Source organism: Planococcus soli (genome assembly GCF_016881065.1).
Lineage (GTDB): Bacteria > Bacillota > Bacilli > Bacillales_A > Planococcaceae > Planococcus > Planococcus soli.
In genome coordinates, this window is record NZ_WXYN01000012.1 from 287,151 (window position 1) to 336,223 (window position 49,073).

The 49,073-nt window shown below is 45.6% G+C and carries 48 protein-coding genes, 1 riboswitch and 2 other annotated features (1 of these 51 only partly in view); of the genes, 2 read left to right on the forward strand and 46 right to left on the reverse strand.

Translation table 11 applies throughout. From position 1 onward, the window contains the following. From sdhA to zapA, 15 genes are all read right to left on the reverse strand, one after another. A protein-coding gene (gene sdhA, locus GJB59_RS06910) for a succinate dehydrogenase flavoprotein subunit (RefSeq protein ID WP_142827681.1) crosses the window boundary here: on the reverse strand, positions 1 to 145 show its beginning. It extends 1,604 nt beyond the left edge of the window; 145 of the gene's 1,749 nt are visible here — the first part of the coding sequence; its start codon is at positions 143 to 145; its stop codon lies off the left edge, out of view. A gap of 45 nt (positions 146 to 190) precedes the next feature. After that, positions 191 to 802, reverse strand: a complete 612-nt coding sequence (locus tag GJB59_RS06915) for a succinate dehydrogenase cytochrome b558 subunit (RefSeq protein WP_142827680.1) — start codon at positions 800 to 802, stop codon at positions 191 to 193. A 393-nt stretch (positions 803 to 1,195) separates the two neighbouring features. Next, positions 1,196 to 2,422, reverse strand: a complete 1,227-nt coding sequence (locus GJB59_RS06920) for an aspartate kinase (RefSeq protein ID WP_142827679.1) — start codon at positions 2,420 to 2,422, stop codon at positions 1,196 to 1,198. Between the two features lie 139 nt (positions 2,423 to 2,561). Continuing rightward, positions 2,562 to 2,736: riboswitch (Lysine riboswitch) on the reverse strand. A gap of 37 nt (positions 2,737 to 2,773) precedes the next feature. Further along, positions 2,774 to 4,570 carry an excinuclease ABC subunit UvrC gene (gene uvrC / locus GJB59_RS06925; protein WP_142827678.1) on the reverse strand — a complete coding sequence of 599 codons (1,797 nt, stop codon included), beginning with the start codon at positions 4,568 to 4,570 and terminating at the stop codon, positions 2,774 to 2,776. Between the two features lie 57 nt (positions 4,571 to 4,627). Further along, positions 4,628 to 4,942 (reverse strand): thioredoxin, encoded by a 315-nt coding sequence (trxA, locus tag GJB59_RS06930; protein WP_142827677.1) that lies wholly within the window; start codon positions 4,940 to 4,942, stop codon positions 4,628 to 4,630. Between the two features lie 445 nt (positions 4,943 to 5,387). Then, positions 5,388 to 6,353 carry an electron transfer flavoprotein subunit alpha/FixB family protein gene (locus tag GJB59_RS06935; protein ID WP_142827676.1) on the reverse strand — a complete coding sequence of 322 codons (966 nt, stop codon included), beginning with the start codon at positions 6,351 to 6,353 and terminating at the stop codon, positions 5,388 to 5,390. Positions 6,354 to 6,657: 304 nt separating this feature from the next. Continuing rightward, positions 6,658 to 7,431: an electron transfer flavoprotein subunit beta/FixA family protein gene (locus GJB59_RS06940; RefSeq protein WP_142827675.1), complete on the reverse strand. Its 774-nt coding sequence runs from the start codon at positions 7,429 to 7,431 to the stop codon at positions 6,658 to 6,660. Between the two features lie 20 nt (positions 7,432 to 7,451). Next, positions 7,452 to 8,225 (reverse strand): enoyl-CoA hydratase, encoded by a 774-nt coding sequence (locus GJB59_RS06945; RefSeq protein WP_142827674.1) that lies wholly within the window; start codon positions 8,223 to 8,225, stop codon positions 7,452 to 7,454. A gap of 17 nt (positions 8,226 to 8,242) precedes the next feature. Beyond that, positions 8,243 to 8,827, reverse strand: a complete 585-nt coding sequence (fadR, locus tag GJB59_RS06950) for a fatty acid metabolism transcriptional regulator FadR (RefSeq protein WP_142827673.1) — start codon at positions 8,825 to 8,827, stop codon at positions 8,243 to 8,245. Between the two features lie 96 nt (positions 8,828 to 8,923). Further along, positions 8,924 to 10,615 carry an AMP-binding protein gene (locus tag GJB59_RS06955; RefSeq protein ID WP_142827672.1) on the reverse strand — a complete coding sequence of 564 codons (1,692 nt, stop codon included), beginning with the start codon at positions 10,613 to 10,615 and terminating at the stop codon, positions 8,924 to 8,926. A gap of 256 nt (positions 10,616 to 10,871) precedes the next feature. Further along, positions 10,872 to 11,285, reverse strand: coding sequence for a DUF350 domain-containing protein (locus GJB59_RS06960; RefSeq protein WP_142827671.1), 414 nt, complete (start codon positions 11,283 to 11,285; stop codon positions 10,872 to 10,874). A gap of 23 nt (positions 11,286 to 11,308) precedes the next feature. After that, positions 11,309 to 13,669 carry an endonuclease MutS2 gene (locus GJB59_RS06965; RefSeq protein WP_142827670.1) on the reverse strand — a complete coding sequence of 787 codons (2,361 nt, stop codon included), beginning with the start codon at positions 13,667 to 13,669 and terminating at the stop codon, positions 11,309 to 11,311. A 93-nt stretch (positions 13,670 to 13,762) separates the two neighbouring features. After that, complete coding sequence (gene polX / locus GJB59_RS06970) at positions 13,763 to 15,472, reverse strand: DNA polymerase/3'-5' exonuclease PolX (RefSeq protein WP_142827669.1); 1,710 nt, start codon at positions 15,470 to 15,472, stop codon at positions 13,763 to 13,765. Between the two features lie 56 nt (positions 15,473 to 15,528). After that, a complete protein-coding gene (locus GJB59_RS06975; RefSeq protein ID WP_142827668.1) occupies positions 15,529 to 16,065 on the reverse strand; it encodes a CvpA family protein in 537 nt (178 codons plus the stop codon). Between the two features lie 5 nt (positions 16,066 to 16,070). Then, on the reverse strand, positions 16,071 to 16,331 hold the full coding sequence (gene zapA / locus GJB59_RS06980) for a cell division protein ZapA (RefSeq protein WP_065537053.1): 261 nt from the start codon (positions 16,329 to 16,331) through the stop codon (positions 16,071 to 16,073). A gap of 82 nt (positions 16,332 to 16,413) precedes the next feature. On the opposite strand from zapA, the gene rnhC reads away from it, so the two are divergent. Beyond that, a complete protein-coding gene (rnhC, locus tag GJB59_RS06985; protein ID WP_142827667.1) occupies positions 16,414 to 17,343 on the forward strand; it encodes a ribonuclease HIII in 930 nt (309 codons plus the stop codon). Between the two features lie 59 nt (positions 17,344 to 17,402). On the opposite strand, the gene pheT is transcribed toward rnhC, so the two are convergent. The 10 genes from pheT to GJB59_RS07030 form a co-directional block, all read right to left on the reverse strand. Beyond that, positions 17,403 to 19,802: a phenylalanine--tRNA ligase subunit beta gene (pheT, locus tag GJB59_RS06990; RefSeq protein ID WP_142827666.1), complete on the reverse strand. Its 2,400-nt coding sequence runs from the start codon at positions 19,800 to 19,802 to the stop codon at positions 17,403 to 17,405. Positions 19,803 to 19,816: 14 nt separating this feature from the next. Next, a complete protein-coding gene (gene pheS, locus GJB59_RS06995; protein ID WP_142827665.1) occupies positions 19,817 to 20,854 on the reverse strand; it encodes a phenylalanine--tRNA ligase subunit alpha in 1,038 nt (345 codons plus the stop codon). A gap of 38 nt (positions 20,855 to 20,892) precedes the next feature. Further along, positions 20,893 to 21,120, reverse strand: a binding site (T-box leader). Positions 21,121 to 21,165: 45 nt separating this feature from the next. Next, positions 21,166 to 21,933, reverse strand: coding sequence for a TrmH family RNA methyltransferase (locus tag GJB59_RS07000; RefSeq protein ID WP_142827664.1), 768 nt, complete (start codon positions 21,931 to 21,933; stop codon positions 21,166 to 21,168). Positions 21,934 to 22,103: 170 nt separating this feature from the next. Beyond that, positions 22,104 to 22,553 carry a small multi-drug export protein gene (locus GJB59_RS07005; protein WP_142827663.1) on the reverse strand — a complete coding sequence of 150 codons (450 nt, stop codon included), beginning with the start codon at positions 22,551 to 22,553 and terminating at the stop codon, positions 22,104 to 22,106. Next, positions 22,550 to 23,050: a hypothetical protein gene (locus GJB59_RS07010; protein WP_142827662.1), complete on the reverse strand. Its 501-nt coding sequence runs from the start codon at positions 23,048 to 23,050 to the stop codon at positions 22,550 to 22,552. The genes GJB59_RS07005 and GJB59_RS07010 overlap by 4 nt, the downstream gene beginning before the upstream one ends. Further along, positions 23,040 to 23,252: a helix-turn-helix transcriptional regulator gene (locus tag GJB59_RS07015; RefSeq protein WP_142827661.1), complete on the reverse strand. Its 213-nt coding sequence runs from the start codon at positions 23,250 to 23,252 to the stop codon at positions 23,040 to 23,042. The genes GJB59_RS07010 and GJB59_RS07015 overlap by 11 nt, the downstream gene beginning before the upstream one ends. A 159-nt stretch (positions 23,253 to 23,411) precedes the next feature. After that, on the reverse strand, positions 23,412 to 24,212 hold the full coding sequence (locus GJB59_RS07020; protein WP_236015464.1) for a nuclease-related domain-containing protein: 801 nt from the start codon (positions 24,210 to 24,212) through the stop codon (positions 23,412 to 23,414). Then, positions 24,094 to 24,372, reverse strand: a complete 279-nt coding sequence (locus GJB59_RS19115) for a hypothetical protein (RefSeq protein ID WP_236015465.1) — start codon at positions 24,370 to 24,372, stop codon at positions 24,094 to 24,096. The genes GJB59_RS07020 and GJB59_RS19115 overlap by 119 nt, the downstream gene beginning before the upstream one ends. Positions 24,373 to 24,695: 323 nt before the next feature. Continuing rightward, on the reverse strand, positions 24,696 to 25,784 hold the full coding sequence (locus GJB59_RS07025; protein WP_142827660.1) for a M42 family metallopeptidase: 1,089 nt from the start codon (positions 25,782 to 25,784) through the stop codon (positions 24,696 to 24,698). A gap of 75 nt (positions 25,785 to 25,859) precedes the next feature. Continuing rightward, positions 25,860 to 26,345, reverse strand: coding sequence for a dUTP diphosphatase (locus GJB59_RS07030; protein ID WP_142827659.1), 486 nt, complete (start codon positions 26,343 to 26,345; stop codon positions 25,860 to 25,862). 96 nt (positions 26,346 to 26,441) lie between these two features. Between GJB59_RS07030 and GJB59_RS07035 the strand changes: the two genes are divergently transcribed. Continuing rightward, entirely contained in the window at positions 26,442 to 26,834 is a 393-nt protein-coding gene (locus GJB59_RS07035) for a sigma-w pathway protein ysdB (protein ID WP_142827658.1), read from the forward strand. A 3-nt stretch (positions 26,835 to 26,837) separates the two neighbouring features. Here GJB59_RS07035 and GJB59_RS07040 read toward each other — a convergent pair whose 3' ends face one another. The 21 genes from GJB59_RS07040 to icd all read right to left on the reverse strand — a co-directional run bounded on the left by GJB59_RS07040 (position 26,838) and on the right by icd (position 48,941). Beyond that, entirely contained in the window at positions 26,838 to 27,116 is a 279-nt protein-coding gene (locus GJB59_RS07040; protein ID WP_142827657.1) for a DUF1294 domain-containing protein, read from the reverse strand. 372 nt (positions 27,117 to 27,488) lie between these two features. Next, the gene (gene rplT, locus GJB59_RS07045) at positions 27,489 to 27,848 is read right to left on the reverse strand and encodes a 50S ribosomal protein L20 (RefSeq protein WP_142827656.1); all 360 of its coding nucleotides are present in this window, start codon (positions 27,846 to 27,848) and stop codon (positions 27,489 to 27,491) included. A 167-nt stretch (positions 27,849 to 28,015) separates the two neighbouring features. Further along, positions 28,016 to 28,216, reverse strand: a complete 201-nt coding sequence (gene rpmI, locus GJB59_RS07050) for a 50S ribosomal protein L35 (RefSeq protein WP_006831131.1) — start codon at positions 28,214 to 28,216, stop codon at positions 28,016 to 28,018. Between the two features lie 27 nt (positions 28,217 to 28,243). Beyond that, entirely contained in the window at positions 28,244 to 28,750 is a 507-nt protein-coding gene (gene infC, locus GJB59_RS07055) for a translation initiation factor IF-3 (protein ID WP_142827655.1), read from the reverse strand. Positions 28,751 to 28,833: 83 nt separating this feature from the next. Next, positions 28,834 to 28,974 (reverse strand) — a sequence feature (ribosomal protein L20 leader region). A gap of 57 nt (positions 28,975 to 29,031) precedes the next feature. Then, positions 29,032 to 30,960, reverse strand: coding sequence for a threonine--tRNA ligase (gene thrS, locus GJB59_RS07060; RefSeq protein WP_142827654.1), 1,929 nt, complete (start codon positions 30,958 to 30,960; stop codon positions 29,032 to 29,034). Between the two features lie 397 nt (positions 30,961 to 31,357). Then, complete coding sequence (gene dnaI, locus GJB59_RS07065) at positions 31,358 to 32,293, reverse strand: primosomal protein DnaI (protein ID WP_142827653.1); 936 nt, start codon at positions 32,291 to 32,293, stop codon at positions 31,358 to 31,360. Beyond that, a complete protein-coding gene (locus tag GJB59_RS07070) occupies positions 32,294 to 33,664 on the reverse strand; it encodes a replication initiation and membrane attachment family protein (protein WP_142827652.1) in 1,371 nt (456 codons plus the stop codon). A gap of 11 nt (positions 33,665 to 33,675) precedes the next feature. Next, positions 33,676 to 34,152, reverse strand: a complete 477-nt coding sequence (gene nrdR, locus GJB59_RS07075; RefSeq protein ID WP_006831136.1) for a transcriptional regulator NrdR — start codon at positions 34,150 to 34,152, stop codon at positions 33,676 to 33,678. Positions 34,153 to 34,266: 114 nt separating this feature from the next. After that, positions 34,267 to 34,650, reverse strand: coding sequence for an adenosylmethionine decarboxylase (speD, locus tag GJB59_RS07080; RefSeq protein WP_142827651.1), 384 nt, complete (start codon positions 34,648 to 34,650; stop codon positions 34,267 to 34,269). Between the two features lie 315 nt (positions 34,651 to 34,965). Beyond that, complete coding sequence (locus GJB59_RS07085; protein WP_142827650.1) at positions 34,966 to 35,985, reverse strand: glyceraldehyde-3-phosphate dehydrogenase; 1,020 nt, start codon at positions 35,983 to 35,985, stop codon at positions 34,966 to 34,968. A 102-nt stretch (positions 35,986 to 36,087) separates the two neighbouring features. Next, a complete protein-coding gene (coaE, locus tag GJB59_RS07090) occupies positions 36,088 to 36,693 on the reverse strand; it encodes a dephospho-CoA kinase (protein WP_142827649.1) in 606 nt (201 codons plus the stop codon). A gap of 9 nt (positions 36,694 to 36,702) precedes the next feature. Then, positions 36,703 to 37,572: a bifunctional DNA-formamidopyrimidine glycosylase/DNA-(apurinic or apyrimidinic site) lyase gene (gene mutM, locus GJB59_RS07095; protein ID WP_142827648.1), complete on the reverse strand. Its 870-nt coding sequence runs from the start codon at positions 37,570 to 37,572 to the stop codon at positions 36,703 to 36,705. A 15-nt stretch (positions 37,573 to 37,587) separates the two neighbouring features. Next, on the reverse strand, positions 37,588 to 40,224 hold the full coding sequence (gene polA, locus GJB59_RS07100; protein WP_142827647.1) for a DNA polymerase I: 2,637 nt from the start codon (positions 40,222 to 40,224) through the stop codon (positions 37,588 to 37,590). 65 nt (positions 40,225 to 40,289) lie between these two features. Next, positions 40,290 to 41,261, reverse strand: coding sequence for a protease modulator HflC (gene hflC / locus GJB59_RS07105; protein WP_142827646.1), 972 nt, complete (start codon positions 41,259 to 41,261; stop codon positions 40,290 to 40,292). Continuing rightward, on the reverse strand, positions 41,261 to 42,238 hold the full coding sequence (hflK, locus tag GJB59_RS07110) for an FtsH protease activity modulator HflK (protein ID WP_185960031.1): 978 nt from the start codon (positions 42,236 to 42,238) through the stop codon (positions 41,261 to 41,263). Before hflK ends, hflC begins: the two co-directional genes overlap by 1 nt. 171 nt (positions 42,239 to 42,409) lie before the next feature. Further along, positions 42,410 to 43,627, reverse strand: coding sequence for a carboxylate--amine ligase (locus GJB59_RS07115; RefSeq protein WP_142827645.1), 1,218 nt, complete (start codon positions 43,625 to 43,627; stop codon positions 42,410 to 42,412). Between the two features lie 14 nt (positions 43,628 to 43,641). Further along, on the reverse strand, positions 43,642 to 45,039 hold the full coding sequence (pnpS, locus tag GJB59_RS07120) for a two-component system histidine kinase PnpS (protein WP_142827644.1): 1,398 nt from the start codon (positions 45,037 to 45,039) through the stop codon (positions 43,642 to 43,644). Continuing rightward, the gene (locus tag GJB59_RS07125) at positions 45,036 to 45,743 is read right to left on the reverse strand and encodes a response regulator transcription factor (RefSeq protein WP_142827643.1); all 708 of its coding nucleotides are present in this window, start codon (positions 45,741 to 45,743) and stop codon (positions 45,036 to 45,038) included. Before GJB59_RS07125 ends, pnpS begins: the two co-directional genes overlap by 4 nt. Before the next feature lie 72 nt (positions 45,744 to 45,815). Continuing rightward, the gene (locus GJB59_RS07130; protein ID WP_142828015.1) at positions 45,816 to 46,265 is read right to left on the reverse strand and encodes a MaoC/PaaZ C-terminal domain-containing protein; all 450 of its coding nucleotides are present in this window, start codon (positions 46,263 to 46,265) and stop codon (positions 45,816 to 45,818) included. A 145-nt stretch (positions 46,266 to 46,410) separates the two neighbouring features. Then, positions 46,411 to 47,349: a malate dehydrogenase gene (gene mdh, locus GJB59_RS07135; RefSeq protein WP_142827642.1), complete on the reverse strand. Its 939-nt coding sequence runs from the start codon at positions 47,347 to 47,349 to the stop codon at positions 46,411 to 46,413. A gap of 323 nt (positions 47,350 to 47,672) precedes the next feature. Continuing rightward, entirely contained in the window at positions 47,673 to 48,941 is a 1,269-nt protein-coding gene (gene icd, locus GJB59_RS07140; protein WP_142827641.1) for an NADP-dependent isocitrate dehydrogenase, read from the reverse strand. Positions 48,942 to 49,073 lie beyond the last annotated feature (132 nt).

A 49,073-nucleotide genomic window follows, 5' to 3' on the forward strand; every position in this document is an offset into this window, starting at 1 on the left:
TCCCGCCTTGCGCACATACTGAGTGGGACCGTTTAACGGGCACGATTGAGAATAAATCGGCGGGAGAACCTGCCTCTGCAACTTTAATTGCTGCCATCAAGCCGGCTAGGCCACCACCGACGATCGAAATTTTGCCTTTCGCCATGTTAGTATTCACTCCTCTTTTAATTCACCAATGATTGAGTCATTCTTATACGAATGCAAACAATGCTCTCATACCAATAATCGATAGTACAATAAATACTAGAAGTGTGAAATAAGTTGCATTTTTTTGTGCGGCTTCGGACTGTGTAATTCCCCATGTAACCAGGAATGACCAAATTCCGTTCGCAAAATGGAAAACTGCGGCTAATACACCAACGATGTAGAATGCCAGCATAAATGGATTGTCCAAAATGTTCGCCATCATGTTGAAATCGGCTTCATCTGCTCCGATCGCAACTTGGAATCTTGTTTCAAAGACGTGCCAAGCGATAAAGACTACCAGGAATACTCCTGTATAGCGCTGTGCAACAAACAACATATTGCGCAAATAGCTATAATGCCCAGGGTTGTTCTTCGAAGTGAACGCTATGTATAACCCGTAGAACGCGTGATACATGAGCGGCAAGTAGATGACGAAAATCTCCAGGAAAATAACGAATGGAAGATTAGCCATAAAGTGAGAGGCTGTATTGAATGACTCTACCCCTTGCGTAGCAAAATGGTTGACGATTAAGTGCTGCGTTAAGAATAACCCGATAGGAATGATCCCCAACAATGAGTGCAGCCTGCGCATTAAAAATTCACGATTGTTATCCAAAATTTTACCCCCCTCAAAACATTGATTGGCAGCGTCCAGGGCAGACAGTATATTACGAAAGCACCTGAAGCCGCACACCATCATGATACAATAATATGACATATTTATTGTACTCCCCCCCTTTAGGAGCGTCAAGGCAACGAAGTTCTTTCAAACAGATAGTTAACAAGCATTTAAAGGGCATTAGACATACTTTCAACAATAATTCGCATTGGAATGTAACCGTTTTAATGGAATTCCGCAAAAAAGCGATTCTCTAATTGAGAATCGCTTTTTTGCTGTATTCTACCTTATTCCACTGCTATCAGTATAATTGCAATATTGCCATTGAGAATTTGAACATTTTGTGAATATTTTCACGAACAGTTATTTCAGAAGTAAAACAGCTCTTTCCTATTTCAATTCTACCTCAGACAATTCGTATGCCTCGTGCAGCGCATTTGCCGATTTTTTCATATCCACTTCCGGCACAACTACTGAAATTTTGATTTCGGACGTGCTGACCATCTTTACCGGAATTTCTTTGCTTCTTAAAATATCGAACATCCGCGCGGCTACACCTGGATTTGAAACCATTCCAGAGCCGACGATCGATACTTTAGACAAGCCCACTTCAATATTCAGTGACAGGAAGCCAATTTCTTCTTTTGCACCAGTCAGGACTCGCTGTGTTTCTTCCAGACTTTCCTGGCTGATGGAAAAAGAGACGGATGGCGGAAGTTCCTCGCTGATGCTTTGGACGATAATGTCCACATCGATTTGGTTTTCGGCAAGCTTCGTAAATATATTTGCCAGGGATCCATTAAACGGTTTTTTGTAGGTCACCGTTACCCGGGCGATTCCCGGTTCAAATGCAACGCCTCTGACGATTAAGTTTTTCTCCACAGTGATCACCTCTTGTATGATAGTGCCAGGCTCATCTGAATAACTCGCTCTGACGGATAATGGAACCCGGTTGTTTTTTGCAAACTCGACTGCCCTTGGGTGCAGAACGCCTGCACCCAAATTAGCAAGCTCCAGCATTTCATCATATGAAATCTGTTCCAGTTTGCGCGCGCCTGAGACATAGCGGGGATCAGATGTATAGACACCGTTGACATCTGTATAGATTTCGCATTTCTCAGCTTTTAATGCTGCTGCAAGTGCCACAGCTGTTGTATCAGATCCGCCTCGGCCAAGCGTTGTGATGTTGCCAATTTTGTCGACTCCCTGAAAACCGGCGACAACACAAAAATAGCCGTTTTCCAGTACACGTTCCAGACGCTCTGTATGGATCCGTTCAATACGGGCATTGCGCGGAACAGATTCAGTTTCGATTCCCGCCTGCCAACCGGTGAAAGACAGTGCTTCATGCCCCAACTTTTTAAAAGCCATTGCCAATAAAGAGATGGTGACTTGCTCACCGGTAGCGAGCAGCATGTCCATTTCACGTTTTGGGGGCTCAGCTGAAATTTCCCCGGCCAGTCCAAGCAAGGTGTCAGTCGTTTTGCCCATGGCCGAAACAACGATGACCACACGTTTGCCCTTTTCTTTTTTACGAATGGCTCGCTTGGCCACCCCAATGATTTTTTCTGGAGTCGCAACTGATGTCCCTCCAAATTTCATGACGATCGTTTCCATTCCATTCACTCCCACATTTAGTATGTGGCCCTCAAAATGTCTGGCAATGAGCCTATAGAAAAGCATTGCCAGACATAAAAAGAGGCAGCTCACCGCAACCGCAGCAAACTACCTCTTTTATCATGCACGAAAAACGTCCATGTGAGATAGCCCTCCAGAGATTGACTCTGACAGCTCTGCACTTCTTAAATGCAGAACCAGCATGCGCAAAAGCAGTTGCACGCACACTTCGGCGACCGCCCCTTTCACCATTCATCTCAGATTCTGCAAATCTCCGAATGCTTACTATTGACGTTCGCGCCTCTATCATCACTTTTCCAAGTGATTCAAATATTCTTTTACGATAACACGTTATGTTTCGCTTGGCAACGTGGCCTCTGCAAAATGCTGCTCAATCGATAAAGCAAGCGCTTCTGGCATACCCGCTTGTTTTATCTCTTCTACAGAAGCTTCTTTAATTTTTTTGACAGAACCAAAATGTTTCAGCAGCTGCTGTTTGCGCTTCGGCCCTACTCCTTCGAGTCCATCAAGAGCCGACTGGATCGAGTTCTTGCCGCGCAATTGGCGGTGGAAGGTGATGACAAAACGGTGGACCTCGTCCTGTATGCGCTGCATCAAGTAAAAGGCTTCGCTGGTCCGCTTGAGCGGCACAACTTCAACCGGATTGCCATACAATAATTGTGAGGTCTGATGCTTATCGTCTTTTGCAAGGCCGGCAATTGGAATCGACAGGCCGAGTTCGTCTTCTAAAATCTCGCGTGCCGACGACATCTGCCCTTTGCCCCCGTCAATAACGATAAGATCAGGCAGCGGCAGTCCGTCTTTCAAGACACGCGAATAGCGTCGACGAATAACTTCCCGCATCGCCGCGTAATCATCAGGCTTGGACCCGGTGCGCGTTTTGTACTTGCGGTAATCTTTTTTGGAAGGCTTTCCATCAATAAACGTAATCATCGCAGATACTGCATCGGCCCCCTGAATGTGAGAGTTATCGAATGCTTCGATGCGCAGCGGCGTCTGGATATTCATCGCATCGCCAAGTTCCTGGCATGCGCCGATTGTTCGCTCTTCCTGGCGTTCCAGCAGCTGGAACTTTTCCTTGATGGCAATTTCAGCATTTTGCTTCGCCAGCGCCACCAAGTCTTTTTTCTTGCCGCGCTGCGGAACCAGCACCCGTACACCGAGCCATTCTTTCAGCATTTCAGGGTCATCCGCTTCCGGCAACAGGATTTCGTTCGGTTTGACGTGATTGGGTTTTTCATAAAACTGCCCGAGATAAGTCAAAAATTCTTCTTCCGGATCCCGGTACAACGGGAACAATGAAACGTCTCGTTCGATCAGTTTGCCTTGTCGCACAAAAAAGACCTGTACACACATCCAGCCTTTGTCAACGGCATAGCCGAAAACATCGCGATTGGTAAAATCGTTCATCGCCATTTTCTGTTTTTCCATAACGGTTTCGATCATGGAAATTTGGTCGCGGTATTCTTTTGCCCGCTCAAATTCCAGATTTTCTGCCGCTTCCGACATCTTCTCAACCAATTCCACTTTGACTTCACGGAAACCGCCATTCAGGAATTTTGTGATGCCGTCGATCATTTCCTGATAGGTCTCTTTTTCCACTGGTTTAACACATGGCGCCAGACATTGCCCTAAATGATAATACAGGCAGACCCGGTCCGGCATGGTGTGGCATTTCCGCAATGGATACAGGCGGTCCAGCAGTTTTTTCGTCTCTGCTGCCGCATAGGCATTGGGATAAGGACCAAAATATTTCCCTTTATCTTTTTTGACCTGTCTCGTCGTAATCAGCTTGGGATGGCGTTCTCCTGTAATCTTCAAGTAAGGATAGCTTTTATCGTCCTTCAGCATGATGTTGTATTTCGGGTCATATTTCTTGATCAAGTTCAATTCGAGAATAAGCGCTTCTTTGTCGGAAGATGTGACGATATACTCGAAATCCTCGATTTCATTGACCAGACGCTGTGTTTTGGTATCGTGGCTGCCTGTGAAATAGGAGCGCACGCGATTTTTTAGAACTTTTGCCTTCCCGACATAAATAATCGTATTTTGGCGGTCTTTCATTAAATAACAGCCTGGCTGATCAGGCAGTATGGGAAGTTTATGCTGAATCAATTCGTTTGCCATTTTATCTCACCCTATTAAAAAACCGGGCACCATCACTGGACCCGGTTTAAGAATTAATTATGCGTGTTTTTCAACCATTTCAGCTAATGCTTCTTTTGGTCTGAATCCAACTACTTTATCGACAGTCTCTCCGTCTTTCAGCAATAACAAAGTCGGAATGGACATGATGCCGTAATTTCCAGCTGTTTCCTGGTTTTGATCCACATCAACTTTTACAATTTTAACTTTATCGCTCATTTCAGCGTCCAATTCTTCAAGCACTGGAGCGATCATTTTACATGGTCCGCACCAAGTTGCCCAAAAATCTACTAAAACGAGTCCTTCTGATACTTCTTGTGAAAAGTTCTGATCTGTACCGTGTACGATTGCCATGAATAATTCCTCCTTATGATTAAACCAAACTATATACAGAGTATAGCATGCGTTAAAAACACTAGCTATTTTTTTGCCTACTCTTCCAATACCCGGCAAATAGTGGTGCTAAACGAGAAAAAGTTAGCATTGCTTTCTGTTCCAGCTGACGATTTCATTGCAAGCAACACGTTATTAGAAAAATATACGATATAAGTTGAACTAATCGAATTCACTCTACCTCTTAGCGCCGGCGCGTCCAGGGGCTAGGCGAAGCAAGAAGACTGGCGCCCTTTGCCTGGCTTCTTGCGGGAGCTATGCCCAAAGCGTCCGGAGCGTTGTGTAGAAGCTAGATTCTTTAGTTCGACATATATAAAAACCACAAATGAAAAACAGGTGAAGAAAAATGGTTAATTTTTCTCCACCTGTTCAGACTTTAAAACTTATCAATCTGCCAACCAGCAGATTACATTACTTTTTTGAATTCTTCTGTCAGCATCGGAATGACTTCGAACAAGTCTCCGACAATTCCGTAATCTGCTACTTTGAAGATATTTGCTTCTGGATCTTTGTTGATGGCAACAATAACTTTCGAGTTGGACATACCAGCCATGTGTTGGATTGCTCCAGAGATACCAGCTGCGATATACAAATCAGGTGTTACCACTTTGCCTGTCTGTCCAATTTGAAGAGAGTAATCGCAATAATCCGCGTCGCAAGCTCCGCGTGATGCGCCAACAGCGCCGCCAAGAAGATTAGCCAATTCCTGCAATGGCTCAAATCCTTCAGCACTCTTAACGCCACGGCCTCCAGCAATGATCACTTTCGCTTCAGAAAGATCGACGCCTTCTGTTGATTTGCGAACAACATTTTTGATGATCGTGCGAAGGTTCGTGATATCAACAGACAACGAGCTGACTTCGCCGGAACGTTCCTGTCTTTCAAGCGGCGCGATGTTGTTCGAGCGCACTGTGATAAAATCGATTCCTTCTTTTAACTTTACTTTTTCAAACGCTTTACCAGAGAAGATCGGACGGATGAATACTGCATCATCGCCTTCGCCTTCAATATTTGTTACATCTGAAATCAAACCGGCCTGTAATTTAGAAGCAATTTTGGGCGCCAAGTCTTTGCCGACTGCTGTATGGCCAAAGACAAGTCCTTCCGGATTTTCCTGTTCAACAACTGCCATGAATGCCTGGCCGTATCCGTCAGACGTATATGACTTTAAGTGCGGGTGTTCAACTGTTATAACTCGGTCTGCGCCGTAAGCTACCAATTCTGCTCCGAAGTCAGCAACTGAATCACCGATCAAAACTCCTACTACTTCTCCGCCGCCAGAAATCTTCTTGGCAGCTGCAATTGCTTCAAATGAGACATTACGCAAAGCGCCTTCGCGCGTTTCGCCCAAAACTAATACTTTTTTCGCCATGGTCTGTTTACCCCCTAAGTAGATGTGAAAAATATATGGAATGTTTTTTTGCCGGTATTTAAATGGAAGGAGCCGCCTCTTCGGGATGTAAGCCACTCTGGCTGTGCGGCTGAAAACATGCCGCTTCGCCAAATCGTCTTACACCTGTCAGAGCTGAACAGGCACTTCCGCTTTTCTTTGTCCAGACTCCGGTGCCCAGCTCTTCGGGATGTAAGCCACTCTGGCTGTGCGGCTGAAAACATGCCGCTTCGCCAGATCGTCTTACACCTGTCAGAGCTGAACGCGCACCTTCGCTTTTCTTTGCTTAAATAACCTTCGCCTCATTGCGCAGCAAGCCTACCAGTTCTGATACCTGGTTGGAGATGTCGCCTTCAAGAATGCGGCCAGCCGCTTTTTTCGGTGGCAAGTAGATCTCGATTGTTTCTGTTTTAGCTGATACCTCGTCTTCTTCGATATCCAGATCATCCAATTCCAATTCTTCAAGCGGCTTTTTCTTCGCTTTCATAATTCCTGGAAGTGATGGGTAGCGCGGCTCGTTCAGGCCTTGCTGAGCTGTAACAAGAAGCGGCAATGACGTTTCCAATTCTTCCGCATCCCCTTCGATGTCCCGAACGATGGTCACTGTTTCGCCTTCAATGCTTAAGCTGGTAATGGTTGTTACGTAGTTAATGCCAAGCAAATCGGCAACACGCGGTCCAACTTGCCCTGATCCGCCGTCGATTGCGACGTTACCTGCCAAAATCAAATCAGCTTCTTTGTCTTTCAAGTATTCAGCCAGTATGTACGCAGAAGTAAACTGGTCCATTTCTTCGATATCGTCCTCTGTATTGATCAAGACAGCTTTGTCAGCGCCCATTGCAAGTGCTGTGCGCAGCTGTTTTTCTGCTTCTTCGTTGCCGATAGTGACAACTGTCACTTCGCCGCCGTGTGCGTCGCGGACTGTAATTGCTTCTTCAATCGCGTACTCATCGTAAGGATTAATGATGAATTCCGCCCCGTCTTCCTGGATTTGTCCACCTGAAACGACGATTTTCTCTTCTGTGTCAAATGTGCGTTTTACCAATACATAAATGTTCATGAACGTAAACCTCCCAAGTATTATTTCCCTTTAAATTGTGCTTCACGTTTCTCCAGAAATGCCTGGATTCCTTCTTTTGCATCTTCTGAAACAAAAACCGTTCCAAAAGATTGAGCTTCAGCGTTAACGCCTTCATGATACGACGCTGGCTTGGCGTACTGCAGCATTTCGATTGCCGCTTTGACAGAAACCGGGCTTTTCTTCGCTATTTTACGGGCGATTGTAAGCGTTTCCGAAAGTAGGTCCTCTTCTGCATAAGCACGATTCGCCAAGCCATATTGCGCTGCTTCGGTACCGGAGATCGGATCACTCGTCAACAGCATTTCTGCCGCTTTTGCCGTGCCTACATATCTTGGCAGACGCTGCGTTCCAGCAAATCCAGGGATCAAACCTAATTGAAGCTCCGGTAATCCCAGTTTAGCATTTTCGGTGACAAATCGCATATGGCAACTCATTGCCAATTCCAGTCCGCCGCCTAAAGCTGCCCCGTGAATTGCCGCAATAACAGGCTTATGGAAAGTTTCGACGCGTTCAAAAACTTCCTGGCCGCTCGCTGATAGTTTCGAGAACTCTTCTCCGGAAGATACTTGCGTAAATTCCTTGATGTCTGCACCCGCAGAAAAGAACCTGCCTTCTCCGTGCAAGACGATGACGCGAACCTCTTCATCATTTTCAACCTGGTTCAACAATTCATCAACTTCCAAAATGAGTGAACGCGATAGCGCATTTGCCGGCGGACGATTGATCGTCGCCACAGCTACGCCATCTTCTTTTTTCCAGCTAATAAATTCCATCCAATGAGCCCCTCTCTTTAAGCCTGCATGCCTTTCAGCAGCAAACGCTGAACTTGTGGTGCGAGTTCGACTAAGTCATATTTATGGTCATTCATGACCCATGTAGTAATGGTCTCATCCATTGTACCAAAAACCATCTGTCTGGCTAAACGAATATCCATTGCTGCATCAAATTCTCCATTTTCCATGCCTTTAACCAGGATCTTATCCATCAGCTTTAAATATTCCCGCAGAACATTATTGATTTTTATGCGGATTTCATGATTGGACTGACGCAATTCAAGCTGCGTAACAATGGCCAAATGAATGTCGCCTGCCAATAGCTCGAAGTGGCTTTCAATCATCAGCCCCAGTTTGGTTGAAGCATCCAAATCACGGGAAATGATTTGTTCAAGCTTGCTGACGAATACACCCATCTTTTCCTGAAATACAGAAATCAGAATGTCTTCCTTGTTTTTGAAATACAAATAAATGGTTCCGTCCGCCACGCCAGCCTGTTTGGCTATTTTTGAAACCTGCGCTTGATGATAGCCATTTTCAGCAATGACTATAACTGCCGCATCGATAATTTGTTTATACTTCGGCTTATCTTTTTTTACCATACTGTCACCACCCAAAAAAATATGAAAATATGAATGGCGATTCATTCATATTTTCATATTATAGTTTATTGTATTTAGTGTCAAGTTTTTATCCCTTTATGATGGAATGGCTTCATTCTGTTTCGATACCTCTTCATCCACAAGTGAGCGGCGCAGAATTTTCCCGACTGCTGTTTTCGGCAATTCTTTGCGGAATTCATAAATGCGCGGCACTTTGAATGACGCCAGGTTTTCCCGGCAATGCGTATCCAGTTCTTCTTCTGTTACAGTATAGCCTTCTTTCAGGACAATGTATGCTTTTACCGTTTCTCCGCGATACGGATCCGGAATTCCGGCTACTACACATTCCTGAATCGCTTCGTGTTCGTACAGTACTTCTTCGATTTCTCTTGGGTAAATATTAAAACCGCCGGCGATAATCATGTCTTTTTTGCGATCGACAATAAAGAAGTTTCCTTCATCGTCCATGTAGCCAAGATCTCCTGTCAACAACCAGCCATCAACGATTGTGGCAGCTGTTTCTTCCGGTTTGTTCCAATAGCCTTTCATAACTTGAGGCCCTTTTATGGCAATTTCTCCGATCTCGCCATTTGGAACCGGATCGGTTGTGCCTGTCTGGAAGATTTTGCAGTCTGTGTCCGGATACGGAAAACCGATTGAACCTTTTTTCCGTTCTCCCCAAACTAGATTTGAATGGCTGACAGGTGAAGTTTCCGTCAATCCATAGCCTTCGACTAACTTTCCGCCAGTCAGCTTTTCGAATTTCTCCTGGACTTCTGCCGGCAATGGAGCGGAACCGCTTAGGCAAGCTTCAATCGAAGACAAATCGTATTTGGCGATGTCCGGATGATTCATCAATCCAATGTAGAGCGTTGGTGCTCCCGGGAAAAGTGTAGGCTTTTGCTTGTTGATGGTTTTTAATGCCGTTTCAGGATCAAATTTGGGAAGAAGAACCATTTTATTGCCGAGCATTACGGACAGGATCAATACAGTCGTTAGGCCATAAACGTGGAATAACGGGATGATTCCCATGATCGTCTCTTCGCCTTTTTTGCATTTATACAGCCAATTGTCACACATCGTCGCATTGGAAATAATGTTCTTATGCGTCAGCATAACACCTTTCGGAGAACCGGTGGTGCCTCCTGTGTATTGCAGCAAAGCCAAATCTTCCTCGAAATCAAAAGGTGTTTCCACAACAAACGGCTGTGAAGTCTTCATAATTTCGGTAAACAGGTGATTGACTCCCCGGTGCTCTACTTTAACGGTCATGCCGTACTGCTTTTTCTGGATAAACGGATAGACTAGATTTTTCGGGAAAGTCAGGTAATCCTTGATGCCGGTAATGATGACATTCTCCAAATCCGTTTCCTTGATTACTTTTGAAATTCTTGGGAATAGGATATCCAAACTGATGATAGCCCGCGCCCCTGAATCTTTCATCTGGTAGGCAATTTCCCGTTCCGTATAGAGCGGGTTGGTCATGACAACAACACCGCCAGCATAAAGGATCCCGTAAAAGCTGATGACTGCCTGTGGACAGTTGGGCAGCATGATCGAAACCCTGTCGCCTTTTTTAATTCCTATTTTTTGAAGGTAGTTCGCAAACTTCATGGAGGATTGGTACAGTTCCTCATACGAAAGTTCTTTCCCCATAAAATGGATCGCCACTTTTTGCGGATACTTTTCATAGGCTTTTGTTAAATATTCCTGTACCGGCATACTTGGATAAGTCAGCGTATGTGGGATCTCCGGTGGATAATGGGCTAGCCACGGCTTTTCAGTCATTCTTTAGACCTCCTAAATTTTATTAGAATCGTGCGAATATTCCTATTTTTAATTATAGAGAATAATGACACCGCTTACAAACTTTATTTATATAAAGTTGGAGTTAGTGTTTGAAATAGTTGCAGGATATCAAAAATAGCCAGCACAAAGGCTGGCCGGCTTTCTAGAAAATAAACAGGAAGATAACTCCCACTATCAAAAAAATCGCACAAAAGACAAACAAGATTTTAATTAGATTTTCCACTCTATCCCACTCCTATTGAATACTGGCTCCAATGACAAACGACAAACCGACAGAGATGACCATCGAAATGAGGCCGACAGAACGGTTGTCCTGCTCGATTTCGTCATCCACTTTAAACTTGGGCGTCAGGAACTCAAACAGAATATAAGCGAAAATCAGCAAAGTGAAACCGAACAATCCCCACCCGATCATTTCAAACAGTGAATTATGCTGTTCAATGGAAAAGCGGAAAATATTGGTGACGCCGAAAATTTTTCCGCCTGTTGCCATGGCCACTGACAAATTCCCTTTTTTGATTTGTTCCCAGTTATTATATTTTGTCACCATTTCGAAAATCACCATGGAGACGATCAAACACAATACCACTACACTGAAATAGCCGGCCGACTCGACCAGCGGGTGTGTCCAAAAACCTGTTTCTGTCATTTCTTATACTCCTTTGCTGAAACTCACTTTAGTTCAGCGACCGTGACACCCGAGCCGCCTTCACCCGCTTCGCCAAACCGGTAGTTTTTGACGCGCGGATGCTTCTTCAAGTATTGCTGGACGCCTTGGCGCAAAGCACCGGTCCCTTTTCCATGAATAATTGATACTTGATGGTAATTTGATAATAACGCATCATCCAGGTATTTTTCAACACGTGCAAGTGCGTCTTCATAGCGTTCGCCGCGCAAATCAAGTTCCATTTTCACATGGCTGTCACGATCTTTCAATGTGGCCATGGTCCGTGTTTCTTTTTGCTTTTCCGGTTTAGTGTAAGACAAATCAGATTCTGGCAGCTTCATTTTCAAAATGCCGATTTGAACGATCCATTCATTTTTAGAAACTTTTTCGACCAAAGTCCCTTTTTGTCCGAAGGAAATCACTTTGACTTCGTCATTCGCTTTTAACGGTTTGGCTGCATTGTCTTTTGCTGCCTTTTTAAGAATGCGGTTTTGAGGCATGGCATCTTCCAACCGTTTTTTCGCATCGATCAGTTCATGCTCTTTGACCGACGAACTTTGGTTAAATTGCATTTTGCGAAGATCCGATATGACAGCCTCTGCTTCTGCACGTGCTTCGTCGACGATTTTTCTCGCCTTGTCCTTCGCTTTTTCTTCCAGCCGTTCTTTTTGCTGCTCGTATTCTTCCAGCTGCTTCGCCAGCTCTTTTTTCAGCTGTTCTGATTCTGACAGAACTTCTTTTGTCCGCTCCGCGTCCTGTTCCGCCTCGCGACGGCTCTTTTCGAGAGATGCAATCATGGAATCCACGGCTTTGCTGTCGGTTCCGGTAAAACTTTTCGCATGGTTGATAATATGATCCGGCAGACCAAGACGTTTGGAAATTTCAAACGCATTGCTTCGGCCGGGAACTCCGATAAGCAGGCGATAAGTCGGACTTAATGTTTCCACATCAAATTCTACGCTGGCATTTGCCACACCCGGTCGATTATAGCCGTACGCTTTCAATTCTGGATAATGCGTCGTCGCAATCACGCGCGCTCCTCTGCCATGGACTTCATCCAATAACGAAATGGCTAGAGCTGCACCTTCCTGCGGATCCGTACCCGCTCCCAATTCATCGAAAATCACAAGGGAGTTTTCATCGAACTTGGTCAGAATGTCGACAATGTTGACCATATGGGAAGAAAACGTACTCAAGCTTTGCTCGATCGACTGTTCATCGCCAATATCGGCAAAAATCTGGTTGAACACCGATAATTCCGAGCCATCAAGCGCAGGCACCGGCAATCCGGCTTGAGCCATCAAAGTCGTTAATCCGACGGTCTTTAAGGTTACTGTCTTTCCGCCTGTATTAGGACCGGTAATGACAATGGCCGTGATGTCCCCGCCAAATTCGATGTCGTTCGGCACTACCTCATCTTTCGGAATCAATGGATGGCGTGCTTTCCGCAAATTGATGTAGCCTTCTGAATTCATCGTCGGTTTTGTGCCTCTATGTGCAGCTCCGTATTTTGCTTTAGCCAGGATCAAGTCGATTTCACCCAGCACTTCAACCAAAAGAAAAAGCTCATGGGCAACTTCCTGTACCTGTGCCGATAACATCAGCAGAATACGGTCGATTTCTTCTTTTTCCTTCATCTTCAACCGGCGAACTTCGTTGTTTGCCTGCACGACCGCGTCCGGTTCAATGAACAAGGTCTGCCCTGAAGAAGACTGGTCGTGCACGATGCCGCCGTAATGGCTGCGGTATTCTTGTTTGACCGGTATAACAAAGCGGTCATTTCGGATGGTCACAATGGAATCCGACAGCATTTTCGAAGCATTTTTGCCGCGTACCAAGCTTTCCAGACGTTCGCGGACACGGCTTTCCTGCGTCCGCAACTGCTGGCGGATGGAACGCAATTCAGAGCTTGCACTGTCCAATACGCCGCCATTATCATCGATGCAAATGTTGATGGCATGTTCTAAAGTCGTCAAAATCGGCATTGATTGTTTTTTCTCCAGGAAATGCGGAATTTGAATGACCGCTTCTTCCTGGATCGTTTCAAAAAATTGGCGGAGGATGCGGCTCGCGCGAATCGTTGACGACACTTCCATCAGCTCCATCGGGCTCAGACTGCCGCCAATTTGCGCGCGTCTTGCATGCAGGCGAATGTCGAAAATCCCGCCCATCGGCACATTGTTTTTCACACGCAAAACTTGCGCACCTTCGTCCATCTGTTCTAAAAGCCGATTGACTTCGTTTATATCCGTAGATGGCAGCAGCTTGTCCACATGGGCTTTTCCGAGTGATGATGTGCAATACCGTGCGACTTCATCTCGGATTTTATAAAATTCAAGTGTCCTTAATGCTCGTTCTGCGATCATTGAAGAACCTCCTAACGTTTCAAATAAATTAACAGTTGCTCAGTAAAATATTCCCGCCTCCATTGCCTGCAGCGAATCGAGACGATCTTTTTTTTATTTTGACTTGCTTATATACGCTTTCAGTTTTTCAAGTGACCATGTATTGACTATTGTATCTTTTTTAAGCCATGCTTTTTGGGCGTGCTTGACGCCGGTTTCCATGACTTCCAAGCCTTCAATGGCATGGGCATCTGTATTGATCGCTACCGGCACCCCTTTTTCCTGTGCCATTACCAAGTACGGTACAGCAAGGTCGAGGCGGTAAGGGCTAGCATTCAATTCAACGATTTTTCCGTATTCTTTTGCCCAGTCCAGAATCTGCTCCACATCAGGATCATAGCCGTCACGCTGGCCGACGATCCGACCAGTCGGATGGGCAATCATGTGGACGTATGGATTTTTCATCGCCGTTAAAATCCGTTCCATGATTTGTTCCTGCGGCTGCTGGAAACTCGAGTGGATGCTGGCAATAACAAAGTCCAGCTGTTTTAGCAAATCGTCGTCAAAATCAAGCGATGCGTCAGGTAAAATATCCATTTCGGTTCCGGACAGCACTTCTATTGCTGGATATTGCCCGTTCGTTTCCCGAATCAAGTCATGCTGCTCCTTTAAACGTTCAGGAGTCAGCCCATTTGCCACTTTCAAATATTGTGAGTGGTCAGTGATGACCATGTATTGATAGGATTTAGCTACACAGGCTTCAATCATTTCTTTCAATGAATTGGCGCCATCCGACCAGGTAGTATGCATATGCAAATCGCCTTGAATATCCTCAAGCGTTACCAGCTCCGGCAATTCTTCCAGGCGGTCCAGTTCCCGTCCATCTTCACGAACCGACGGTGGAATAAAAGGCAAGCCAAAATGCGCAAAAAACTCAGTTTCGGATTTGAAAGTCGCCACAGTGCTGTCTTCTTGCTCAACGCCGTACTCACTAATTTTCTTTTGCTGTGATTTGGCCAGCTGGCGCATTTTGACATTATGGTCCTTGGATCCGGTAAAATGGTGCAGCGCAGTGACAAATTCTTCAGGTGCCACCAAACGGAAATCAACATCAATCGGTTCCAACACATCTACAGTGACTGACACTTTCGTGTTACCAGACGCAATCGTCTCCTGTACCGGCAAAGCAGCAAGCAGCTGCTCTTTCACGCGCGCCGGTTCAGACGTTGCGATAATAAAGTCCAGATCCTTGCTGGTTTCTTTAGTCCGCCGGAAACTTCCTGCAACTGAAAACTCGGCGACTTCTGCAATCGTAATCAAAACATCTTCTATAAACGCCACTGTTTCTTCTGTTTTCCAGATGGGCTGGCGGTCCGGCTTGGTCTCAAAATCGTTCAGCTCTTTCAGGATCTTTTCCTCGGATTTCGCCCCAAAGCCTGGAAGCTTCTGAATTTCCTGATTCAGGCATGCAGCTTTTAAAGCTTCCATCGAATCGATCCCCAGTTCTTTATACAACTTGGCGATTTTCTTGCCGCCCATTCCCTGCAGCTTCATCATTGGAACGAGTCCTTTCGGCACTTCTTCCTGCAGCTCTTCCAGGACGGTCGACTTGCCATCATTGATCAGCTCAAGAATAACTTCCCCTGTGCCTTTTCCGATGCCTTTAAGTTTCGTGACGTCCTCAATTTCATCCAGGCTGCGCTGGTCAAGCTCAAGCGCCTGTGCAGCTTTCCGGAACGCCGATACTTTAAACGGGTTTTCCCCTTTGAGTTCCATATATAACGCAATCTTTTCAAGTGTTCTGATGATAATCTTCTTATTCACCAAAAGCCCTCCTCGTTTCGACTAAAAAAACTTCCCTCGTAAGAGAGAAGTTCCTACTACATATAAATATACCACCATTCTTTTACTTTCTCAGAGAAATAAGGCGTATGCTCAAGCATAGACTGGGCAATACCGGAATTCTCCAATTGGTTTTGCACAACGTCCAATGGGAGCAATGCAAACACATAGATGAAAATAAACAGCAGTATGTAAACTTCAACAAATCCTAAAACCGCACCGAGAATTTTGCTGAAAAATCCAAGCACCGGCAAGAACTTCAAGAAATCAAACATCGACGCAATCAGTTGCAAAGCAAACTTCACCACAAAAAAAATAAGGGCAAACGCCAATAACTGATAGAAAGTCTGATCCAAGTCCAACTGGTCTACAACAAGCGTAAACTGGGAATTTTCATTGATTGCCGGGTAAGGAATCCACAGCACAAAGTATTCGGATAAAGGTTTATAGTATTTATAGGCCACGACCAGTGCAATAACAAACCCGATCATATGGATCAGTTGGACAATAAAACCTCTTTTGGCGCCCACAATGATGCCACCGATCAGTAAGATGATTAATAGAATATCAAGCATTCACGTCAACCCTTCAGTTTTTTCAATTCATTTTCTAATTGTTCAACTTGCTCTTTCAGTTTAAGATAGTCATGTACCGCATTTGATGCAGTCAAAACGGCAAGCTTCGCCTGATCCAGTGATGGATTTAACGCATTGATCTCCCGCATTTTGCTGTCGACAATCGATGCAACGAGACGCATGTGGCCGGAAGTTTCGGTACCGACCATTTTATAGGTGTTGCCATAGATGTCAACGACCGTGTGAATTTTATGTTGCTCTGACAATGCAATATCCCCCTTTAGAATTCTATAATCCATCATACCATGAACACAAGCCGATTGTGAATCAAAGAAAGGTGACTCGTCCATGTCCAATACTGTCCTGAAACTGCCGGAGGAAAGCCTCCTCCAACTGATCACGCATTACGAGAAACACAAGACCCAAACTAAAAATCCGTATGCCCGCTTCACCGCTAAGTTGACGGACACTGTCGTGACCGTTTACACTTCCGGGAAAGTCATGTTCCAAGGAAATGGAGCAGCCCGGGAAGCCACAAAATGGGGCACCGCAGAAACAGCGGTTGAAAAAACGGTTTCCACTAAAGGCGACAAACTGCCCGACGGCTTTGCCAGCCTATCTGTCCTGGGATCCGATGAAACCGGCACTGGCGATTTCTTTGGACCGATCACGGTCGCTGCCTGCTACGTACCGGCCGATAAAGTCGAGCTTGCCCATGAGCTCGGCGTCAAAGATTCCAAGCAGCTGACTGATGCGTGGATGCGCCAAGTGGCTCCTGATTTAAAAGAAGCATTCGCCCATAAAGTGCTGACCCTGAAAAATGAAAAGTACAATAAAGTGCAAGGCCAGGGCTGGTCGCAAGGGAAAATAAAAGCATTGCTGCATAACCAGGCGCTCAAATATGTTCTAAACGATATTGCACCCGAAAAACCGGACGCCATCCTGATCGATCAGTTTGCCGAGCGCGGCATCTACTACAAGCACATTAAAGAAGAACCCGAAATCATCCGTGAGAATGTCTTATTTTCCACAAAAGCAGAAGGCCTCCATGTCTCGGTTGCCTGCGCTTCCATCATCGCCCGCGTTGCCTTTCTCGAAGAGATGGACCGCATGAGCGCTGAAGCTGGAGTTACGCTGCCAAAAGGCGCTGGAAAGATTGTCGACGAAGCAGCGGCGAAGATTTTGCTGAAGCATGGCGAGGAGTATTTGGAGAGGTTGACTAAGGTGCATTTTGCTAATACGGGGAAGGCGAAGGGGTTGGCTGAGAAGCGGCGTTGATATACGAAGAAAAAACCTCGAGAAAATTTCTCGAGGTTTTTATTATAGTTACTATACTTTTAACTCCTCAACTCTGCTCCAACTTCCGTCAAAGCTGCCAATACTTTTTCATGAGCGTTGATGACTTCTTCATCCGTCAAGGTTTTTTCAGGATCGAAGTAGGTCAAGGAGAAGGCGACTGATTTTTTGCCTTCTTCCATTTTGTCGCCTTCGTACAGGTCAAACACGCGGACATCTTTCAACAGCTTGCCGCCTGCGTTGCGGATAACTGTTTCGATTGTTCCAGCTTCAACAACTTTGGAAAGCACTAATGCCACATCACGTGACATGGATGGATAACGCGGCACTGGCGTATAGAGCAATGCTGCTGTCTCAATATTCAACAGCGCTGCCAGGTTCAATTCCATAACGACTGTTGTTTTCAAGTCGCGTGCTTTTTGTTCGGTTGGATGCAGCTGTCCGATAACGCCGATGCGTTGGCCATCAAGCATGATAAATGCCGTTCTGCCTGGATGCAAATCATCCATTTGGCCGCGTTCAAATGTCAACTGGACGCCGAGTTTCGTGCCAAGCGTTTCCACAATGCCTTTCAGCACAAAAAAGTCGACTGGCTTTTTCTCGCCTTGCCAGCTGTTGTCGAGCCACAAGCCGGTCATTGCCACTGCCAAATGCTCCTGCTCGTTCAATAGCTCGTCGTCGCCTTTTAAGAACACCGAACCGGTTTCATACAAAGCCACCGAATCCATTCTTCTCGCTGTGTTATACGTGACTGATTCCAAAAGGTGCGGCAACAGGCTTTGTCGCAGGATGCTGCGTTCTTCGCTCATTGGCATTAACAAACGCGTTGTTTCTGTTTCTTCTAAAGCAAATTGCTTCGCCGATTTCTCGGAAGTCAGCGAATAGGTCGTTGCTTGAAGCAATCCAGCACCTTCCAAAAGCGAGCGGACAATGCGGCGTTTGGCCTGATAAGGCGTCAAACCGCCAGGAGTCGTTTCTGCTTCCGGCAAAGTTGCAGGAATTTCATCATAGCCATACAGTCGTGCAATTTCTTCAATCACATCTTCAGGAATCTGGATGTCCTGGCGGCGTGTCGGAACGGAAATGACCAGTTGGCCATTTGCCGCTTCCGTATTGAATTTCAAACGGTTCAGAATATCCCACATGTCTTCAAAGGAAATCTTCATCCCCAGACGGCTGTTAATGAAATCCGGAGAAACTTTAACAATTTTCTCTTCTTTATTCAATTCGTCGAATACCACAGATCCAGCCAATACTTCTCCACCCGCAAGCTCAGACAGCAATTGCGCTGCGCGCTCTGCAGCCGGGATGACACGGTTTGGATCCACGCCTTTTTCATAGCGTGAACTCGCATCGCTGCGTAGTCCGTGGTCTTTCGAAGTTTGGCGAACAGAACCGGATTCGAAATAAGCAGATTCGATCACAACAGTCGTCGTCGCTTCACTTACTTCCGAGTCCGCGCCGCCCATGACACCGGCAATCGCCACTGGTTTTTCGCCGTTGGTTATGACCAGCTGGTGGCCGGACAGTTTGCGTTCCGCATCGTCCAATGTGGTAATCATTTCGCCTTCTTTTGCGTGGCGAACAGTGATATTGCCCGTTTCCAGCAAGTCGTAGTCAAATGCGTGAAGCGGCTGGCCGTATTCCATCAAAATGTAGTTGGTCACGTCGACCACGTTATTATGCGGACGGACACCAGCTACCATCAAACGCTGCTGCAGCCACATCGGTGACTCCTGCACTTTAATGTTGCGGACAACTTTCGCTACATATAGCGGATTGGCTTCAGGTGCATCAACATTTAATGTCAGCATGGATGCTGCTGTGTCGGATGCTTCTTTGTAGCTGATTTCAGGAAGTTGCACTTCTTCAGAAAGAATTGCACCCACTTCATAAGCGACTCCAAGCATGCTCATGGCGTCTGCGCGGTTCGGCGTCAATCCCAGTTCCAATACGGTATCGTTCAAATCGAAGTTTGTCAGAACGTCAGAACCGGTTTCCGCGTCTTCCGGCAATACGTAAATGCCTTCAGCGTAAGCTTTCGGCACCAGCTTGCCTTCAATGCCCAGTTCCTGCAGCGAGCAGATCATGCCGTGCGATTCTTCACCGCGAAGTTTGGCTTTTTTGATCTTGATGTCGCCTGGCAGTTTTGCGCCGGGACGTGCCACTATGACTTTTTGGCCAGCCGCGATGTTCGGTGCGCCGCAAATGATTTGTGTAGTTTCTTCGCCAACATTCACTTGGCAGATTGATAACTTGTCTGCTTCCGGATGCTTGACGCACGATTCAACATAACCAACTACGATATTTGTCATGCCGTGTGACCGGTCAATGACCGCATCCACTTCGATGCCGGAACGCGTTATTTTTTCACCCAGTTCAGCAGGTGGCAATTGTTGAGTGTTTACATAGTCTTTTAACCAGTTAATGGATACGAGCATGTGTTAGTTCCTCCTTAAAGTTCTGTACGTTGGAATTGGGATAAAAAGCGGACATCGTTTGTATAGAAATGACGGATATCCTCGATGCCGTATTTAAGCATGGCAATTCGTTCTGGCCCCATGCCGAAAGCGAATCCAGTCAGGCGTTTCGAATCATAGCCGGCCATTTCAAGAACATTCGGATGCACCATTCCAGCGCCCAGAATTTCAATCCAGCCTGTTTTCTTGCAGACGTTGCAGCCGCTTCCGCCGCATTTAAAGCAGGAAATATCCATTTCCACAGAAGGCTCCGTGAACGGGAAGAAACTCGGGCGTAGGCGAATTTCACGATCGTCGCCGAACATTTTCTTGGCGAATACGGAAAGTGTCCCTTTAAGATCGCTCATGCGGATATCTTCCCCGATGACCAACCCTTCGATTTGCGTGAACTGATGCGAATGAGTCGCATCATCACTGTCGCGGCGGTACACTTTGCCCGGACAAATGATTTTGATCGGTTCGCCGCCTTTTGCTTCCATGGTTCGCGCCTGTACCGGCGATGTATGTGTACGCAGCAAAATGTCTTCAGTTATATAGAAGGAATCCTGCATATCACGCGCCGGATGTCCTTTCGGCAAGTTCAATGCTTCAAAATTATAATAGTCTTTTTCCACTTCCGGGCCTTCTGCCACTTCATAGCCCATCGAAATGAACAAGTCTTCAATTTCTTCCACAACACGCGTCAACGGATGCGGGTTGCCCGTTTTGACGGGACGGCCCGGCAGCGTGATGTCGATTGTTTCGCTTTGCAGCTTCTGATTGATTGCTTCTTCTTCGAGAATGACCATGCGGCCTTCCAGCTGCGTCGTCACTTCTTCACGGACAACGTTAACCAAAGCACCCATTTTCGGACGTTCTTCGGCCGGCAGTTTCCCCATGCCTTTCAATAAATCGGTGATCGGCCCTTTTTTGCCCAAATAAGCCACACGCACGTCATTCAACTCTTTAACGGTCGATGCCGCAGTGATCTTATCCAATGCCTGTGTTTTCAATTCCTGCAATTGTGCTTCCATTTTTTCTCCTCCTTAGACAGTAAAAAGCCCCGTCCCAGAAAAGGGACGAGGCATTATTCGCGGTACCACCCTAGTTATCGCCAAAAAGCAATCACTCATTTACATAACGGCTCTTCACCGGCCCATCTTTACAGCATTTCTGCTGGTCCCGTCAGGCAGCTCGCGGGGTGAACTTCTGAGGCGTTTACATATCCACACTTCCAGTCAAGGTGCGGAATCTCTGTAATGTAAGGGCGCAACATACTTTTCCCGTTCTTCGCTTTTACTTATTTACTTCTTTATTATACGAAAGTTCACGATTTTTATCAAACTTAGTTTTTCGGCACCAAGCTGTATAGGAGAATACCTGTAGCCACTGCCACATTCAGCGATTCTGCACTGCCGTAAAGTGGCACCATCAAATTCTGGTCTGTTTGCTGCAACAAGACCGGATCGACGCCGCTGCCTTCATTGCCGACAATTAGCGCAAACTTTTGGTGTGTCTCGGCTTCGTGAACCGGTGTCGAGTTTTGCAGCGCCGTTCCGAAAATTTGGATGCCGCTTGCTTTCGCCTGTGCGGTCCAGTCGATCAGCTCCCCTTTAACGACAGGAATCTGGAAATGCGATCCTTGAGCCGAGCGGACCGTTTTTGGATTAAATGGATCTGCACAGCCTTTTCCCAAGATGACGGCGTCAATGCCGCTTGCGGATGCAGTGCGGATCATCGTGCCGATGTTGCCAGGGTCTTGAACTGCATCAATCATCAGCAGCTTGGTCCACGTCTTTTGTTCGTCTTCCGTAAACTCAGGCTGCGCGCAATGAGCGAAAATCCCTTGGCTATGCTCGGTTTCCGAAATCTCCTTGGCCACTCCGGCCGTTACGGAATATTGAGGAACCCCGTCAACGTCCCAGTCTGCGGGAATGTCTACCCCTTCACGGACGATCAATGATTTGATAAGCTCTTTTTTCTTTAGGGCTTCTTCCGTCAAATGAAAGCCTTCCACCAGGAATTCCGCAAACTTGTCGCGCTCTTTCCGGGTTGTTCCAAGCTTTTTCCAATGCTTGACGAGTGAGTTTTGGTTTGATTCAATTCTTTTCATTACAGGATCACGCCTTTATTTCAGAGTAGTTCCAGTATAGCATACAGAAAAGCGGAAGCGCCCATCTAGCCCCGACAAGCGCTGGAAGCCTTAACGGTAAAGGCGTCTTTTGCCATTGCTGGAAAGGCTGAAGCGACCCGAGGGGCTGGACGCTGGAGTCTGGACACAGCTTAGATTTCCCTTGTGAAGAAATCAAAACCGAGCGCCGTCAATACACCGAATGCCAACGACCAAACCGCTATGCTGATTGTCAGCCAGACAGTTGTGTTCTTTTTGGTCGCGCCTAGCGTCATTCCGATAAATGCTGCAATATGCGTTCCGATCAAAATCGGGCCGAGCATGGCGAGGCCAGGCAATCCGTATTTGTTCCAAATCTGTTTGGCGCGTTCGCTTTTTTTCGAAACGGTTTTGCCTTTCGCCTCCTGGCGTTTGTTGTACCAAAGTTGAAAGCGGTCAAAGCCGATAATCAATGCCAGCACTGTCAACATGTTGCCGACAAAAGCGACCACAATTACCCATAACGGAGATAGTCCCCAGACAATGCCCAATGGAATTACTAATGCAATTTCCAGCCACGGAATAGCGGCCCCTAAAAAGACAAGAAAATATTCATAGATCATTCAACTTCCTCCTTAAAATGCTTTCGGATTTCTACATAATAGATCACGTATTGGATAAGGGCTACCAGCAGAATTCCCCATACGATAAACAGGCGCGGCAACGGGGTAACCATCGCAAAAACTGCCAGCAGCGGCAAACTCCATGACATGAATGTGTAAACCTTTTGAGAGGCTTTTCGTGTGATATACGTCATTCCTTCATCCTGCTCCAAGTATTCAAGCGGACGGATGGAGAAGGGTGAAACTTTTTGAGTTGGATTTTTTCTATTATGGCGCAATAGCTGAAAAATGAAAGTTGCCAGCATTGCCACATAAAGTACAACTGTACCGACCACGATAAATCCGGCAACTGGTTCCAGTTCAATCATAATGCTTTGTTCGGTATCTGTGTTGACTATTTCAGTCACGGGAGAACTAATGCCGTAAGCAAACATTCCCAATACTACTATAAATCCCATCATCCACAACGGATACTGCAAGCGAAAATCATTTTTCATTGCCATCCTCCTCCAGCCAAAATAGTTCGTTGACATTTGTCTGAAGCGACTTTGCAAGCTTCAACGCCAGCGTAATCGAGGGGGAAAATTCCCCTTTTTCAATAAACGCGATCGTCTGGCGCGTAACGTCAACTTGCTTACCCAAATCGCTCTGCGTCAAGCCGTAGCGAGCTCGTAGTTCTTTAACCCGATTCTTGAGCATCCGCTTCATCCTTTCTAATTAAATGTTCGTTTTATATAACATAATGTACATTATACTTAACATTAAGTCAAGTATAGTTAACATTTTATATTGAGTAGTTAGGGTTTCACACTTTTGTTTGCGGAATACATAAAAAAGCTTTTCACCAAAGGCGAAAAGCTAGTTTTTCTTTATTAGGTACGTCCGATTCCGCAATGAACCCGTGTTTTCCAAATCGAGAGTTGCCAACAGCCGGGAAGCGGCATAAGGAGAGTCAAGGTTGCAAAATTGCCGAAGCTGCCGGTTGCTCAGCTGAGTATGAATCAACGAAAAGTACTCCTGGACGGCATATTGAAAAGCAAAATGGTCTATCTTTAAGCATTTTCTGCAGCTCCATCCTGCTTTATGTTTCCGTTCCATCGTATGCTTTTTACAGTTTATACAAAGGATTCCTGCCTGCAATTCCTTGGGATCAATAAAGTAGAGTTGGCATAAGGGTTGCCGTTTGTATGGAGTTTGAAATTTTTGAAGAAGCTTATCAATTTTCGCTAAATTTTGGTTGGAGGTTTTTTGAGGAAAGTTCTGGAGTATGGCGAATAGATGATCGATGAGTTGATACGTTTTGCATACAAAGTGAGTTGAAGGTTTGGTAATGAACTCGCACTGTTTGGATGTAAAAACAACGATGCCTTCGATTGGCAAATTGATTTTGTGCTGCTTGAAGAATTTCCTGAGGAAGCGCATATTCTTATTCAATTGGCTCGTCGGATCTTCCATGACGGTTCGTCCACCTTCTGAATCTGTTCTCCAAAATTCGCCGGTTTGATTGTCAAAATTGAGCTGGCCGCTGATGTTTTTCGACTCAATAATAATCGCACCGCGTTCTGTCAGCAGTAAGCCGTCCATCTGAACTCCCCATTCGCCCGACGATAAGCAAATGTTTCGAAAGAAATCGATGGTTTTCTTCCGGATGGAATTCAACCAACTTCCGTGCGAGCCGATCTTCTCCCCGGCTTCCGGCAGACGCTCTATACAACTCGACTTGAAGAAATTGGCGTTTCGGATGATTGTCGGGCAGCCGGTACAACAATCTTTCCAGCGACTCCGTTTCTGATAGCAAAACAACCTCTTTTTTGCTCATTGAGCACCTCCCTGTAGAATAACTAGAGTATAGCATTGCGCGATTCTTCTTTCCGTAATATTTATATTTGATTTCTATTGATTTTCCGAGTTCTTCAAGGACAAAAAACTTGAACGGATGCTTTTCGCCAGCGAAAAGCGAAAGTTCCAGGGATTGTTTGCGGAATACAGGACTTTGTTTGCGTAATACATCGCTTTGTTTGCCGGATATCTCATTTTGTTTGCGGAATAACGGACTTTATTTGCATAATACAACGGTTTGTTTGCAAAATCGTCGCACCCACTAAAAAACCCTTTCGCAAAAAGCGAAAGGGTTTCAATCATCTATTCGAATGTAATGCGCGTGACCGTGTCTCTATCTAGCTTCTTGATTACTTCGATAATCAGCTTTACTGCGTTTTCATAATCGTCGCGGTGCAGGATGCCTGCGTGCGAATGGATATAGCGAGTCGCAACACCGATCGCCAGGGCAGGAACGCCGTTTGCCGTTAAATGGATAGAACCGGCATCTGTCCCGCCGCCTGCAATCGTTTCGAATTGATATGGAATGCCAGCTTCTTCAGCTGTATCCACAACAAGCTCCCGCAAGCCGCGATGCGAAATCATCGATGCATCGAACAGCAGCAATTGCGGTCCGTCGCCCATTTTGCTGTTCGACTCTTTGCTGGTGATTCCCGGTGTGTCGCCGGCAATGCCAACGTCCACTGCAAAACCGATATCCGGTTGAATTTGAGCCGTTGCCGTCTTGGCACCGCGCAAGCCGATTTCTTCCTGAACCGTACCTACTCCGTACACAACGTTCGGGTGGTCGACGCCTTTCAGTCCTTTTAAAACATCGATAGCAATCGCACAGCCGATGCGGTTATCCCAGGCTTTCGCCATTAATAGTTTTTCGTTGTTCATCACGGTGAACTCGAAATATGGTGTGACCATATCGCCTGGAGTGACTCCCCACTCTTTCGCTTCTTCGCGTGTTGATGCACCGATATCAATGAACATGTCTTTGATTTCAACGGGCTTCTTGCGCGCTTCCGGCGATAGGATATGCGGCGGTTTCGAGCCGATCACACCTGTAATTTCCTTGCCGCTGCGCGTTGTGATTGTCACTCGCTGCGCGAGCATGACTTGCGACCACCAGCCGCCTACTGTTTGGAACTTCAAAAAGCCTTTGTCATCGATTTGGGAAATCATGAATCCGACTTCGTCCAAGTGGCCGGCCACCATGATCTTCGGTCCGTCAGCCAAACCTTCTTTTTTTGCAATCAAGCTGCCTAAACCGTCCGTTTCAACCGAATCGGCAAATGGTGCTATGTATTTTTTCATGACTTCACGCGATTGGCGCTCGTTTCCTGGAATGCCGTTCGCATCTGTCAATTCTTTCAACATCAATTGTGTTTCATCCAATTTTGTCATTACTTCGACCTCCTAAATAGTTTATCGCTCACTTAGTATAATAGAATACCAGATAATTATCAAAACATTCGTTTATCAGTAGCCATTGTGCTGCCGATCAAAGTTGGTCTTGTTCTTTTGGATATAGGCCTCGAGCACCTCGTCATAGCTGAACTCCAATGCCAGTGCCAGTCCGCCATAGCAGCTCCAAATAGCCACATAGTTCGACATTGAATAATCTTCAAGAAATTCCTGAATCGCTTTTTGTGTCACCAGGAACAGCTCCGTCAAATCTTTTTCATCAATTGCTTCCGGCCACGCTTCCAATGTGTCCAACTTTTTTTCGATGCCAAGCGACAGCAAAAAATGGATTGAATCGACATATTCCTCCAGAATGACTGAACGCTCGGACGGACCTTTCGTGCTCCAAAACTTGAAACAACGTGTTTCGTTCGCCAGTTCTGCCAATTCCACTAATAAAGCCAGGCCTTTTCTGCGAAAAACATCTTCGCTGATTCCCTGGCTTGATTGAATAAAGCGATCCAATTCTGCCTGCATTTCGAACAATTCCTGCAACTTCATAAAAATCTCTCCTTTTATTAGAATAAATCTTGAAACCAAACTACTTTTCACTCGTATAGATATCAGTAGGACTATGTAACTTAGGGGGTAATTCAAATGGCTTTTCTCATACGCCTCATTGTACTGGCATTGATCATCTACTTATTTTACCGATTGATCCGCTATATCGTAGATCCTAAAAGGAAATTGGATGCCGCCCTTGAATCGGGAACTTATTATTTTCTCGATGACGTAAAAAATGTTCAAAAAAACTTTTTTATTGCGCTTCGCGGCGTACTATTCGAAGGCGAAAAATACCTGGGTACCACCAAAAACTCTTTCGAAGTTGTCACTATTTTTGTCTGGGTGGAAAAACCAGATCAATTGCAGGGCTTCACGAAAGAAGATTTTCACTTTCTCGAAAAGGAAATCTTGATGAATTATCCGGAAGCCCGCATCAACTGGAAAAATCCGATAGAACGCTTAATGAAGCAAGATGAAGGATCCTAACGCTCATCCATTGTAGAAATTTTGGTAACTCCAGATGAGGATTGCGATATCGAGCATCGCCAGCACAAGGAATCCAATACGGAAATTGGTATGTTTCGTTTTGTGGCGGAATGCCATCATTCCGAGATAGGCGCCAATGCCCCCGCCGAATATGGCCACGGTCCATAAGTTCTTTTCCGGAATCCGTTGGCCACGGTGCTGTGCCTGCTGTTTATCGACTTTCATCATGACAAAAGCCATGACGGTCAAAATTGCAAAATAGCCAAAGATAATCAAAAACATAGGTTTTTCCTCCATAAAAAAAGACTGACGAAAATTCGTCAGTCTTTTTGTTTTTCGCTAAACGCCTCAGCATTGCAGCTTTCTAGTTGTGTGATGTCTATGGACTGCAACAAACAGGCGCTTGCGCTTTTATTATCCAGCTTCAATGACCTGCTCCTCGGGTCATAACATAACTTCCTGTGCGGCAAAAGACGCCGCTTCGGAAGTTCATCTTATGCCTGTCGGAGCATAACGGTCATTTACGCTTTTCTTATTATCCAGCTTCAGCGACTAGTCCCTCGGGGTCTAAAGTCAGCCCATCTGTGCGGAAAAAGCGCCGCTTCGATGGTCCGCCTTAAGCCTGTCGGGCCTAAACAGGCGCTTATGCTTTTATTACTTAGTTACTGCGTTTTTAGCTTGGTCAACCAATGCTGTGAATGCAGCTGCATCAGATACAGCGATTTCAGCTAGCATTTTGCGGTTGATGTCGATGCCTGCAACTTTCAATCCGTGCATAAGACGGCTGTATGAAATGTCGTTCAAGCGAGCTGCTGCGTTGATACGTGTGATCCAAAGTCTACGGAAATCACGTTTTTTGTTGCGACGGTCACGGTAAGCATAGTTACCTGACTTCATCACCTGTTGGTTTGCTACTTTGAAAAGGATGTGCTTTGCACCATAATAACCTTTTGCTAATTTAATGACCTTTTTACGACGCTGGCGCGTCACTGTTCCACCTTTTACGCGTGGCATATCACATTACCTCCTGCTGAATATATAAAATTCGATTTTTTGTTGCATGTCCAGACTTCAGCGCCCAGATTCTCGGGATCATTAGCCAAAGTGGTTATGCGGCAAAAAGCTCCGCTCCGCCTCTTCGTCTCGTGCCCGCCCAATCTATACGGACGCTTATGCTTTTCTTACTTCATGTTATAGATTAAAGATTTGATGCGTTTCAAGTCGCCTGAAGAAACAAGTTTCCCTTTGCGAAGTTTACGCTTTTGCTTAGTAGATTTGTTTGCAAATAAGTGGCTAGTGTGTGAGCTGTTGCGTCTTACTTTACCAGTACCCGTTTTTTTGAAACGTTTTGACGCACCGCTATGGCTTTTCATTTTCGGCATTTCGAATTCCTCCTAAACAATGATCTCTTATTCTTTTTCGTTGACTGGTGCAAGCATCAAGAACATGCTGCGGCCATCCATTTTAGGGCGCTGTTCAACCGTCGCAACATCTTTGCACGCTTCTGCGAAACGTTCAAGAACACGTTGTCCGATTTCTTTGTGCGTAATCGCACGGCCTTTAAAACGAATAGAAGCTTTCACTTTGTCGCCTTTTTCAAGGAACTTGATTGCATTGCGAAGTTTCGTGTTGAAATCGTGATCGTCAATTGAAGGGCTTAAGCGTACTTCTTTGACGATAATCACTTTCTGATTTTTACGGATTTCACGATCTTTCTTCTGTTGCTCAAACTTGAACTTACCGTGGTCCATGATACGAGCAACCGGCGGCTTAGCTTGAGGAGCCACAAGAACAAGATCCAAGTTGACACGAGCTGCAATTTCAAGTGCTTCGTTACGCGTTTTGATGCCAAGTTGTTCACCGTTTTGATCAATAACTCGCAACTCACGTGCACGAATACCTTCATTTACATTGATGTCTTTGCTAATAGTAATCCACCTCCGGATAGTGTCGCGAATAGCTTAAATGTGTGAACCGGCCGAACCGGTTTACAGGGTTCCGATCAAAACAAAAGCGGATGGACCACAGAGGTCCACCCGCAAATATGACAACATGCTTCTTTCTGCATGTAAAAGTCAATCGTGTATACCTGCCAACAATCGGTCGATCAGGTGAGAAGCGGGTGCTCCTGCTTGCACATATAAGTATTCTATAACCTTATTCATAATATCACGCGCCCTAGTGACTGTCAACCGTTCTAGCGAAGTTCGCTGTGAACCAGTTTGACGAAGTCTTCAAAAAGCATGCTTTCGGACTTCTGTTCACCGTATTTCCGGACATTGACAGAACCGTCTTCCAGTTCTTTATCACCGATGACCAGCATGTATGGCACTTTTTGCATTTGTGCTTCACGGATCTTATAGCCAAGCTTTTCGTCGCGCTCATCAATATCAACGCGGATTTTATGAGATTGCAGTTTTTCCTGCAGCTCTTTTGTATAAACACTGTGCGCGTCAAGCGAAACCGGAATCAATTCCACTTGCACTGGTGCAAGCCAAGTCGGGAAAGCTCCTTTGTATTCTTCGATCAGGAACGCAACAAAGCGCTCCATTGTCGAAACAACCCCGCGGTGAATAACGACCGGACGGTGCTGTTTGCCGTCTTCGCCGATATACGACAAATCAAAACGTTCCGGCAAAAGGAAATCAAGCTGGACAGTCGACAGTGTCTCTTCTTTGCCAAGAGCTGTTTTCACCTGGACATCCACTTTCGGTCCGTAGAATGCGGCTTCGCCTTCAACTTCTGTATAATCGATTTCCAGCTCATCCATCGCTTCTTTCAGCATCGCCTGAGCACGGTTCCACATGGCGTCGTCGTCAAAGTATTTTTCTTTATCCGCTGGATCACGGTAAGACAAACGGAACGAATAATCCTTGATGTCAAAATCCTTATACACTTCAACTACTAAATTCACCACGCGCTTAAACTCTTCTTTAATTTGGTCAGGTCGGACAAAGATGTGAGCGTCATTCAGCGTCATCCCGCGAACACGCTGCAGTCCTGATAATGCGCCTGACATTTCATAGCGGTGCATCAATCCGAGTTCTGCAATACGGATCGGCAGCTGGCGGTATGAATGAATGCCTTGTTTGAAAATCATCATATGATGCGGGCAGTTCATCGGACGCAAGACCAATTCTTCGTTGTCCATTTTCATAACCGGGAACATGTCTTCCTGGTAATGATCCCAGTGGCCGCTAGTCTTGTACAGTTCTACACTGCCCATAACAGGAGTATAGACGTGGTCATAGCCCAAACGCTCTTCTTTGTCGACGATATAACGTTCGATGATGCGGCGAATTGTCGCACCTTTTGGCAGCCACATTGGCAAGCCTTGGCCAACCTTTTGGGAGTTCATGAATAAATTCAATTCTTTCCCGATTTTACGGTGGTCGCGTTCTTTTGCTTCTTCCAGCATTTCAAGATGCGCTTTCAAATCTTCTTTTTTGAAGAAAGCAGTTCCGTAGATGCGCTGAAGCATTTTGTTGTCGCTGTTCCCTCTCCAATACGCTCCGGCTACACTCAATAATTTAAACTCTTTCAATTTTCCAGTCGACGGTACATGAATTCCCCGGCAAAGGTCAAAAAAGTCGCCCTGCTCGTAGATAGATACTTGGTCATCTTCCGGAATCGCTTCAAGCAGTTCCAATTTGTATGGATCCTCAATTGCCGCAAATCGTTGCTGCGCTTCTGCACGTGTTACGTCGTGGCGAATGATCTCGACGTTTTCGTTGATGATTTGCTTCATTTCTTTTTCAATCAGCGGCAAATCTTCTGAAGTGATCGCTGATTCTGTATCGATGTCATAATAAAAGCCGTTTTCGATAACCGGACCAACTCCAAGTTTGGCATCCGGATACATCCGCTTGATCGCCTGTGCCAATAAATGTGCAGTGCTATGGCGCAATACTTCCAATGCTTCGTCGGATTCAGGAGTGATGATGGCAATTTCCCCATCTTCTTTTAAAGGTGCACGCAAGTCGACCAGTTGGCCGCCTACTTTGCCGGCCAACGCTTTTTTGCGCAACCCCGGGCTGATTGATTGTGCAATTTCTTCAGTAGTTGTGCCCTGTTCAAACTCTTTTACTGCTCCATCAGGGAATTTTAGTTGAATCATGTCTGCCATGCCAATCTCTCCTTTTAGTTAAATCTGGTGGAAATGCCCGTGCCACAGGGTCTGGCCTGGCATTTCCTTTTTTAAACACAAAAAAGCCCCATCCCAAAAGGGACGAAGCTTTAGCTCGCGGTTCCACCCTTCTTCTATTCGAAACGGACGAGTCCGTTCGGAATGAAGCTCTGCATCGGCTAACGGGCCGGTTCCGTCAGCTGCTACTAAGGAGACTGTTCACAGCTGCTGCTCGAAGGCGGTAAGCGGGATTGCCGGTACTTAAGAAGCTTGCAGCCTGGGCTTCTCTCTCTGAAAGTCGTACAAATCCGCTCATGTCCTTGTCAAGGCATGTAAAATCTTGGTTCGATTGTTTTTACTATAAACCGAAATACTGGATAATGCAATAGGTCTGCGGTTAATTTCGGCGGTTGCGACCGTCAAGCTTGACCGGTTTGGTCAGCGCCCGAATCCGTTCCATGATGCGTGCAGCTTTCAAATCTTCTTTCTCGCCGCGCTGCGAATAGGTTAGGTGATACTCCAGCTCGGAATAGCTGAAATTTGACGACATAAACGTCGGCAACTTCTCAGACATCCGGTAATGGAGAATCGTGCCCAGCACCTCGTCACGTGTCCAGCTCGACATCGCTTCAGCCCCAATGTCATCAAGCATCAGCACATCGGCCTTTTTGACGTAGTCGACCTTTTCCTGCAGCGTCTGGTCACCGATCGCCTGTTTCATTTCCCGCATAAATTCCGGGACGAACACCAGCACCGATTTGACATTCATCTCCGCCAATTCGTTGGCGACAGCACTCAGCAAATAAGACTTGCCGATACCGAATTGTCCATACAGATACAAACCTTTTTCCGGCAAGTTATCGGGGCCGGTTGCTTGATCCAGGAATTCACCGACTGCGCGGAACGCTTCCATGCGGCTGTCATCCAGGTCAAATCCGTCGATTGTCGCTTGCATAACTTCTTTTGGCATGTACATGCTGTGGATCAATGATGAAGCATGGCGTTTATTGTCGCTCGCTTCTTTCAGGCGGCATTTCGTGTAGGAAATTCCGATGGTTCCCCGCTCCAACACCAAATTCGGCTCAAAGCCTTTCAAGTGGTTGATGCAGGCATCCAAGCTCGGGCATTTATTGCAGTCATGGGATTGATCGATATACTCGTACAATTTCCCAAGGCCTCTATCGATGGTCGGTGCGTTAATTTCGTCAGCATGATTTTCCAGGAATTTTTGGACTCCTGGATGTTCCAGCACTTCTTTGCGCATCTCACTGTACCTCTCAGAAAAAGCAGGCGCATTGACCACACGTTTTAAGGTTTCGCGAATCGGTTCCATTTAACCACCTTTTCCTTTCTTCAGCGCAAGTTTTGCGAGAAGTTTTTGCTTTTCCACTTCCAGGCTTTCGTTTCTCGGTTCTGCTTTGGCGGCGGGTGCATCATTTTTTTTATGGAACCATTCCGGCAGCTTTTCTTCACGCACCGGTTTACGGTTTCCATTGCCTGTAAACGGTTTAGCCACAGTCGTAGGTGATCCTTCCGACTTCCATTTCATATACTGCGTGTGCTCAACACGCGCCAGCTCCATCGCTTCTTTAGCGGTTGTTACATTTTTCCGCAGCCAATGCGAAGCAATCTTTTCCACATAAGCTTTGGTCAGTTTCATATCGGTGCGCAGCAGGACATAATGAAGCAGGACATTGACGACTGCCGGTTTCATGCCATGAGTTACAACCAATTGATTGGCCAGCTGGACATCCGCCGGCAGCGGCTCGTTGCCATTGGCAATGTCACGCAGCACTTGGATCGGCGGCGCCGTCTCCAAATAAATTAGCAATTCATCCTGTTTCGTTTTTGGCACATCTTCTGTCGCCTTTGGCTCTTCTTTTTGTACTTGCACAAGCTGCGGCGCCGTTGTTGAAACCGTCAGCTTGTAATATTCAGATGCTGATTTTTTCAGGCCTTCAACCGTTAAATTATAATCGTCTTCGATTGCCAATAAGATCACTTTTTGCATTTCCAACGGCCCCCAACTATACAAATAGGCCAGTTTGGAAATAAAGTCCCTGATGGTAGCTGTCAGCACGCGTTTCGGTACCAGCTGTTCAGAAAGTCCTTGGCGCAGCATAGCAAAATCAAATTCTGCATCGGCTTCATACGCGCCTTGCTTCCGTTCCTGCAGATCCTGCTTAGCGGATGGATATCCTGCTTTAGCGTGGACCGGCTGAAAAATATCCGTGAAAGTCCGTGATACTTCTTTAAAATCTTCCGGAACTTCCGAGTGGATCAGAAAGCGGTCCCGAACCCTGCGATAGGAAGGTTCTCCAATTTTGCTGAACAGGAACATCGACAACAACGGATCCATAAAAAAGGTTTTTGGATCCAGCGGAGGGCAAAGTTCATAAATAAAGCAGCGGTTGCCATTGTCTTTCCGGTAGGTTTTCAACAGCCCGATCGCTTCCAGTTGAATCCTTGCTTCAAAAATCTTCGAAATGGGGTTTCCCAATGTGTTCATTAATGTGTAATGGGTCGCCTCATCACCGGAAGCTTCTCCTTCAGCCCAAAGCGTTAAATAAAACGCGGTGGCTTCAGCGCCGATCATCGGCTGATACAGCAGCGTCAGAAGCTGCCGGTCGTAGTTCGAAAATGGATAAGGCAGACGGATTCGATAAGGATCGCCAGGCTGCAATTCTTTATAGTATGCAGTCATAAGTCACCGCCTTAGTCGATTTTCTTATCTTCCGGACTTTTGTTCAGCAAATCCTTCAGTTCGTCGATAAAAACAGTAATGTCTTTAAACTGGCGATAGACAGATGCAAAGCGGACATAGGCCACTTCATCGATTGCTGCAAGCCGATTCATGACCAGCTCACCGACTTCTTCGGATTTCACTTCCGGGTTGCCCGCCCGGCGAAGGTCTTTCTCGATGGTAAAGACCACTTCTTCCAATGCTTCAAGAGATACCGGCCGCTTCTCACATGCACGAATCAAGCCGCGCAGTACTTTTTCACGGCTGAACTCTTCACGTGAGCCATCTTTTTTGACGACAATCAGCGGCATCTCTTCCACTTTTTCAAAAGTAGTAAAGCGATAACCGCACGATTCACATTCTCTGCGCCTTCTGATTGATTTCATTTCATCTATCGGCCGCGAATCGACAACACGTGTGCCGTTATGTTGGCAAGCTGGACATTTCATTTTGACATCTCCCTAACTTCTCTATCTAGTGTATCTAGTATAACAAAAATTCATCGGGAAAATAGAAAAAGCAGAGGATTTTATCCTCTGCTTTCGTGTTTTTCGTTAAATGGATTATACAGTTACTGAAACTTTGGATTTTCCAACACTGACCGGACCCATACCGCGCGGAATTTCGACAAGCTCGCTTGAGGTTGACCCTAGCGCTTCTGCGATATACTTCGCTGCTATTGTTGGATCTAAGTCGCCGCAAGTGTAAACATCTACACTGGCGTAGCCGTGTTCCGGGAAACTGTGAATAGTTAAGTGAGATTCAGAAATGATCACAACTCCGCTGACACCTTGTGGCGCGAATTTATGAAAAGCTACCTCTCTTACTTCAGCTCCGGATTTGAGTGCTGCATCAACAAAAGTTTGTTCGATAAAATCCATATCGTTTAATTTGTCAAAATCACACTGCCAAAGTTCTGCAATTACGTGACGTCCCATTGTTTCCATGGTTCGTTTTCCCCCTTTGATATCATTTTGTTTTTTGCGCAAAATATTCAAAGTTGACTACCACGGGGGAAAGTTAGTCCAAAGAGGTCCTAACCCTTTAAGCAGTCATGTGAATAAAAAATCTTACGCTCCTAATTCCGAAATGCACGATGGAAATTCAGAAGTGGTAGCTGTTTTTCAACTACGATTCATAGTATAAAACGTATTAATTGTAAATGCAATAATAATATCTTATTAATCCTGAATTTTTTTCAGTAAATTTTCCAAAAAAAAACCGTTTCTCCATTTGGAACTGGAGAAACGGGGCGAATAGCCTTATTTAGATACCAACACCAAAGCATTTGCGACTTTTTTTGTCAGATCAATGACGCGCGCTGAATATCCCCATTCGTTGTCATACCATGCAAGAACTTTTACTTTGCGTTTGCCAATCACCATGGTCGATAATCCATCAACTATGGCAGAGTTTGGGTTGCTGTTGAAATCAACAGACACCAGCGGCTCCATTGTCAGGCTTAAAATTCCTTCCATGCCATTTTCCGATGCTTCTTCAAAAGCCTGATTGACTTCTGCAATCGTCACATCCGACTCCAAATCCACCACCAGGTCGACCAGCGATACATTCGGCGTCGGTACCCGCAATGCCATGCCATGCAGTTTGCCCTGCAATTCCGGTATCACCAATGATAGCGCTTTCGCCGCACCGGTGGAAGTTGGAATGATCGATTGGGCACATGCACGTGCTCGGCGAAGATCTTTATGCGGATTATCCAAGTTCTGCTGGTCATTCGTGTAGGAATGGATTGTTGTCATCAAGCCGTTTTCAATGCCGAATTTGTCATGCAGCACTTTTACGACCGGCGCCAGGCAATTCGTTGTGCAGCTGGCATTGGAGATGATGTCATGCTTTTCGATATCCAGCTTGTCTTCGTTGACGCCCATAACAATTGTGATATCTTCTTTTTTGCCAGGTGCTGTCAAAATCACTTTTTTAGCTCCCGCTTCCAAATGCAATGCCGCTTTATCGCGGGAATTGAATTTTCCAGTTGCTTCAATGACAATGTCAATGCCCAGTTCTTTCCATGGCAGATTCAATGGATCACGTTCACTAACCAATTGAATTCGTTTCCCGTTAACAATTAATGCATCTTCTTCTGAAGATACGTCACCTGCGAAGGTGCCGTGATTTGTGTCATACTTAATCAAATGCGCAAGGGTTTCAGCTGGATAAGTGGCGTTGACTGCCGTAATTGTGACGTCATCCATCAGTATCGCCTGTCTGAAAACCATACGGCCAATACGGCCAAATCCGTTAATTGCAATAGAAACTGTCATGTAGGAATCCTCCGTTTATAATTAAGTTATACTCATCTTTTTAATTTCTTATATAGTATAACACAATTAACTATTTAGAGAACCTTAAAACCGGCATATCTTTTATTCTTTTTCAATGCTCGCCTGCCAGGTGTCCAAAATTCGGTTTAACTGTTTTTTTGTTTCATCCAATGTGCCGTTGTTGTAGATGACAGCGTCTGCCCCATCTTCTTTTACCGACATTGGCAATTGGGAACTGATGCGTGCCCGTGCCTCCTGTTCAGTAAAGCCATTGCGCTCTACTAATCGGTCGAATTGATTTTCTTCGGTCACACTGACGACCAGAATTTTGTCCACCAAATGCTGAAGGCGGCTCTCGAATAATAGCGGAATATCCATGATGATTGTCTTGAATCCCTGCGTTATAAACTCCTCGCGCTGCCGCAGCATTTCCTGGCGGATGGCCGGATGTATGATATCGTTGAGGATTTTGCGGCTTGCCGGATCATTAAAGATGATCGCTCCGACCTTGGCGCGGTCCATTGTCCCGTCTTCTTGGATCACTTCTGGCCCGAACGCCTGCACAATTTGCGACAAGGTATCGGAACCGGGTTCTACAACCAGGCGCGCCACAAGATCAGCATCAACGATTGGATAGCCTAAATTTTTCAACATTCCGGATACTGTACTTTTTCCACTGGCAATACTGCCTGTCAGTCCAATGATCATCGTCCATCCTCATTTCTGGCAAGTCGGGCAATATACTGATGCCCGCCCGCCGATTTTCAAGGTTTTTGTTGCGGTGCCGCAAATTACGCAATGCTTTTTTCCATACATGCCAAAACGGTTTTGCATGCTGCCCGATTCGCCATTGATGTTGCGGTAATCGGATATTGTGCTGCCGCCTGCTTCGATGCTCTCCAGCAAAATCGCGACGACCGTTTCAAATAATTCCACTTTGCGTTTTTTACTGATGCGGCCGGCTGACCGATTTGGATGGATTTTCATTTTAAAAAGTGCTTCTGTTGCATAAATATTGCCGCAGCCGGAAATGATCTGCCCATCCATGATCACTTCCTTGATCGCCTTGTTCTTGTATTTCGGACTTTCTGCCATTACCAAAAAATGATCAAGCGCCACTGCCTCGAAAGGTTCTGGCGCCATCAGCAGCAAAGGCGGAAAATCCCCTTCCTCTCGTAATATCCGCATTTCCCCAAAACGGCGGATATCAGAAAATGCCAGCAGGTTGCCGTCGCTTAACGTTAATACGACATGGACATGGCGCCGGAATTTATCCTCGGGAATAGACTGGAGCTGGTCAACGTAAAACCAGGCTCCGGACATCCCTAAATGATTGACCAGCAGAAACTCTTCTTCATTTCGTAATGTAAAGTAAATATATTTGCTGCGCCGTTCGACGCGGATGATTTGTGCACCGACCAAACTTTCGATAAACCGGTCGGCTTCCATCCGCTTGATGATCGCTTCCTTGCCATTTGTTTTCGACACGCGGATGGTATCTGAAACCGCTACTGCCTCAATTTTTTTCCCAATGGACACGGGGCGGATCTGCCGAACGACTCCTTCCACTTCCGGAAGTTCAGGCATATCGATGCCCTCCAATCATTTAGTATCGTACCAGGTGTCGCCTTGCGCAATGTCCACTTTCAATGGAACGCTCAGCTTCACTGCATTCTCCATCACCTCAGGCACCAATTTCATCAGTTTATCCAATTCCTCGGGCGGTGCCTCGAAAATCAATTCATCGTGCACTTGCAGCAGCATGCGCGTCTGCATGTCTTCACGTTCCAACGCTGCGTCCATATCAATCATCGCTTTTTTGATGATATCCGCGGCGCTGCCCTGGATCGGCGTATTCATTGCCGTGCGTTCGGCAAAGCTGCGCAAATTGAAATTGGAGCTGGTGATGTCGGGCAAATAGCGCCGGCGATTCATCAAAGTCGTAACAAAGCCGTCGCGTTTGGCATCCGCCACAATGGTAGTCATATAGGTTTTAACGCCTGGGAAGCTGGCAAAATAACGATCGATAAATGCCGCTGCTTCTTTGCGTGTTATGTTCAAGTTTTGAGACAGGCCATAATCGCTGATGCCATAGACAATCCCAAAGTTAACGGCTTTTGCAGCGCGCCGCATATCTCCAGTCACTTCTTCTGCAGGGACATGGAACACATCACTCGCTGTTGTCGTATGGATATCACGGTCGTCTTTAAAGGCCTGGACGAGGCGCTCGTCTTCCGACATGTCTGCCAGGACGCGCAACTCGATCTGCGAATAATCGGCCGCAACCATCACCCAGCCAGGTTCTGACGGGACAAAGGCCTTGCGGATTTTACGGCCTTCTTCAAGGCGCACCGGGATGTTCTGCAAGTTGGGGTTCGTCGAACTAAGCCGGCCGGTCGTTGTCAGGGCCTGCTGGAAACGGGTATGAACTTTTCCGTCCTTATGGATTTCTTTCAATAAACCTTCTATATAAGTGGAGAGCAGTTTGCCCAGCTGGCGGTACAACAGGATATGCGAAATGATTTCATGCTGCCCTTCCAATTTTTCCAGAACATCAGCGGCTGTGGAGTAGCCCGTTTTGGTTTTCTTTAAAGGCGGCAATCCCAGGTTTTCAAACAACACTACGCCTAATTGCTTGGGCGAATTGATATTGAATTCCTGTCCCGCCAGGCTGTATATATCCGTCTCGATTTTTTCGAGTTTATGGGACAATTCCTTGCCCATTTCCGACAATTGGTTGCGGTCGACCATCACGCCGAGCGATTCCATCTGTCCAAGGACTGTCGCTAAAGGAAGTTCCAGTTTATCGTATAAATCAAACTGTTCATTTTCTTCGAGTTTTTCCATGACCAACGGGCGCACTTTCCAAATGGTCCGCGCTTTTCTGGCAATGTGCTCGTGGAGAATAACATCTTCCGGCACTTTCTTTTTCGCACCTTTGCCATAAATCTGCTCGTTTGTCGACACATCTGTATAGCCGTATTCCTGGACGATGCTCGCCATATCCGTGTACGTCAACGATGGATTAACGATATAAGCCCCCAGCATCAAGTCAAAGTCTACACCTTTCAGTTCAATGCCGCAGCGCAGGAAGGCTGCTGTCGCTGCTTTGGAATCTGCCATAAACTTTTTCTTCGAAGGATCTTTAAACCACGCACGGAATGCCTCCGAATGCTCAACAACATCCATGGGAATCACATAGGTTTCTGTCTCTGTCGCCAAAGAAACTCCAAGCAAATCGCAGCTATGATAATGTTCATCGTACAATTCCAAATGGACTGCCATCTCATCTTTCAGTATAGATGGATCAATGCTTGTCACTACTTCGAACGTCAATTCTTCTTTGACGGTTTCTTCTGCTGTGTACTCCATCTTCTCTAATAGCGATTTAAACGCCAATTCGTTCCATACTTTCACTAATTCGTCCTGGTCTGGTCCGTCATAGCTCAATTCTTCAATTTTGATTTCAATCGGCGCATTGCGTTCGATTGTAGCAAGCTGTTTGGAGATATAGGCAAGGTCTTCATTGGCAACCAGCTTTTCTTTCATCTTGCCTTTTTGCTGATCGATGGCGGCATAAACCCCTTCAACTGAACCGTGTGCTGCCAATAGTTTCAGCGCTGTTTTTTCACCTACGCCGGGAACACCCGGAATATTGTCGGAGGCATCGCCCATCAGGCCTTTCATATCGATAATCTGGTCTGGCGTTAGTCCGTATTTCTCTTTAATGTGCTCGACTGTGTATTTTTCAATATCGGTAATGCCTTTGCGCGTAATATATACAGTTGTCGAAGGCGAAGCCAATTGCGTCAAATCTTTATCTCCTGAAATGACCACGACTTCGTCGCCTTCCCGCTCCGCTTCCAGGCTCAACGTTCCGATAATGTCATCCGCTTCGTAATTTTCCAATTCGTAGCGTTTGATCCGGTACGCATCGATCAGTTTTTTCAAATAAGGAAATTGTTCCGACAGTTCGGGCGGCGTTTTCTGTCGTCCACCTTTATATTCACTGAATGTTTTGTGGCGGAACGTGGTTTTCCCCGCATCGAAAGCCACAATCATGTGCGTAGGTTTTTCTTCTTCCAATATTCGTTGAAGCATCATGGTAAATCCATATACAGCATTCGTGTGGATGCCGTTTTCATTGGTCAGCAGCGGCAAGGCAAAAAACGCCCGGTACGCCAAACTGTTCCCATCTAATAAAAGTATTTTCTTTGCCACAAAATTACCCCTCTCCATAAAAAAGCCGTCATTCCCTTTATTTTACCACGCAGGCAAATAGAAGAGAAATGACGGCCGCAGCCTTATTCGAAATTACCGGACAGGATATCCGCATATGGTGAATCCGACGGCAGAATAATGACCGTATCATCACCGATTGTTTTCTTATAGGATTCCAAAGAACGGTAAAGTTCGTAAAATTCCGGGTCTTTCGAGAAGGATTCGTTGTAAATGATCGCAGCTTCCGATTCACCTTCAGCCTGGATCAATGCGGCTTCTTTTCGTGCAGTCGCAATGACTTCCTGTGCTTCACGGTCAGCTTGCGCTTCGATTTCGCGTTTTTTTGCATCTCCCTGCGACAGATAATCCTGAGCTGTGGAATCACGTTCGGAAATCATCCGTGTATAGACGGATTGCTCGTTTTCTTCCGGCAAATCCGTCCGCTTCATCCGAACATCCAGCACCTGGATGCCGTATTGGTCTTTCTCCAGCAACTCATTGACTTTTGCCGTGACGCTATCGTTCAAGCTGCCGCGGGAAGAATTTTCATCGTTAATAATTTCTTCGTAATTTAGCTGCCCCAGTTCTGTCCGGACGACGGAATAGATGAATTCTTCCATCCGCGACTCTGCATTGACAATCGTCCCGGCATTGGAAATCAGATCAAGCGGGTTTACAACATGCCAGACGGCGTAATTGTCGATAATGATGCGCTTTTTATCTTTCGTGTTGATTTCGGCTTCTGATACATCATAAGTCATTTGGTAGTTGGGCAAGGTTGTCACGCTTTGAACGAACGGTATTTTCATTTTGATGCCCGGTTCTTCCTGGATTTTCACCACTTCACCAAATTGGCGGACAACGCGGTATTCATTTTCCTTGACCACGTAAACACTCGTCAAGACGATAAGCAGCAATGCAAATGCGACAACCAGACCGACGATCAGTTTCCAGTATTTCTTGAAGTCGATCGGATCTTTCGGCTCTTTTTTCTTTTTCGGCTTTTCGTATGGATTGTACTTCTTCACTTCTTCTAAGGGTTTCTTCGGTTCCATCAGTTGCCGCCCCCTTCTTCATCTGCCGCTTCCTCTTCTACTGCTGGTGGAACGGCTGTCTGCATGCCGTCAAGCGGCAAGTATTTCATGGTGCCGCCTTCGTCGTTCATGATGTACAATTTGGCGTTCGGCAGGACCGATTCCAATGTTTCCATAATAATTCGCTGCTTGGTGACTTCCGGATTGGTTTCATACTCCACGTAAAGCTTGTCAAAAAGCGCAACATCTCCAGTCGCCTGTTGGACACGCGATACTTTCTCACCCTCAGCGCGCGAATTGATTGCCGCTTTTTCACCTAGCGCTTCATTGCGCTTCTGGTTTTCATATTTTCTGGCTTCGTTTATTTTTGTATTCATCGTTTCCCGGGCATCTGTTACATTCGTGAACGCCGCCCGCACTTCTTCGTTTGGCAGTTCCACATCCTGCAGTTTGACAGCCAGAACCGTAATGCCGATATCGTATTTATCAATCAGCGAGGCAAGCAAATTGCGTGTTTCAGCTTCAATTTCCGCTTTTCCGGAAGTCAGCGCGTCATCGATCAACGAACTGCCAATGATGGAGCGGATAGATGCTGATGTGGCGTCGTGCAAAATATCCTGCGGGGCTTCTGCATTGAACAGGTATTTTTTAGGATCTGTGATTTTCCATTGGACCACCAGATCGGTGAGGACGATATTTTCATCTCCAGTAATCATTTTGGTTTCCTTATCAAAGGCTACGATCTCGCCTTCTTCATTCTGGTTATAACCGAATTGCAGGCTATAGGTTTCTTTAGACAGGATTTCCGCTCTTTGTATTGGCCACGGCATCTTAAAATGCAAACCGGCTTCTGTAACGGTTTCATTGGCTACACCGAATGTGACAATGACTGCCTGTTCCGATTCGTCTACTGTATACCAGGAAGTGAAAACTGCAATGAGCAGTCCAATTCCGGCAATAGACAAACCAATCACTGCCAATAATTTTTTAGTCGTCATGATACGTCCCCCTTTTTCCTTATTATCCATAATACGGAATAATAGTGAAATAGTTTCATAAAAAAAGAAAAAGAGCCCGGGGAAGGGACTCTTTTTCAAATCATGCGGTTGAAGGGGGTTCTATTAAACCTTAACATCCGAGTATGAAGCTGGTGTTAAGCTTCTGTAAATTTACCATTGATTGTTTTTATATTTTTTATAATAATTTACTTGGCGCGCCAGAAGATAGACTTTTCGCTTTAAATGCTTGTCCTGTTTATAGAACAGCGGATTGCCATACTGGCCTTTTTTAATCAAACGCTTGATGTCTTTGAGCACTGCTTTGTTGTTGACAAAATTTCGCAGAACCGCTTTCGGCACGACTGTAAACAGAAAGTCTTCATTCAAATAGGTCACAGGTTTGTCGGTCTGGTAAATGAGATCGTCAACAAAATACTCTGCCATGTTGTGCCCAAGAGCTGTGACGTAATAGCTCGAACGGCCCTGGCGAATGTTCACTTCAAACACTTTAAACTTATTATCGCGTGCATCGTATTTTAAATCGAAGTTCGCAAATCCATTATAGCCGACAGCTTCCAGGAAATTTTGCAGCTTGACCATCATATCTTTGTCGAAACGCGTGATCAGCGCTGTATAGTTGCCTATCGCTGTTACCGTATGCTCCTGCAGGACCACTTGTGCAAAAGTCACCAGCTGCGTTTTCCCTTTCGAATTCGCATAGATAACCGAATCCCACATAAAGGTATCATCACCCGGTATATAATCCTGGATGATCAATTCGTCGCGGTAGCCGCCTCCCTTGATTTGCTGGATCACTGAGTGCATTTCTTTCGGGCTTTCGACTTTGTAGACTTTTTGCTGCCCTTCAAACTTGTTTCTGGTGTATTCAATGCCGTTGCTCGGCTTGATAATAACCGGGAACATCATCTCTTCTTCAAAAGGTGCTGCTGAATTGCAGTCGTAGAAGAAGGTGGTCGGTGTTTCGATGCCGTGCACTTTGCACAACTCGTAGAAATTTGATTTGACCTGCAGCTGATTCATTAGATCTTCATTGATGTAATTAAAGACGTAATGCTCACGCAGAATCTTGGCATTTTCGATAATAAGGCGGACATAGAGATCATTTGTGCCGATCAGCAAAAGGGTTTTTCCAGGAGCTCTGTATTTACGGGCAATATCAATTAAAATATCAGCAAATTGGACATCTTCAGCGAGACCGGAACGCAGTTCAATGGTTTCGGTGATTGTGCTCAATGAAGTAAATGATAAATTTTCTTTACCGACTAAAATCGGCTTGATGCCATATGCTTCGTGAAAAGAGATGGCCATGTTGTATGCGTTCATGTCTGTACCGATTATAATTGGCAAAAATGGGTGTTTGGTTTCCATACTTTCCTCCTAAATTAACTAGCTAAAGGCAAATAAATCGTGAATGTGGTTCCGACGCCTACTGTGCTGTCGACTTCCACTTTTCCATGATGCGCCTCGATTAAGTGTTTGACAATCGAAAGTCCAAGGCCAGTACCGCCTGAATTTCGGCTGCGGGCCCGATCGACACGGTAAAAACGTTCAAATAACCGGCCGATTTCTGAGCTTTCAATTCCGATTCCCTGATCTTCCACTTGAATGACAGCTTGATTATCCTTAACAAAAAGCCGGATGGTGATTTCTGTGTTGTTTCCTGAATATGTAACTGCATTGATCAGCAGATTCATGATTACTTGTATTAGGCGATTCGCATCCCCATAAACTGTCACAGGTTTAATTTCGAGTTTCAGCCCGATCGATTTCTCATTGATTTTTGGCTGAATCATTTCCACAGCCCGCTTTATGACAGCTTTCATGTCAGTTGGCTGCGCTTTTACTTCAAATCCGCTTTGTTCTACATTCGATAAATCGAGCAGATCGTTAATGAGCATTTCCAGCCGATTGCTTTCTGTATGGACAATTTCCAAAAATGATAGCAACGTATCTGTATCTTTGTACGCACCATCAAGCAGCGTTTCCGAAAAACCTTTAATAGAAGTTACCGGCGTCCGAAGTTCGTGGGATACGTTGGCCACAAAATCTTTGCGTATTTGCTCCAGCCTTTTCAGTTCTGTGATGTCATGAAAAACAATGACGATTCCAAGCCAGCGCTGATGCTCTCCAATAACAGGCGCTCCGTAGACATTCAGGTTTTTCAAATTCAACCCTGACATAAATTCAATTTGCGCACGCGAATGCGTTTCAGTCATAAAGACATTTTCGATAAAATCTTCCAGTTCATAGGGCACGTGGATTTCTTTATAGAATTTACCCAGGGTATTTTCCGTAGACAGCTCAAATTCTTCCAAGAAGGGTTTATTGACCAGTGAAACAGCCCCTTGCCTGTCGATCATAATCAATGCGCTGCCCATGTTTTCAATCAGGGTTTTCAACCGCTCCTGCTCCATCACCCGAACTGCTGTGATTTCCTGCAGGTTGCGGGCCAGCACATTGATGGTCCGGCTCAACTCAACACTGGCTTGAGCATTGGATTCCGATGCTCGCGCCCGGTAATTCCCTTTGACCAATTCCATCGCCGTCTCCGTAGCATTTTCGATCGGTTTGATGTTCACTTCTATGATCCGGCTGCCGACAATCGCTGAGAATAGAAGAGCAAGGACAAAAGCAAAAAACAATATCAGCCAAATCTCTGTTTTATTTTCAGCATTCGCATAGATCGGCAGGAGTTGATGCACGACAATGAACAAACCTGCCAGCATCATACCAATCCACACCAGCAGGGTGATCAGCAGGCGATGCCGAAAGGACTTCATAAGCTTTTCGGCTCCTCGAATTTATAGCCCAGTCCCCGAATGGTTTTTATGAACGTCGGCTTTCGGCTATTTTCTTCTATCTTATCGCGCAAATGGCTGATGTGGACATCGACAATGCGCGTGTCCCCTGCGAAATCGTATTTCCACACGGCGCTCAGCAGCTGATCCCGGGTCAATACCCGATTTTTGTTTTCCATTAGATACACCAGCAATTCAAATTCTTTCGGTGTAAACTCCAGCTGCTCTTTGTTAAGGAAAACTTCGAATCGATCAGGATAAACATCCAATTTGCCGAGAGAAATCGGTGCAGACGAATCCTGCTGCGGAGTAGGAACATTGTTCGCTCTTCTCAACACAGCTTTGATGCGTGCGACAACTTCCCGCGGGCTGAATGGTTTGGTCATGTAATCATCCGCACCCAGTTCCAATCCCAACACCTTATCAAATTCATCGCCTTTAGCCGTTAACATGATGATGGGTGTATTAACTTTTTGCTGGCGCAGTGATTTGCAGACTTCTACCCCGTCCATCGACGGCAGCATGAGATCCAAGACAATCAATGATGGGTTTTCACTCAAAGCCAAGTCATAACCCTGCTTTCCATCATTGGCAATAATAGTCTCAAAACCTGCTTGAACAAGATTATAGGACAGTAAGGTTGCAATTGAATGTTCATCTTCGATAATCAATATTTTCTTCAGCATTTTACATCCTCCACACTCAGTTTGAAACCCCCATCTCAAACCGCATTAAAAATTATCAATTGCGCGAGCTGTTCAATTTTCTAGAATCCGCGGTGGGTTAGCAGTAATCTGTCCTTGTAGCGCGATTTCACCATTTTCATCGATTCCCTCAACTTTGACGGTTATTTCATTGTGCCGGATATCCACTTCGATAACCTCCAACAAAAAATCGATTGTGGCATAATGATGGACAGGCTTTAAAAATTTCAGTTGCTGGCCGCTGATATAAGAGCCGGGACCCGGTATATGCTTGGATACCGCCGAGGTAAGAATTCCCGTCAACATGATAGTTGGCACCACAGGCTTTTCAAAAACCGTCTGCGAAGCAAAATCGTGTTGAATATACAGCGGATTGCTGTCATTTGTCAAACCCAGATAGAGAAGAAGATCTTTGTCTTCAATCTTTTCCGTCAGCTTCAGTTTCTCGCCGATTTTGATTTCTTCTACTGTCCGGCCTAATTTTCGCTTTTTCCCAAGCAACAAACAACATCCCTCCATTTTCTTGATACTCCTATAGTATCAATTTAGCCAATGAAAGTGCAAGCTCCTAAGGTAGCAGTAAAACAGTACGGAACTGCGATATTAAAAAAACGAACAGGGACAATTCCCTGTTCGCCCCAATTATAAATTAGGCCAGCACTTTCATGACGGCTCTTACCGAATCCGCTGATTGATTTAATAAAGCTTTCTCTTCTTCGTTTAAATCAATTTCAATAATCTTTTCAATCCCGTTTGCTCCCAGGATAGTTGGTACACCTAGATAAATGCCGTCTAATCCATACTCGCCTTCTAGATATGCGATGGCTGGCAAAATGCGGCGCTGATCTTTGATGATCGCCTCCGCCATTTCCACGAGTGACGCTGCAGGTGCATAATAAGCTGAACCATTTCCTAAAAGGTTAACGATCTCTGCTCCACCTTTGCGTGTCCGCGCCACAATTTCATCCAAGCGTCCTTTGGCAATCAAGGTCTCTAATGGAATACCGCCTGCATAGGAATAACGAACAAGCGGGACCATATCATCGCCATGTCCACCTAATACGAATCCGGTAACATCTTTGACCGATACATCTAATTCTTCTGCGACAAACGTCCGGAACCGGGCAGAGTCTAATACGCCGGATTGCCCAATCACACGCTCTTTTGGAAAACCGGATGCCTGGAAGACGGTATAAGTCATGGCATCGACTGGATTCGTTAATACGATGATTGTCGTATCAGGAGAATATTTCACAATGTCCGCCGTAACAGCTTTCATAACTTTCTGGTTGGTTTGAACCAAATCATCCCGGCTCATGCCTGGCTTGCGTGCAATTCCCGCTGTGATAATGACCAAGTCTGAGTCTTTGGTGTCTTCATAATTTGAAGTTCCTGTCACGCGGGCATCAAACCCCTGGACAGGACCAGCCTCCGCCATATCCAACGCTTTGCCTTTTGCCGGATTTTCCATCGGCGGAATATCCACTATAACCACATCACCCAATTCTTTTTGAGCCAACAAGAAAGCCGTTGTAGCTCCTGTAAAACCAGAACCGATTACTGAAATCTTTTTGCGTTTGAATGTCATGAAATATCTCTCCTTTTACAGTATTTGAGTTGTGGTAAATTTCAGTTTCTACAATCACTTTGGGCACAGCTCCCGCAAAAAGCCAGGAAAAGTGCGTCTTCTTGCTTCGCTTAGCCCGTCGACACGCCGGCGCTAGGAGATTTAATGAATTGAAAGCAAGCCTATTTTCACCACTGTATTCATGAAAAATATAGAGCAAATCAGTGGAGACTCCTGCGGGCATGCGATGATCATTAATTCAACTTAAATAGCTATAAAACTTAGATTCAACTAATAAATGATACAAAAAAGGAGGGAAAAAATTCCCTCCCTCTCTTTTACTCTTATAGGTTTTTGATCAATTCATCAGCAAACTCAGAGCATTTCACTTCTGTAGCGCCGTCCATTAGACGTGCGAAGTCATAAGTTACAACTTTAGAAGCAATTGTTTTCTCCATAGAGTTTGTGATCATTGTAGCAGCTTCTACCCATCCTAAATGCTCAAGCATCAAGACGCCTGAAAGAAGTAGAGATGATGGGTTTACTTTATCAAGGCCAGCATATTTAGGTGCTGTACCGTGAGTTGCTTCAAAAATAGCATGTCCAGTATCGTAGTTGATGTTCGCTCCAGGAGCGATACCAATTCCGCCTACTTGAGCAGCCAAAGCATCAGAGATGTAATCACCGTTCAAGTTCATTGTTGCAACAACATCGAACTCGCTTGGGCGTGTAAGGATTTGCTGTAGGAAAATATCAGCGATTGAATCTTTGACAAGGATTTTGCCAGCAGCAAGTGCTTCTTCTTGTGCTTTGTTTGCAGCATCTGTTCCTTGCTCATCTTTGATTGCATCATATTGGTTCCATGTGAACACTTTATCGCCAAACTCTTGCTCAGCAACTTCATAGCCCCAGTTTTTGAAAGCTCCTTCAGTGAACTTCATGATGTTCCCTTTATGGACAAGCGTCAATGATTCACGTTTTTCAGTAATAGCATAGTTGATCGCTGCACGTACTAAGCGTTTTGTTCCTTCTTCTGAGATCGGTTTAATGCCGATCCCTGAAGACTCAGGGAAACGGATGTTTTTAACGCCCATTTCATCCTGAAGGAATGAAATCAATTTTTTCACTTCATCAGATCCGTTAGCGTACTCGATGCCCGCATAGATATCTTCTGTGTTTTCACGGAAAATAACCATATCAGTATCTTCAGGGCGTTTAACCGGTGAAGGTACGCCGTCGAAATAACGGACTGGACGCAGGCAAGTGTACAAATCAAGTTCCTGGCGAAGTGCTACGTTCAATGAACGGATACCGCCGCCGATTGGCGTTGTCAAAGGACCTTTGATTGCGATCAGGTATTCACGGATTACATCAAGAGTTTCTTCAGGAAGCCATTCGCCAGTTTCATCGAATGCTTTTTGTCCCGCAAGCACTTCTTTCCAAACAATTGATTTTTCGCCATTATAAGCTTTTGTTACTGCTTCTTCTAAAACACGTGAAGCTGCATACCAGATATCCGGTCCTGTTCCATCACCAATGATGTAAGGAATTACTGCGTTGTTGGGAACGTTCAAGATACCGTTTTCTACTGAAATTTTTTCGCCGTTAGCCATGTATAATTTCCTCCTGTGGTCAAAGTCATAGGGCTGCACAGAGTGCAAGCCCTATGAGTTATATTTTTTTATAGTAGTAAATTGCGAAAGATTTTTATCTTTCCTCAACTGGCACATAAGTCTGCATGCCCG

Excerpts from the sequence above, each read along its gene's own strand:
- GJB59_RS06920 (WP_142827679.1), bottom strand. The coding sequence starts at position 2,422 with ATGGAAACGATCGTCATGAAATTTGGAGGGACATCAGTTGCGACTCCA.
- uvrC (WP_142827678.1), bottom strand. The coding sequence starts at position 4,570 with ATGGCAAACGAATTGATTCAGCATAAACTTCCCATACTGCCTGATCAG.
- trxA (WP_142827677.1), bottom strand. The coding sequence starts at position 4,942 with ATGGCAATCGTACACGGTACAGATCAGAACTTTTCACAAGAAGTATCA.
- GJB59_RS06935 (WP_142827676.1), bottom strand. The coding sequence starts at position 6,353 with ATGGCGAAAAAAGTATTAGTTTTGGGCGAAACGCGCGAAGGCGCTTTG.
- GJB59_RS06940 (WP_142827675.1), bottom strand. The coding sequence starts at position 7,431 with ATGAACATTTATGTATTGGTAAAACGCACATTTGACACAGAAGAGAAA.
- GJB59_RS06945 (WP_142827674.1), bottom strand. The coding sequence starts at position 8,225 with ATGGAATTTATTAGCTGGAAAAAAGAAGATGGCGTAGCTGTGGCGACG.
- fadR (WP_142827673.1), bottom strand. The coding sequence starts at position 8,827 with ATGGTAAAAAAAGATAAGCCGAAGTATAAACAAATTATCGATGCGGCA.
- GJB59_RS06955 (WP_142827672.1), bottom strand. The coding sequence starts at position 10,615 with ATGACTGAAAAGCCGTGGCTAGCCCATTATCCACCGGAGATCCCACAT.
- GJB59_RS06960 (WP_142827671.1), bottom strand. The coding sequence starts at position 11,285 with ATGACAGAAACAGGTTTTTGGACACACCCGCTGGTCGAGTCGGCCGGC.
- GJB59_RS06965 (WP_142827670.1), bottom strand. The coding sequence starts at position 13,669 with ATGATCGCAGAACGAGCATTAAGGACACTTGAATTTTATAAAATCCGA.
- GJB59_RS06975 (WP_142827668.1), bottom strand. The coding sequence starts at position 16,065 with ATGCTTGATATTCTATTAATCATCTTACTGATCGGTGGCATCATTGTG.
- rnhC (WP_142827667.1), top strand. The coding sequence starts at position 16,414 with ATGTCCAATACTGTCCTGAAACTGCCGGAGGAAAGCCTCCTCCAACTG.
- pheT (WP_142827666.1), bottom strand. The coding sequence starts at position 19,802 with ATGCTCGTATCCATTAACTGGTTAAAAGACTATGTAAACACTCAACAA.
- pheS (WP_142827665.1), bottom strand. The coding sequence starts at position 20,854 with ATGGAAGCACAATTGCAGGAATTGAAAACACAGGCATTGGATAAGATC.
- GJB59_RS07000 (WP_142827664.1), bottom strand. The coding sequence starts at position 21,933 with ATGAAAAGAATTGAATCAAACCAAAACTCACTCGTCAAGCATTGGAAA.
- GJB59_RS07005 (WP_142827663.1), bottom strand. The coding sequence starts at position 22,553 with ATGATCTATGAATATTTTCTTGTCTTTTTAGGGGCCGCTATTCCGTGG.
- GJB59_RS07010 (WP_142827662.1), bottom strand. The coding sequence starts at position 23,050 with ATGAAAAATGATTTTCGCTTGCAGTATCCGTTGTGGATGATGGGATTT.
- GJB59_RS07015 (WP_142827661.1), bottom strand. The coding sequence starts at position 23,252 with ATGCTCAAGAATCGGGTTAAAGAACTACGAGCTCGCTACGGCTTGACG.
- GJB59_RS19115 (WP_236015465.1), bottom strand. The coding sequence starts at position 24,372 with ATGAGCAAAAAAGAGGTTGTTTTGCTATCAGAAACGGAGTCGCTGGAA.
- GJB59_RS07025 (WP_142827660.1), bottom strand. The coding sequence starts at position 25,784 with ATGACAAAATTGGATGAAACACAATTGATGTTGAAAGAATTGACAGAT.
- GJB59_RS07030 (WP_142827659.1), bottom strand. The coding sequence starts at position 26,345 with ATGAAGTTGCAGGAATTGTTCGAAATGCAGGCAGAATTGGATCGCTTT.
- GJB59_RS07035 (WP_142827658.1), top strand. The coding sequence starts at position 26,442 with ATGGCTTTTCTCATACGCCTCATTGTACTGGCATTGATCATCTACTTA.
- GJB59_RS07040 (WP_142827657.1), bottom strand. The coding sequence starts at position 27,116 with ATGTTTTTGATTATCTTTGGCTATTTTGCAATTTTGACCGTCATGGCT.
- rplT (WP_142827656.1), bottom strand. The coding sequence starts at position 27,848 with ATGCCACGCGTAAAAGGTGGAACAGTGACGCGCCAGCGTCGTAAAAAG.
- rpmI (WP_006831131.1), bottom strand. The coding sequence starts at position 28,216 with ATGCCGAAAATGAAAAGCCATAGCGGTGCGTCAAAACGTTTCAAAAAA.
- thrS (WP_142827654.1), bottom strand. The coding sequence starts at position 30,960 with ATGGCAGACATGATTCAACTAAAATTCCCTGATGGAGCAGTAAAAGAG.
- dnaI (WP_142827653.1), bottom strand. The coding sequence starts at position 32,293 with ATGGAACCGATTCGCGAAACCTTAAAACGTGTGGTCAATGCGCCTGCT.
- GJB59_RS07070 (WP_142827652.1), bottom strand. The coding sequence starts at position 33,664 with ATGACTGCATACTATAAAGAATTGCAGCCTGGCGATCCTTATCGAATC.
- nrdR (WP_006831136.1), bottom strand. The coding sequence starts at position 34,152 with ATGAAATGTCCAGCTTGCCAACATAACGGCACACGTGTTGTCGATTCG.
- speD (WP_142827651.1), bottom strand. The coding sequence starts at position 34,650 with ATGGAAACAATGGGACGTCACGTAATTGCAGAACTTTGGCAGTGTGAT.
- GJB59_RS07085 (WP_142827650.1), bottom strand. The coding sequence starts at position 35,985 with ATGACAGTTTCTATTGCAATTAACGGATTTGGCCGTATTGGCCGTATG.
- coaE (WP_142827649.1), bottom strand. The coding sequence starts at position 36,693 with ATGATCATTGGACTGACAGGCAGTATTGCCAGTGGAAAAAGTACAGTA.
- mutM (WP_142827648.1), bottom strand. The coding sequence starts at position 37,572 with ATGCCTGAACTTCCGGAAGTGGAAGGAGTCGTTCGGCAGATCCGCCCC.
- polA (WP_142827647.1), bottom strand. The coding sequence starts at position 40,224 with ATGGAGAGGGGTAATTTTGTGGCAAAGAAAATACTTTTATTAGATGGG.
- hflC (WP_142827646.1), bottom strand. The coding sequence starts at position 41,261 with ATGGAACCGAAGAAACCCTTAGAAGAAGTGAAGAAGTACAATCCATAC.
- hflK (WP_185960031.1), bottom strand. The coding sequence starts at position 42,238 with ATGACGACTAAAAAATTATTGGCAGTGATTGGTTTGTCTATTGCCGGA.
- GJB59_RS07115 (WP_142827645.1), bottom strand. The coding sequence starts at position 43,627 with ATGGAAACCAAACACCCATTTTTGCCAATTATAATCGGTACAGACATG.
- pnpS (WP_142827644.1), bottom strand. The coding sequence starts at position 45,039 with ATGAAGTCCTTTCGGCATCGCCTGCTGATCACCCTGCTGGTGTGGATT.
- GJB59_RS07125 (WP_142827643.1), bottom strand. The coding sequence starts at position 45,743 with ATGCTGAAGAAAATATTGATTATCGAAGATGAACATTCAATTGCAACC.
- mdh (WP_142827642.1), bottom strand. The coding sequence starts at position 47,349 with ATGACATTCAAACGCAAAAAGATTTCAGTAATCGGTTCTGGTTTTACA.
- icd (WP_142827641.1), bottom strand. The coding sequence starts at position 48,941 with ATGGCTAACGGCGAAAAAATTTCAGTAGAAAACGGTATCTTGAACGTT.